Here is a 57,671-nt window from a genome sequence, read left to right as displayed (position 1 = left end):
CGCGCGGGCCAACGTCGGCGCTTCGTTTGGATGCAGTGCAACCCCGCCCAGCAGCCACGGCCTTCCAGCGGCAGCTTCGGAGGCCACGGTGTCGGCCGTCCAGCGGGCGGCCGGCAGGTTGCAGCCGATTTGGACTACGCGTTCGATGCCGGCGGCCATGGCGGATTCGTAGAAGAACGACATCGGCGGAAACTCTTCGTCTTCGCCGGGTTGGACGTCTTCTGCGATGACTTCGCCTGCTTTCAGCGGCAGGCGCACGCCGGTGCAGATGTCCAGGTGGGTGTGGGCGTCAACACCGGGTGTCGCCAGACGTTCCGGTACTTCCGGGTACTCCCCCGCTGCGCGTGAGGCCACGCCTATCAGTCCTCCGGTTCTGTGTATTTGGGAAATACGGGTTCGGGCTTGGGCAGTTCGGTGCCGCCGCTCAGGCGCACATCCAAAGCTGCGAAGCTGCGCGGGTCGTCGGCTTCGATATTGTGCGCACCAGCTTCTGCCGTACCGGCTTCCACACCCAGAAGGTCGAGCACTTTGGACGCGGATTCGGGCATGACCGGCTGAACCAGAATGGTAACTCGGCGCAGGACTTCGAGAGTCGTGTAGAGAACTACCGTCATGCGGCGCTCGTCGGTTTTGCGCAGTTTCCACGGTTCCTGCGCGGAGAAATAGCGGTTGGCAGCTTCGAGCACCCGCCACAGGGCGCCCACATAGCGGTGGAGTTCCTGCAGCTGCACTTCCGAACGCGCCTTGTTCAGCAGAGCCGCGGCCGCGTCCAGAAGTTCGCGGTCGTCATCAGTGAATTCGTCGTCGGAAACGTCCGGCACAGTCCCGCCGAGGTTTTTGGCGACCATGGACAGCGAACGCTGCGCCAGATTGCCGTATTCATTGGCGAGGTCAGCGTTCTTGCGCGAAATGATGCCTTCGGCGGAATAGGAGCCGTCCTGACCGTAGGAGATCTCCCGCAGCACAAAGTAGCGCAGGGTATCGAGTCCGAAGCTGTCGATGAGGTCATAGGGGTCGACCACATTGCCGATCGACTTGGACATCTTTTCGCCCTTGTTGAACAGGAAGCCGTGGGCGTGGACGCGCTTGGGCAGTTCGAGGCCCGCGCTCATGAGGAATGCCGGCCAGTAGACCGAGTGGAAGCGCAGGATGTCTTTGCCGATGATGTGCACATCAGCCGGCCAGAATTCGCGGAACGACTCAGATTCGACATCCGGGTAGCCCACGCCGGTGAGGTAGTTGGTCAGCGCGTCGACCCACACGTACATGACGTGCTTGTCATCGCCTGGAACCGGCACGCCCCAGTCGAAGGTCGTGCGCGAAATCGAGAGGTCCTGCAGCCCCTGTGACACAAAGCCGATGACTTCGTTGCGGCGGCTGTCCGGGCCGACGTATTCGGGGTGCTCTTCGTAGAGTTTGAGCAGTTTGTCCTGGTAGGCCGACAGGCGGAAGAAGTAGGACTCTTCCTCTGTCCATTCGACTTCCGTGTCGGTGCTGATGGAAACGCGGGTGCCGTCTTCGCGCAGCGTGGTTTCGTCGTCAGCGTAGTAGGCCTCGTCCCGCACCGAGTACCAGCCGGAGTATTTGTCCAGGTAGATGTCCCCGGCATCGACCATCTTCTGCCAGATGAACTGACTGGCCTTGAGGTGGTCTTCGTCCGTTGTGCGGATGAAGCGGTCGTAGCTGCAGTTGAGGTCGTCGTGGAGCTTCTGGAATTTCGCGGCGTTGCGATCGGCGAGTTCGCGGGTGCTGATGCCCTCTTTTTGGGCGGTCTGCTGCATTTTCAGACCGTGTTCGTCAGTGCCGGTCATGAAGAACGTGTTTTCGCCGTCCAGGCGCTTGAACCGCGCGATCGTGTCCGCTGCGATGTATTCGTAGGCGTGGCCGATGTGCGGCTGGCCGTTGGGGTAGGCGATCGCCGTGGTCATATAGAAGCTCATGTGGCACAGTCTACGGGCGGTCACTGACATCACGAGGCGCCGCCCACCTTCGGCTGCACCGCCCTGGTTCTCTTCGCGGCAGGCCGGGGTCAGTCCCGGTGCAGATAGGCTTCGTAGACCTCGCGAGTCTTCAGTCCCGCGGTTTTGGCAACCTGAGCGGCCGCGTCTTTGCCGCGCATGCCCTGAGTGACGAGTTCTGAAACCCGTTCGAGCACATCATCCGGTTCGAGCCCTGGACCGTCAGTGCCAGATACGACCAGGGCGATTTCACCTCTCACCCCGTCGGCTATGTCGGCCAGCACGTCCACGGCGCGGCCGCGGATGACTTCCTCGTGCAGTTTGGTGAGCTCTCGGCACAGTGCGATCCTGCGGTTGGGGCCGAACACTTCGACAATCGCTTCGACTGACTGGACGATCCTGTGTGGGGCTTCGTAGAAGACCATGGTGCGCTCTTCGCTCTGCAGTGACTGCAGGAGACTGCGGCGCTTGCCGGCTTTGCGCGGCAGGAAGCCCTCGAAGGTGAAGCGGTCGGTGGGCAGTCCCGACAGCGCCAGCGCGGTTGTCACGGCGGTGGGGCCGGGCGCACTGGTCACGGGCAGGCCGCGATCGGATACGGCTTTGACCACCTGGTATCCGGGGTCGGAAACGCCGGGCATACCGGCGTCGGTGAGCAGCACGACGCGCATGCCAGAATCGACGGCATCGGCGATTTTTTCGGCGCGGGACTGTTCGTTGTGGTCGAACAGGCTCATGATCTTGGCCGTGTGTTGGACCGCGAGCCGTTCGGCAAGGTCGAGGAACCGGCGGGTATCTTCGGCCGCGATGAGGTCAGCCGCAGCGATCTCTTCGCGCATGCGCGGCGAAGCGTCCCCGAGGTTGCCAAGCGGCGTGCCCACAAGCACGAGTGCAGCTCGGTCCGGGTGGTCGTTCACGAGTTTGCGAGCGTTCCCGCACCGATAATAAGGCCGAAGAACGCGAGCATGCCCAACAGGAACAGCACAACAAGGCCGGTGCCGATGTAGCCGCAGATCAGCCCGCCCAATGCCATGCTTCGACCCTGTTCGCCCGTCTTCTTGATCTGGGACAGAGAGACGTGCCCCAGAACGATGCCGACCAGCAGACCCAGGAAGAGCGGGCTGAAGGTCCACCCCAGAACGAATCCGACAAGCGAGCTGACCAGCGATCCGATTGCCAAGCCGTTGGTGCCCGGCGATTGGTAATAGCCCGCCGGCTGGCCGTAGGGCTGTCCATAAGCCTGCCCGTGCGCTGGACCATAGCCGTACTGCCCAAACGCCCGCTGACCGTAGGGGTGCTCCTGGTGGCCATACTGCGACTGTCCGTAGGACGGGCTTGTATAGCCGCTTTCAGAGTGCGAATACGGCTGCAGACTGCTCTGCGGCTGTTCGTCCGGCGGCTGGGGGATGTGTGAACTGGACACGGCGGCTCCTCGAATATCGGGATGCGTATCCGCCCAGTGTAGTCATGACCGCCCCGGCACTGTCAGCTCAGCTGTGTCAGAGCCTGGCTTTAGACTGGCGTCGTGAGTTCCTTGACAGCAGACGCGCGCAGCGGCACCGGATCAACGCGCATCCGGCACCCCAGACCGCGCGCTCAGGTGCCGCAGAATCCCGCACTGAGTTCTGTGTGGGGCTGGGTGTGGCCGCTGCTGATCGCCGTGATCGGCGGGGTGCTGCGCATGCTGCGTCTGGACCATCCTGGCGAACTCGTGTTCGATGAAACCTACTACGTCAAAGACGCCCACTCCGTTGCCCACCACGGAGTCGAACTCAAATGGGCAGAAGACGCCAACGACAAGTTCGCCGCCGGTGATTTCTCTGCTCTGAGCGGCGATCCTTCCTATGTAGTCCACCCACCGCTGGGCAAATGGATGCTCGGCGCAGGGCAGCTGCTCTTCGACGGCGGAGCAAACCCCTTCGGCTGGCGCTTTGCCGCAGCGCTCATCGGCACGCTCACCATCGTGATCATCGCCCGCATTGCCATCCGCATGTTCGGTTCGGTATGGCTAGGCACCGCGGCGGCCCTTCTCCTGGCAGCTGACGGTCAGCACTTCGTTCATTCGCGCACCGGCCTGCTGGACATCTTCGTCATGTTCTTCGTGCTCATCGCGTTCTGGCTGCTGCTCATCGACCGCGATGACGCCCGCCGGAAGATCCTGCAGCGCACCGCACTGCAGCACGCTGGCGAGCCTCACCTCGAAAAGCAGCACAGCCCGAGCCCCAAATCATGGTTCATGCCCGCTTCGTTCGGCCCTTCTCTTGGGCTTCGCCCCTGGCGGCTGGCCGGCGGCATTGCCCTAGGCCTGGCCTGTGGCGTCAAGTGGAACGGCCTGTACGCACTGGCTGTTTTCGGCATCATGATCGTGCTGTGGGATGTTGCCAACCGCCGTGCGGCCGGTGTCAGCCGCCCGTGGCTTGCCGCTCTCGGCAAGGACTCCGTGCCGGCGTTCATGTCGCTCGTCCCGGTTGCCGGAATCGTGTACCTGCTGTGCTGGACCGGGTGGATTCTCAGCCCCAAGGGCTGGGACCGCGGCTGGGCGGCTGACAACAGCGGCTGGTGGGACTTCCTGCCGGACTGGCTGGTCAGCCTCGCGCACTACCACTACACGGCCTACAACTTCCACGTAGGACTGGACAAACCGCACACCTACATGTCGAATCCATGGGGCTGGACAGTTCAGTGGCGGCCCACCAGCTTCTACTACCGCTCCTATGGCCCTGGCGAACACGGCTGCGCAGTGGACAAGTGTTCGGCTGCGATTCTCGCCGTGGGCAACCCGGTGGTGTGGGGTCTGGGCACCGCGGCACTCGTCGTAGTGCTGCTGGCCTGGGTGCTGCGCCGTGACTGGCGAGCCGGCGCGGTTCTTGCCGGACTGGCGGCCGTGTGGCTGCCGTGGTTCAACTACCAGCACCGCACCATCTTCACCTTCTACACCATCGTCATGGTGCCGTTCATTGTTCTCGCACTCGTCTACGCTCTGGGGATCGTCTGGGGAAGAGCCACAGGCGGCACGGCCGTCCAGGGTGCGGCAGCACAGTCCCTGCGTGCGCGCCGACTGGCGGTTGCCGTGATTCTGGCAGCCGCGGTCCTCGTGTTTGCCTTCTACTACCCCATTTGGACGGGCGCCACGATCCCCTACGATTCGTGGCGCATGCGCATGCTCAACCCCACCTGGATCTGACCGGCCCTGCCGCACACAGCCAACCTCCCCGGCACATCCGCACCGGCAGAAGTCGGGCAACTCAATCGCGCCTGCCTACAGCACCGCATGCAAACACACCCTCAGCAAAACCCGTCCAGTTTCGGAAGGAAGGTTAACCGGAAACCAACTGGAGTGTTGCTTTGATTTAAAGTTCTGTTCGCAACGGAGTCCTGATAATGGCCCCCTATGACCATTTCAGCCAACACTCCCCCGTCCCCCGCCACAGCAAACACATCGGATACACAACGCGCATCGGCGGTGGCAATCATTCCGGCCCGCGGCGGTTCCAAGGGAATCCCCCTGAAGAACCTGCAGAAGATCGGCGGACGCTCCCTTTTGGCGCGTGCTATCGAAGCGGCACAGAGAAGCACGGGAATCGATACCGTCGTCGTTTCCACCGACCACCAGGGCATTGCAGAAGAAGCACGCGCTCACGGGGCCGAAGTCGTCATGCGCCCCGACGACATCAGCGGTGACACAGCTTCCAGCGAATCCGCCCTGCTCTACACGCTCGCGCAGCTCAGCCGCACCCACCGCCCCTTTGACATCACGGTGTTCATTCAGTGCACCTCGCCGTTCATCAGCCCGCAGGACCTCGACGAAGCAACAGAGGCCGTGGCCGCCGGACGCCACGACGTTGTCTTCTCAGCCGCTGTTGACCATTCGTTCCTGTGGAAGCTCAGCTCGGACAACACCGCCGAAGCCGTCGGCCACAGCGCGGAATTTCGACCCCGCCGCCAAGACCGCGAACCGCACTACTCCGAAACCGGCGCGTTCTACGTCATGCGCACCGCGGGCTTTCAGGAATCGGGCCACCGCTTCTTCGGTTCGATCGGCATCCAGGAAGTCCCGGAAGACGACGCCCGCGAAATCGATTCGCTGTCCGATCTCACGCTGCTGCGCGCGCTGGCTGATCAGCGCCAGCAGGACACATCACAGCTGAGCGAACTCGACATCGACGCGGTTGTCACGGACTTCGACGGCGTGCACACTGACGACCGCGTGTTCACCGCAGAGGACGGCACCGAGACCGTGCCGGTCCACCGCGGCGACGGCATGGGAGTCTCCCGCCTGGTCAAGGCAGGTGTTCCGTTCCTCATCCTGTCCAAGGAGCGCAACCCCGTGGTCACCCGCCGCGCAGAGAAGCTGCGGGTGGAAGTCGCCCAGGGCATCGACAACAAGGCCAGCGTGATCGCCGACTGGATGGCTTCGCACGGGCTGGACCCCGCCCGGGTCGCCTATGTCGGCAATGACGTCAACGACCTCGAAGCGTTCAGCGAAGTCGGCTGGCCGATTGCCGTCGCCGACGCCCACCCGGCTGTTCTCGCCGCCGCCCGCCACGTGTTGGCAGCAGAAGGCGGCCGAGGTGCCGTCCGCGAGGTCTGCGACCTCGTCCATGTGCCCACTCGCCATTCTGCGAGTGCCCAAGAACCCGACTCACCCACCACACTCTGAGCCGAAAACCACCTACCCGAAAGGATTGACATGACCGCTGTCCCCTACTCCACCACCAGCGCAGGAAAGACCATCACCCCCGTCGGCATCGGCGAACACAAGGTCGGACCGGGCAACCCCACCTACCTGATCGGCGAAATCGGCATCAACCACAACGGTGACGTCGAACTGGCCAAGCAGCTCATGGACGTGTCGAAGGTTGCCGGCGCACAGGCCGTGAAGTTCCAGAAGCGCAACCCCGAAGTTGCGGTACCGGAACACCAGAAGTCGAAGCCGCGCTCCACACCCTGGGGCGAAATGACCTACCTGGAATACAAGTACCGCGTTGAGTTCGAAGACGAGCAGTACACCGAAATCGACCGCTACGCCAAGGAGCTGGGCCTGCAGTGGTTTGCAAGCCCGTGGGATGTTGACTCGGTGAACTTCCTGGAGAAGTTCGACGCTGTCACCCACAAGGTCGCTTCGGCCTCCATCACGGACGTCAAGCTGCTCGAAGCTCTGCGCGACACCGGCAAACCGCTCATCATGTCGACCGGAATGTCGACTCTCGAACAGATCGACCGCGCCGTGGAGATCCTCGGCACCGACAACCTGGTGCTCATGCACGCAACTTCGACCTACCCGCTGCCTGCGGACGAAGTGAACCTCTTGGCGATTCCGGCTCTGCGCGAACGCTACGGCATTCCGGTCGGCTACTCCGGCCACGAACTGGGCACCACCATCACCACCGCCGCAGTCGCCCTGGGCGCTGTGACCGTTGAACGTCACATCACGCTGGATTCGACCATGTGGGGTTCGGACCAGTCGGCTTCCATGGAACCGGCTGAGTTCATTGCGCTGGGACGTCACATCCGGGAAATCGAAACTGCTCTGGGTGACGGCAACAAGCGCGTCATGCCGGGCGAAGAACCCAAGATCGCGTCCCTGCGCGTCCACAGCTGAGTCGCGCCGACCACCTCTACCGACATTCAGTTCGCACCCCGGCTCCCTCGCTGGGGTGCGAACTGAATTGACCGCAGTTTCAGAGCACCGAAAGATCCCCATGCCCAAGCTTTCGCTTATCGTTCCCGCAAAGGACTGTGCGCACTATCTGCCGCAGGTCTACCGGTCTATTCTCATGCAGGCCGAACCCCACCCACTGCAGCCAGACCCCATTGACCTCAAAGAGCTGCAGGTCATAGCAGTCGACGACGGAAGCTCGGACGGGACTGCCCAAGTCCTCGATGAGTTCGGTGCGAAGTTCGACAACTTCGAAGTCATCACCAACCCCACCAATGTCGGCCTGGCCAATGGCCGCAATCAGGGCCTTGACCGGGCCGAGGGCGAATACATCGTCTTCCTCGACGGCGATGACTGGCTGGCCCCGAACCACCTGCCCACCATGCTCGCGGCAATGGAGAGTCTGCACGTCGATTTTGTGCGCTGCGACCACACGACCGTCACCGGCAACAAGCGCGGTCTCAAGCGGGCACCCATGTCGGTTAGGAATCGCGCGCTCAATCCCCGCACCGGAATCCTCCCGGCCCACACCAACACCATGGTCGATTACCCCTACGCGTGGGCGGGAATCTTCCATAGGCGCCTGCGCGATTCAGGACTGCTGTACTTTCCCAAGGACTTCATGACGGCCGAAGACCGCAGCTGGATCTGGGGGCTGCACCTGGATGCTGAATCATTTGCCGTGGTTGATGCTCCCGGCATCATGTATCGGCGCAATGTCAGCGGTTCTCTCACCCAGATTCTGGATGAGCGCCAGCTGATGTTCCTCGATGCCTTTGATCTCATCTTCGAACGCTTGGACAACGACTCTGAGGGTCACACCTTCTACCCCAAAGCAGCCCGCAACCTGTTTGCGCTCATGGAACATCACCATAAGCGCTATATCCAGGCGGTCGCCTATGCCCAGGCGGTTGCAGAGCTCGGGGTCGACACAGCAGAGACGAGCGCAGATTCTTCAGTTCTCGACCATCTCAAGCTTCGCGTTGCCGGCCGTCGTGGGCGTTCGCAGATGTTTCTGGCGGCGGTCGAGGAAGAGCGCAGGAACATTCAGGCCACGAAGGATCCCAGCGATCTCCCGCCCGTGCAGATCATTCCGCAGGAAGTGCTGGATGCCCTTCGTGCTCGTGGCGGACGGGTGGCTCAGCGCATCCCGCGGGATGTTTTCAGCGAAGTCTTCGCAGCCAGCACTGACAAACGCCAGGCGCATATTTCCTGGTATCTTCCGGAAACGGAAAGGACATCGGCATGAAACAGCTGTTCTTTGTTTCCACTATGTCTCAGGTGATTACGCTTGCCGCAGGCATTGACGACGGCGCGTATGACACCGGATGGCTTCCGCAGGTGGCGTCTTTGTCGATCGGCGAACCTTTCAGCACACTTGAGGCTATGCCCGCCGAGCGGCGCGTGCGAGATGACTTCCCGTCGATTTCTGAGCGCATCCTCGTTGTATCGAACCATTCGCTTGCCCCTGAAACAGCGACACCGCTGTGGGAGCTGCCCGAAGCGCAGCCTGCGCTGAGCCGCTTTGACCGTGTCGTCGACCTCAATGCCACGCTGTCGCCCATTCATCCTTCCACGTGGTCCCCGGAAGATACCGAACTTCCCGTATGGGAGCGCCTGCTGCGTCAGCGTTGGGAGCTCGGCGATGCTGAGCTCGAGCTGATTGTCGAATCACCGCAGGTCAACCCTGCCGTGGCGATTGGCCGTGTCTTTCACACCGCTTTTCAGAGGGTGCACGCTGACGGTCTGATGTCCTATGCGGCAACGCGCAATCATCTGCATCTGAGCAATGGTCAGCGCATGACTTCTCTGCACTACCTGCCCTACATTGAGCAGCTGGACCCGGTGCTGTTGAGCGAACACGGAATCGTCCCGGTTGCACTGAGCTGGGACGCGTATCGGCGTGTGGTTGTCGAAAGCCTGGAGACTGTCAGGGCTGTTCTCGATGCACAGCTGGGCTCTCTGTCCGGTTCTTCCACCGCGCTGGTGGTCGGTCAGTACCTGGCTGCTCTCGATATTCTCACGCCGGATGAAGAAGACCGGATGCACGTGAGCATGCTGGAAGAAGCACACCGCCGAGGTGCCGCTCACGTGGTCTTCAAACCGCACCCTGCAGCGCCGCCGGCTGCTGTCAGTGCTCTGCGCGATGCTGCTGAGGGTTTGGGGCTGGGCTTCACGATATTCAACCGTCCGGTCATCGCCGAAGCAATCCTGGAGCATCTGTCACCGGCGCTTGTAATCGGGTGCTTCTCAACGACGCTTGCCACGGCGCGCTCGGCCTACGGCATTCCCGCTGTTGCAGTCGGCACGCAGACCGTGTTGAATGCGCTGACCCCGTTTGAGAACTCCAACCGCATTCCGGCTGTCCTCTGTGACGCCGTCATGGACGGTTCGGCCGGTGCACTGACCTCCGATGACATTGAGCGTCTGCAGGGTCTGATCGAAGCCATTGCCTATGCGTCGCGCCCCAAGGTCGTTCCGCATCTGCGCACTCATGCGGAATCCTATTTGAAGACCGCGCAGCACACGGACGATATTCGGTACTTCCGCAGGCGCCGACTGACCAAGCTCAATCTTCCGGGAGCTTTGCCGAAGAAGGAAAAGGTCCAGAACGGCAAGATTGAAAGACGCCTGCCCACAAATCTGCGGGAGCCCTATCGCAGGCTCCGAAGGCGCGTGAAGAGGACGGTCAGGCCCTTACAGCGCTGAAGTCTTCTCGCGCAGCGGCCCGTCGGCTGTTTCGGCGGGCCGCTTGCTTTTGCCCCTGAAATGTTCCGTGAAAGCAGCTATCAGGGCTATAGACACCGCTACGGCAGGCCAGTGGGTGTAGCGGAAGTGAGCTTCGGGGATCACCGGAAAGTACGCGGCTGTGTAGAGGAAGGCTGACGCCGTCAGCGTGAGCACGGCGGCTGCCGCACGCCTGCGCTTCAGAGCCACAGCTGCGACTAGAACGCAGCCTGTCAGCCAGAACCAAGGTTTGAATGTGAACCCAAGCTTCTCAACGCCGAAATCCAAAACATATGTTTTCACCGCACGTTCAAACGGCTCAGGCCCGGTGCCGAACCCGATCTCCTGCGCAGTGTTTACGGGATATTGGAAATACTCCAGCGCGGAAGTCGTCAAATAGAAGCGGTACACAGACCAGCGGTAGGAAAGATAGCGCGCGGGGTGTGTGATGACGTTCTCACGCCACAGTTTTTCCAGACCTTGTCTGTGGGATTCTTCAATAGGCTGATAGTCTCCGCCGTGGCCTCTTCCGAAACAGTTCCAATAGGCGTCGTAGAATACGCCTCTTTCATAGCAGAGAGCTCTAGACGTGTTGATGCGCTTCTTCAGCTTCGGAGTAACATCGGCTGCGTTGAGTTCATCTTCGGGAACCGAAAACATGACGTCATCGAGCATCACCTGATATTCCTGGTGGGTTTCCTTGACGTGCCAGACTCTTGCGATTCCGGCATCGGCGACGACAGCCGCCCCACCAACCGCAAAGATGAGAACAAAGGACCCAGCGAGCCATGCGACGAACCTGCGCAAACTCGAACTGGCCGCGCTGTTGCGCGCCTGCAGCTTCCGCATCGTACGGTGTGCAATCGGCAGCAGCTGCCAGGCCAGGTAGAAGCAGATGGGCACAACTGCGGCTATGGCGTTTTTGCGCACCAGAGTCGCAAAGATCAGCGCTCCCACCGCGACCAGCGCGAGAACTGCGGTCCGCTTTGACCGGGCGCCGCGGCGTATGAGCATGACGCAGCCGCACCCGGCCAGCAGTGCACCGGTGAGGATTGTGTCTTTCCACGGGATGTTGATCTGGCTGTACGCCCACGGGCTGATGGATACGGCCAAAACGCCGAGCGAACCCAGTCGGCTGCCCAACCGCCGGTGAACATACTCGGCGGTCAGCAGCACTCCGGTGAAGTACAGGAGCGCCGAGCACACGAACAGCGATCCGATCCAACCGGTCAGCCCGTACAGGCCTCTCCACACAACGGCGACGATCGGCGGATGCCAGTCGCTCATCTGCTTCTGGCCGACAGCCTGCTTGAACTGTTCAACAATGTCGTATTCGGCCCGGCCGGTGCCGAAGCCGATGATCGTCCCAGCGGCGCAGAATGCTGTCAGTGCGACGAGCAGCAGGCTCCACCGGGACGACTTCTTCACTGTTCGGCTGTTTCTATCTTCAGGGCCTTGACCACGTAGTCAGCCAAAGTTTCCGAATAGGCTGCCGAAATGTGGTCATTGTCGCGGTAGACGACCACCGACCCGACCACGGCAGGACACGTTGTGGACTGGCCGCAGAAATACGGTGTGGGATCCCAGTGGCGGATGCCGAGGTCTTCCGAAGCCTGTTTCAAAGCGAGATCCGCACCGTCAGGTTTGGGGTCTTCGCGTTTGAAATTGCATTCTTCCGGGTTGGCTTCATTCAGACCCATGCAGTCGGCCATATTGGAAGGCGGGATGGGGGTATCGCCGAATGCGACGACATCGATTCCGGCTTCCTTCAGCGGCTTGAGAGTTTCAATGTAGCCATCGTAGCCGACAACGTCAGAGTCAGCGAGACCCTGCTCGCGCGCCGCGTCGACGTCGTAGTCGTCAACGTCGAGGTTCGCAATGAGCACCTTGTCCGGTTTGTCTTCTACAAGGTGTTTGACGAGCTTCTTCACCGGCTCAACACAGTTGAGCCCTTCGTTTTTGTAGTCACGAGGGGTCGTGTTCAGACCGCAGGCGTTCTTCGCGTAGACGCGCAGCTTCCAGTCTGTGCCGTCAAGGGCCTTTTCCAGTCCCGGCACCCACTGTGCCGCATGGGAATCCCCCACCACGGCCAGTTCTTTTGACCCTCCCGGGTTGAGGACAGTGCAGCCGCGTATGGTGTCGGCTTCCCTCTTGTTCGGGTACGGGTCACACTCGTCAGGGAACTGGGGACGGTCTTCAATAAGATCGACCGCCTTCGGGAAATAGTCTTCCTGGCCCTCAGCGTGCATTGGCAGGTCGAACGTGTCCAGCGGATCGCTGATTGCGCGAGCACCGAACAGCGGCTCACTGTCTTCCTGTTTCTGCTGCGCCTGATCATCGGCAACCGTGTCGTATGTTTCCTGTGCTTCCGGCACCCTGTCGTATTCACGGTTGACCGCCCACTGCGGAACAAGTGCGAGCACCGCGGCAAGCACCATGGACACCGCCGCGATTTCCACTGTCAGCCACCTGCGCTTCTTCAGAAGTTCGCTGCGGCGCAGGGGCTCTTCAACAAAGGTGAAGCTCAGATAAGCCAGCGCCACCGCGAAGGCCAGCAGGCCGGTGCCTTCGATGGTATTGGCATGGCGTTCGAACTGCGCGGTGAAGAAGACCACCAGGGGGAAGTGCCACAGGTACAGCGAGTACGACCAATTGCCGATCTTCTGCACTGCCCGCAGATCGACAATCGGAGTGAGCGAGCCCAGCCCCTGCGTCCGTCCGGCCGCAATGACCGCCATGGTGCCCAGCACGGGCAGGAGCGCTGATATTCCCGGAAACGCCGGTGTGGTGCCGTCGTAGAAAATACATGCCACGACAATCGCGGTGACGCCGGCAAGGGCCAACAGCGTGCGCAGACGCGCAAAGCGCTCCGTATCGACCATAACCACGGCCAGCAGACCGCCGGCGCCGAGTTCCCAAATGCGGGACTGGGTGACGAAGTACGCGGTGGGATCACCGGAGCCCACAAGCACCGCCGACCACACGAACGACGCCAGGATGATGACGGCAAAGAGAATGCCGACGCAGATGCGGAACGTCCGGTGGAAACGATGCTCGGGTGACACATGGTGCGCCCCCGCCGTGCCGAGCTTGCGCAGAATACCGGGGACGGCGCCTCGTGAGTGGCGAGCGGTGGTCCGTCCCGCAACCCACACGGCCAGGATCACCACCAGCGGCCACAGAATGTAGAACTGCTCTTCGATCGACAGCGACCAGAAGTGCTGGTACGGCGATGGCGAGTTCTGGGCGCCCAGATAGTCAACCGCGCCGGAAGCCAGCGCCCAGTTCTGCACGTAGAACGCTGAGGACAGTCCTTCAACCGCGGCTTGAGATAAAGCGCTGCGCGGCAGAAAGTACAGGGATGCCAGGGCGGTGACCACAATCGCGACCGTCGCCGCCGGAAGGATGCGGCGAGCCCGGTTCGCCCAGAATGTCAGCAGGTTGACCGTCTGGGTGCGTTCGGCTTCGCGCAGCATGTGCGCTGTGATGAGGAACCCGGATATGACGAAGAAGACATCAACGCCCACAAAGCCGCCCGGCAGGAAATCCGGGTTGATGTGATAGACGACCACGGTGACGACGGCCAGTGCGCGCAGCATCTGGATCTCCGGCCGAAACCTACGGTGCATGGTCTCCTCGCGTTCGTTTGACGGTCAGTGGGCAGTCCGGGTTCGAATTCTAAGGCTACTGAGAAGTGTCGGCGGAATCGTGCACGACTGTCCGGCTGCGTTTGACCATCGGGCGCTGCTTTTCACAGCGGAGCCTGCGGGTGTGCCTGCGCGACGCCGCGATCAGCAGCCAGCCGAACATAGCTCCGGCAAACGGCCAGTAGCTGTAGCGGTACAGGTCTGCTGGCGCGGTGGGGAAATACGTCAGGACGTAGAGGATGACGGATGTGAAAACGGCGCACGCCCCCAGGGAACGGGTGCGTGTGCGCAGACTGACGACTGCGCCCACTATGCAGGCCGCGAGCGCCGTTATGCCCAGAAACATGAACGGCATGAACCCGTAGGCGGCTGAGTAGACGTAGCCGGAGTGAATGTCGCGTGCCTTCGGGTGGGTGGGCGGTAAGTCCACCTGGTCACCGCGGACCGGTGCAGCGGCCACGGACGATGTGTGGGTCAGGAACCGCCAGGTGGTTTTAGTTCGGTACTTGGCGTAGTCGCCCAGGTGGTGAGGCACTGTTGCCTTCCACAGTGTGACCACGGCATCGGGGTCCTCAACTTCCGTGTATGCCCCGTTGACGCCTAGGCCGTAGCAGTTCCAGTAGGCGTCCCATATGATTTCACGCCCTTCTTGTTCTTCGCGCTTCTTGCAGGTTTCGCGGGCGAACATGATGCGGTCTTTTTCTGCTTGCGGGGCATCTGCCGCAAAGATCGCCTCTTCGGGCATGCCGAAGACGATGTCGTCGATGAACACCTGGGTGAACTGCGAGTTCTGGGTGGCACCGGTGGCGGTGGCAAGTGCTTTGTCCGCTGCGAGCACCGTCCCGCCGACAATGCCGGTGGCAAGAACAGAGATGACGCCGACTTTGACCAGTTCTGCCCGAACACGGCTGCCGCGGGCCCGCAGGAACCACAGCACGAACACCGCAACAATGGGCAGCACCGCTACGGCGGAGTTCTTGCGCACAAGCGCCGCATAGACCAAACTGCCGAACGCCACGGCGGCCCAGACCCAGCGTCCTTTCGGCTGGAGCAGCACCAGGAACATCATGAGAACAGCCAGGTACAGCGCCAGCGCTAAGTGCACGTCCTTGTAGAAGACGCCCAGGATGTTGACCATGTTCGGCATGAAAAGCATGAACAGGCCCAGTGCGGCAACCCAGGTGCGCCGGGAGATCTTCAGCAGCACATAGCTGGTCAGCAGCGCGCACACCCAGCCGAAGAGGACCTGTGCCCACAGCAGGGCCGTGACAGTGCCGAAGATGTTTGTCAGCTGGTGCCACGTCCAGGTCATAGAGACCGGCTGCCAGTCGTTGTACGGAACCTCGCCGCGAATCTGCCTGACCTGGAAAACTCCGTCAGGGCTGATACCGCCGGGGTACATGGCAAAAATGATGAGGCCTGCGAGCACTGTGCCGATGACTGAGAGCACGCCCATCACCCTGCGGTGCTCAGGGCTTAGAGGAGCGCGCTCAGACACGGCCTTCGGCGCGGCGGTTTCATTTTCAACAGTGGTTTGGGGCACAGGAGAACTGTACGGGCTGTTCCTCCAAAACCAGTGAACACCCCTTTACGGCCCCTGTGAGCGCCGTCTCATCCCATGCGGCGGCGCTTCTGGCCTTCGGCCCACAGCACCAGCCAGCCCAGCATCGCGGCAAGCCACGGCCAGAAAACATAGCGGTAGTCATTCGCCGGAGCGGTCGGCACGTAGGTCATGAGGTACAGAATGGCTGAACTGAATACAACGAGCGCACCCGGTGAACGTCGTCTCTTCTTGGCACCCACAGCGATTCCGACTGCAGACAGCCCAGCTGCGACTGCCCCCAGGAACAGCCACGGGAAGACTGCAACTCCGAAGTCAACAACATAGGTGCGCAGGGAGGCGCGAAGCATCTGCTGCTGTGCGGGGTAATCGCGGTCGCGGTCGCGGATGAACTGGAGTTTCGATGTGAAGAGGAACTTCGTCGTGGTCTGAATGCGGTAGGCGGCATAGCTGTCCAGGTGCTGCGGCATTGTCTGCTTCCAGATGCTGGTCACGGCCGCTGGATCTTGGATCTGGGTGTATTCACCGTTCGCGCCCATGCCGTAGCAGTCCCAGTAGGCGTCCCAGATGATCTCCGCTTTGCCGGCTTCGCGGCGTTCGGTGTTCTTGTCGGCGCACGAAATTTTGGCCTGGGCCAGTCGCGTCTTCTCCGCCGCGGGAGCCGCAGCTGCGTCAATGGATTCCTGCGGCACCGCGAATACGAGGTCGTCGAGCATCACCTGCGTGAACTGCGAATTCTCGGTCGGCTGGAGCGATGCTTTGAGACCCGTGTCAACCCCTACGAGCACGGCACCGAAGCTCACTGCTGCCACGACGGCGGCTGTCAGTCTGCGCCGCTTGGACAGTGTCCGCTTCTGCCCCGTCGTCCGCTTCTGTTCCTTTGACTTCTTGCCCTTGATGCGGACCAGCAGCCACACGGCGATGAGCGCGATGATCGGCAGGACTGCAACGGCTGAGTTCTTGCGCACCAGCCCGCCGTAGACCAGGGCGCCGAAGGCAAGCGCCGCAAGCACCCAGCGAAGCCTGGGCACCACCGGCATGAGCAGCGTGAGAATCACCGCGAAGTACAGCGCCAGGCCCAGGTGGGTGTCCTTCCACACGATCCCGACGATGTTGACGGTGTTGGGCATGAACAGGATGAACAGACCTGCCAGCGCGCTCCATCCGCGCCGGGACACTTTGAGCAGGTAGTACGCGGTCAGCACCGCGCAGACCCACGCGGCGCAGACCTGCATGAAGAGCATCGAGTTGATGGTCCCCGTGAGGTCTATGAGCCACTGCCACGTCCAGGTCATGGCTATGGGGTGCCAGTCGTTGAGCGGAAGCGTCCGCTGAGCCTGACCCAGCTGGAAGACGGTGTCCTTGCTGAAGCCGCCGGGAGCCATTGCTCCATACAGCAGCCAGGCCAGTGCTGTGGCTATGCCCGCAGAAGCAGCGAAAATGCAGCGGTGACGGCGGTTGAGAGGAGACTCAGCGGTCACCGCTGATCGAGCAGGAGTCACCGAGTGCGGCTTTCAACCGCGCTGCGAGCAATGTCGTCCAGGGTGAACTGCGCTTTCCAGGCCAAGTCTGCGTTGATTGCCGTGGGATCGGCAATCAGCTGCGGTGGGTCGCCTGCACGGCGGTCGGCCATGACGGGTTCGAGATCTTCGCCAAGAGCCTTGGAAACCGCGTCGATGACTTCGAGGACCGAAGCGCCCGTGCCCGTGCCCACGTTGAACGAGGTTCCGCGGATATTGCCGCCCTTGAGGTAGTCGAGAGCGGAAATATGGGCTTCGGCGAGATCCGCCACGTGAATGTAGTCGCGAATGCACGTGCCGTCCGGGGTGTCGTAGTCATCGCCGAAGACAACCGGCTGCTGGCCCTGATCAAAGCGGTTGAGCACGATGGGAATGAGGTTCATCACGGCGGTGTCGGCAAGGTCGGACCAGCCGGTGCCTGCAACGTTGAAGTAGCGCAGCTTCACCGCGGAAAGCCTGCCGGCTGCCATTTGAGCGTCGATGAGCCATTCGCCGATGAGCTTGGTGTGACCGTACGGGTTGATGGGGTGGCAGTCTGTTGTTTCGCGCACCATTTCAACGTCTGGCATGCCGTACACGGCTGCCGAAGACGAGAACACGAGCGTTTCAATGCCGGAGTCTTCCATGGCCTGCAGCAGATTGGTGAGCCCGCCGACGTTCTGCTGGTAGTACCAGAGGGGACGCTCAACGGATTCTCCCACCTGCTTCTTGGCGGCAAAGTGGATGACGGAGTCGACGCTGTAGTCAGCGAACACTCCGCGCAGCACTTCAGGTGCCTGCGGGGATGCGAGGTCGACTTCGACAACCGGAAGCCCTTCAACACGCGAACGCACTCCGTTGGACATGTCATCGACGACGACTACGTCATCGCCGCGCTGTTTGAGCAGTCGCACAACGTGCGAACCGATGTAACCGGCACCGCCGGTCACCATGACTGCCATGTGTTTACCTTCCGGTCATCTGTTTGATTCACTCTTGGCCCATAATCTCACAGCGCTTCCCGGTTGCTGTCACTGTCTGCGCCGGGTCGTGCACATTTAGGGAGGATATTGCGTGGCACGAACGTACATTCTGGCTGAATCACCTCTGCAGCTTCTGTCAGGGCTGGAGGCTCTGCACGCTGCTCAGCACAGAGACGACGTGGTGGTCTGCATTCGCGAAGACAGTCCGTCACTGGCCGCGTTCGCCAGCAACCTGCCCGAGGGTCTGCTGCGGGACGACTCTCGCCTGCAGTCGGGCTTCCCCTCCCCCGCGCAAGCCGCGCAGGCTGGCCATCTGCTTTTGGGTGACCCTCTGTCCGGCAGGATTCAGCGGCTGCTTGCCGAATGTGCGGTGCGGCCGGGAGGGCTGCCGCACATCACGGTTCTTGATGACGGCTTTGCCACGGTGCGCGCTATCCGACTTATTCTGAGCCCCAACCGGCAGGCGCTTGTCCGTGCGCGCATCAAACCGACGGTGCGGCGGACCGCGCTGGGCCATGCCGCCGCAGCGGTGCTGCGCAGCGCCATCAAGCTGGGCAGGCTCACGTGGTTCAGCGCTCTGACGCCCGATGAGTCCCTGCCGCAGCGCTTTACGGCCGCCGGTGGGAAACTCGTCCGTCATTCCTTCGCGCAGGTGCGCAGGTGTTTGGAGGCCACCGCGCCCGACACTCCCACCGACCGCGCTGTCATTGTGGGCACTGCTCTTGCCGCTGACGGGCTGATCAACCAACAGGCGCTTATCGACTGGGCCGCTGGTATCGGCAGGCAGCAGCCTGCACTGTATTTCGCTCACCGCCGCCAGACAGCTGACGAACTCGCTGCCATCGGCGCCCTGCAGGGCATCACCGTCGTGGAATCGGGCACGCCTCTCGAACTGCGATTGGCGCCGTTTCCCGCGCACACACCGGTCTATTCGATGCCGTCAACGGCGGTGCAGACACTGCCGCTGGTCATGGACTGCCCCGAAATCCACATCACCGAAATTCCGCGCGCGTGGTGGGAAACATCCGCCCCGGACTCGCTGCGTCGTGAACTCAATGCCCAGTCGGCCCTCTCACCGGGCCGGATGCTCGATTCTCACGGGGCGAGGCGCCACCGGCTTGTCGCCGTCTGTGACAGCGAGTCCTATCTCAAGTGGGCGGCTGCGCTGCTGGACGGCTTGGACGACAGCTTTGAAACGGACCTGTGGATTGTCGAGTCTCCCATCCAGCCCACGGGCGAGCAGATTGCCAATGCGGTTGCCGGAACATCGCGGGCCGAGGCGGAGGTCCCCCTGGTCCCCGTGTCTCGTTTGGAGGGCGAACTGTCGGCGGCCAGCCCGGACGTGGTGTTGGCAGCGGCCACCGGCCCGGTGGTGCAGACGGTGTATTCGACTGCCGCTCGTCTGCCGCGCCGACCCGGTTTGGTGTCCGGTCTGCCCGGTGTGGGCCTGCCTGCAACGTTCAAGGGCCAGCGCTACCGCCGCCGCGGGGATGCTTTCATAGCCCATTCTGAACACGAGCGCCAGCTGTACCGCGAGGTCAATCGACGGCTGGGCCTGCCGGTGGATGTGTGGGTGGGACGCCTGCCCATGCTGAAGTCCGTCGGTGCTCCGCAGCCGCAGTTCGCCGACGGCACAGCCCCGAACCGCATTATCTTCGCCCCGCAGGCAAAGGTTCCCAAGGAGCGCTGTGACCGTCGCACCGCTCTGCTGGAACTTGCCCGTGCCGGAAGACAGCTCGATGTTCCTGTCATCATCAAGGTCCGCAGCCGCCCAGGCGAACACGAAACCCACCACGAAGAGCACACCTATATTGAGATCCTGTCGGAGCTCATTGCCGAAGGAGCTTTGGGACCTGACGACCTCCAGGTTGAAGTCGGCCCCATGGCTGATTTCCTCACAGACGGGGCTGCGCTTGTGACGGTGTCATCAACTGCGGCGCTGGAGTCTCTGGACCGGGGCCTGCGCACTTTCATCATCGGCGATTTCGGGGTGACCAAGAAAATGCTCAATGAGGTCTTCGCCGGTTCAAACCTCATAGGAACTTTCGATGACCTCGCGGCGGGCAACTTCCGCCACCCGGACCCGGCCTGGCTGGAGGAGAACTACTTTCAAAAGCCCAGCGAGGAGGTCCCTTCGCAGCTGGCGTGCTTGGCGCGACGCTCGGAGAACTATGAACTCGCGGGCCGAAAGACCCGGGATTCACTTCAGTCCTGGCCGACTCTGCGCGCAGAGCTGCGCGCGCACTCACCCAAACCGGTGGTGCGTGCTTACAGGTCAGGACGCAGGGCCGTCAAGAACTTCGCGCGTGTCGCGAAAGACCCAGGTTCGGTAGGCGTAGAAGCGGAACACCATGGCCAGGCCGATGCCGACGATGTTCGTCGAAATGTTGTAGGCAATGGGGCCGCGCAGTCCCAGCACGTACCAGGTGAAGGCCAGCGGCAGCACGGTGATGATCATGCCGGCGCCGTTGACTAGGACGAACAGCACAAAACCGCGCAGGTTTGAGCCGGTCTCCCTGTCTCCGTAGGTCCACAGCTTATTGCCCATCCAGGCGACGATGACGGACGCAATAGTCGAAATGATCTTCGCTTTGATGGGGCCGTCGTGCAGGAGTGCGGGCACTGCCCACAGGCCGTACACCAGGAGGTTGGACAGCCCCACATCGACGATGTAGCTGATGCCGCCGACGGTCAGAAACTGCAGCGCCTCCTTGATCAGCGAGCTGTGCCGACTCTCACTCATTTCCGGGCGCCGGCAGTGCCAGGTAGTGCAGGCGGGAGGTCTCTCGGCGGGCTCGGCGCACACCGTCCATGATGATTCCCACCGATCCCATGAGGAACGCAAGGATCATGCAGCCTGCTGACAGCAGCGCGGTGGGCAGGCGCGGCACGTAGCCGGTTTGGAAGTACTCCCACACCACGGGAAGGCCCAGGATGAGCGAAATGAGGGCAAACAGAACGGTCAGACCGCCGTAGAACAGCCGGGGCCTTTCGTGGGCGGTCAGCTGGGTGATCAGGCCGAGGATTCTGAATCCGTCTTTGACGGTGGACAGTTTCGAGAAGCTGCCTTCCGGACGGTCGCGAAAGCCCACCGGGTATTCGGCGTTGGGCAGTCGCAGCGACATGGTGTGCACCGTGAGTTCGGTTTCGATTTCGAAGTGCCGACTGACGGCGGGGAAGGATTTGACGAACCGGCGTGAGAACACCCGGAAGCCCGACAGCATGTCAGTGACCTTGTCGCGGAACGTCCAGCTGGTCAGAACGTTGAACGCTCGGTTGCCGCTTTCGTGGCCGGGCCTGTACGCAGATGAATCGGCGGGGGTGCGCACCCCGAGCACGTGGTCGTAGTTCCCGTCGATCATCGTCTGGACCATGCCGGGGGCGTCTGCGGCTTCGTAGGTGTCGTCACCGTCGATGATCAGGTAGATGTCCGCTTCGATGTCAGCGAAAGCCCGCCGGATGACATTGCCTTTGCCGGGCCGGTCTTCGAAGCGCACGGCAGCGCCTGCTTCCCGTGCGACTTCGGCAGTGTTGTCGGAGCAGTTGTTGGCGTAGACGTAGACTGCCGCGCCGGGCAGGGCGGCGCGCAGGTCGGTGACGACTTTCCCGACCGTCAGCTCTTCGTTGTGGCACGGGACGATGGCGGCGATGCGGCGCGAGCCGAAGGGATTGTTCTCTTGCACTCTCAGCTTCACAGGTTTGAGGGGACTGTATCCAGAGCAATGGTAGCCGCATGCGCCTGGTGCGGCGGTGCAGAAACGCTTTTATTCTGCAGTTGTGATCAGCGGAACGACATCACGGCTGATATAGCTGTCGAGTGTGGTCGCATACTCCGCTGTGATGTGGTTGGAGTCACGGTAGACGGCGCGAGACCCAATGACCGCCGGGCAGGTGGTGTCGGTGCAGAAGGCGTCGAGGGTGTCTGCGTAGTCGACGCTGTCACCGGCTTTGTCTGCGGCCCCGCGCAGCGCCCGGTTGGACTTCTCTTCTGCCTGCCCTGGCCGTGGGAAGTCACAGGCGCTGGTGTCGTCACCGGCTGCGGCCACGCAGTCGGCCATGTTCTCCTCGTTCGCTGCTTCGGGAGAATCGCCCAGCGCAATGATCTTCGCTCCGGTGTCGGACAGCTGCTCGAAGACCTCTTCGTAGCCGCGCTGGGCATTGGGCTGCCCGCCGGCGAAGTCGTCGTAGCGGCGGTTGGTGATCACGATGGCGTCTGGCTTCTGCTTTTGAATGCTGGTGAGCATGTCCGGCACGGCCTGTGAGCAGACAAAGCCGCTTTCCTGCTGCTCGAAAGTGCGCGGTTGGGGGTTCAGCGGGCAGTTTTCACGCGCTATGACGACGATCTTCCACCCCTGACGGCCCAGTGCTTCTTCAAATGCCGGCACCCACTGCACCGCGTGGGAGTCACCTGCCACAACGAGTGTTTTGGTTCCGCTGCTGTCTCCGGCAGTGCACGGTGGGGTGTTTGCCGAGGTGCCGAGAGCGGGAACGTCTCCGCACCCGTCGAATGTGGGGTGGTTTTCGCTGATCGAGCCCAGTCCCGGTTTGATGGGCTGGGCTTGGTAGACCGGTTCGTACATGGTGGTCCGCAGGGACTTGAATCCCGGCCCGAATTCACCGGCGGCAGTCAGTTCCGGCGGGTCGAAGACCTGAGCTTCAGCGGCGGCGGCTTTCGCCTCGTCCATTTTGACCAGAGCGTGCGGCACGGTGCCGATGCCCACCGCGGCGGTGACGGCCACGAGCGCTCCGGCCAGGGTCAGCGGAGATGAGCGGCGCATGGTCGGTGAGTGCAGGATCGGCTTTTCGAACAGGTAGAAGCTGAATCCGGCGATGAGTATAGAGGCCAGCACAATGATGACCGCTTCGAGCACTGTTGCTTTGCGCCCTGCGAGCGCTTCGAAGAAGACGATGATCGGAAAGTGCCACAGGTACATGGAATAGGACCAGTCGCCGATTCTCTGCACGGGCCACAGTTCGAAGATTCGCTGTGGGGACCCCCAACCGGTGGTGTGGCCTGCGGTGATCACTGCGGCGGTTGCCGCCACCGGCACGAGGGCGGTCAGACCGGGGAAGGGAATGTCGCCGGAATATGCAAAGGCGCAGGCGAGGATTGTGAGCGTGCCGGTCAGTGCCAGCCATTTGCGGGTGCGGGGGAATTTCACGGGGTCGCCCAGGTAGACGGCGAGGATGCCGCCGACTCCCAGTTCCCACACGCGTGACAGGGTGTAGAAGTAGGCGCTGGTGGGGTTGTGTGCGGTGATGTAGACGCTGTATGCGAAGGACCCTCCGACTACAGCGAAGAACAGCACTGTGGCTGCCACTCTGACGCGGCGTCGGTGGCGGATGTCGTCGGTGGGGCTGGCCCAGCGGATGCGCTGAGCTATGTGCCATGCGGCGACTACCAGCATGGGCCAGAAGATGTAGAACTGCTCTTCGATCGACAGGGACCAGAAGTGCTGGAAGGGTGTGGGGGCTGTGTCGGCGGCCAAGTAGTCAACCGACTGTCTGGCAAGTGCGTAGTTCTGAATGTAGAAGCCGGAGGCGACTGCCTGCAGGCTCAGGGTGGGAAACTGTGAGCGCGGCAGAATGAACAGCGACGCGATGGTCACCGTGATGATGGTCAGCGTTGCCGCAGGCAGTATTCGGCGGGCCCGGTTGGCCCAGAAGTCAGCTGCGGAGATTCTGCCGTGTTCGGCTACGCGGCGCAGCAGCCCCGTGGTGATGAGGTAGCCGGAGATGACGAAGAACACGTCCACGCCGATGAATCCGCCGGGCAGCCAGTTCGGGTTGATGTGGTAGATGACGACGGCGAGCACTGCGATTGTTCGCAGGGCTTGAATTTCGCCGCGGTATTTCCTCACCATCGGGGTCATCTTAGTGAAAATCCGCGCCAACGTGCTTCACGACGCTTTATGACGGGCCGGATAGCCGGGATAGTCATCTGGTGTCACACTTTCTTTGCCGCCTGTGTTTCGGCGCCGAATGCTCCGCACATCGAAGGTGTGCGGCGTTTGGACTCCCTCGCGTGTTTCGCACAGCGGCTTATCCCCACGGAAAGGAAACTGCCGGGTGATCACTCTGACTGGCCTGACGAAGGAATTCGCGGGCACCACGGCTTTAGACGGCATTGACCTGCGGGTTGATGCCGGACTCATTCACGGCATTGTCGGTCGTTCTGGTGCTGGCAAGTCGACCCTCATCCGCTGTCTGACAGGGCTGGAGCGGCCCACGTCTGGGACGGTGGAAATCGACGGGGTCGATGTGACCGGTCTGCGCGGGGCGGCGCTGAGGAAGGCCCGCCGCAATATCGGCATGGTGTTTCAGCACGCTGAGCTGCTGTCGGCGAAGACTGCGCTGCAGAACATTGCCCACCCTCTGCTGGTTGCCAGTGTGCCCAAGAAGGATGCTTTCGCAAAAGCGGAATCGCTGCTGGGCCGCGTTGGCTTGGAAGGACGCGGGAACAGCTACCCCGCGCAGCTGTCGGGTGGGCAGCGTCAGCGTGTGGGCATTGCCCGCGCCCTGGCTGCCGACCCGCAGATTCTGCTGTGTGACGAGCCCACCTCGGCCCTTGACACCACCACGACCGCCCAGATTCTGGGGCTTATCCGCCAGCTGCGTGACGAACTGGGCATCACGGTGCTCATCATCACCCACGAAATGTCAGTTGTGCGTGAAATCTGCGACTCGGTCACTCTGCTGGCTGACGGCAAGAACATGAAGACTGGCCGTCTGCGCGACATTCTGGCTGACCCTTCATCGCCCTTGGCGAAGGAACTCATTCCTCTGCCGTCAGCGCCTTTGCCGCAGGAAGGTGAGGAGCGCAGGACTCTGGAAGTCAGTTTGGCTGGGACGTCGGCATCAGAGCTGTTTGCGCTGGCGGATTCCGCTGGTGTTCCGATTGCCGAGGTGCAGGCGGGAACCCTTGAGACGATTGACGGTTTGGAGGTCGGCAGGCTGCGTGTGCGCGGGGCCGATGACCCTGCTACGCAGCGCTTGGCTCAGGCCCTGGCGGATGCCGGAATCTACTGCAAGGAGGCTCGCTGATGTTTGCTTCTGATGTTGTGCTTGCAGCCGGCGACAAACCGCGTTGGCTGAACAACCCGGCGATCACCAAGGATCTGCTTCCGGCGACGATTGAGACGCTGCAGATGACGGCGTTCTCTACCCTGTTTGCGGTTCTGCTGGGCTTGCCGTTGGGCATTTGGCTGTGGGTGACAGCGAAGGGTTCGCTGGCTCCACAGCTGACTGTGCACCGGATTGTCAGTGCGATTGTGGATTTCGGCCGTTCGATCCCGTTCATCATTCTGATGATTGCGATCATCCCGTTCACCCGCTTTGTGGTCGGCAGTGCTTTGGGTTGGCAGGCGACTGTTGTGCCGCTGGCAATCGGCGCCATTCCGTTCTTTGCCCGCTTGGTCGAGGCTGCTCTGCGCGAGGTTGCCGGCGGCAAGATCGAAGCTGTCCAGATGATGGGTGCGACGAATTTTCAGATCATCCGTCAGGTGCTGATTCCCGAAGCCCTGCCGGGTTTGATTTCGGCGGCGACGGTCACAGCGGTCAACCTGGTGTCATACACGGCGATGGCCGGGGCTGTGGGCGGCGGAGGCTTGGGTGCTTTGGCGATTTCCTATGGCTACCAGCGCTATCAGGGCGATGTCATGATTGCCTGCATTGTGCTGCTGGTGGCGGTTGTCGTCATCATTCAGCGCGTGGGCGACTGGCTGGCCCGCCTGGTGGACCATCGCTGATCTGAGCTGTCTCACTTCTTACGAGGCGGAGGTCCAGTTCCGCGGTGACCCGCGGGAGTTCTGGACCTCCGCCTCGGGCGTGTGGGCTTAGAACAGGCCGGAGATGACCCCGTCATCGTCGACGTCGATGGACAGTGCTGCCGGTCTTTTAGGCAGGCCCGGCATGGTCATGATGTCACCGCAGATGACGACTATGAAGCCCGCACCTGCGGACAGGCGCACGTCGCGCACTGTGACGGTGTGGCCGGTGGGTGCACCCAGGCGGGCCGCGTCGGTGCTGAACGAGTACTGGGTTTTGGCGATGCACACCGGCAGGTCGCCGTAGCCGTCGGCGGTGAACATGTCGAGTTTGCGCTTGACCTTGGCGGGTACGTCGATGCCGTCGGCGTTGTAGATGCGCGTGGCGATCGCCTCGATTTTGGCTTCCAGCGGCTGGTCGAGTTCGTAGGCGAATTTCGGCTGCGGCTGGCTGCCGTCGGCGGCTGCGATGACTGCTTGTGCAAGCTCGATTGCACCGGCGCCGCCTTTGGCCCAGTGTTCGGCAATGGCGACCGTGGCGGTGCCGTCGAGTTCTGTTTTCAGCGCTTTAAGTTCCGCGTCGGTGTCTGTGGGGAAGCGGTTGACGGCTACGACAGTGGGGATGCCGTAGACCTCACGCAGGTTGTTCAGGTGTTTGCGCAGGTTGGGAAGCCCGGCTTTGAGGGCGTCAATGTCTTCGGCTTCGAGGTCAGCTTTGGCCACTCCCCCGTGGTATTTGAGGGCGCGGACGGTGGCGACGACTACTGCCGCGCTGGGGAAGATTCCCGCGGTTCGGCATTTGATGTCGAGGAACTTTTCGGCCCCAAGATCTGCACCGAAGCCGGCTTCTGTGATTGCGTACTGGCCGTGGGTCATTGCTGCCGTTGTGGCGAGCACGCTGTTGCAGCCGTGGGCGATGTTGGCAAAGGGGCCGCCGTGGACGAACGCCGGGGTGTGTTCGATGGACTGCACCAGGTTGGGTGAGAGTGCTTCAGCAAGGAGGGCCGCCATGGAGCCCTGCACGCCGAGGTCGGCGACTGTGACGGGCTTTTTGCTGAAGGTGCGGGCTACGACAATGCGGCCCAGCCGGTCTTTGAGGTCTTTGATGGAGGTCGCCAGGCAGAACACTGCCATGACTTCGCTGGCAACGACGATGTCGAAGGCGTCTTCGCGGGGCATGCCCCCGGTGAAGCCGCCCAGGCCGATGGCGATTTGGCGCAGGGCACGGTCATTGAGGTCGACTACGCGGCGGATTTCAACCCGGCGCGGGTCGATGCCGAGTTCATTGCCGTGCTGCAGGTGGTTGTCGAGAACAGCTACCGCGAGGTTGTTGGCAAGGGCGATGGCGTTGAAGTCGCCGGTGAAGTGCAGGTTGATGTCTTCCATGGGCAGCACTTGCGCGTATCCGCCGCCGGCTGCGCCGCCTTTCATTCCGAACACAGGGCCCAGGGATGGTTCGCGCAGGGCAAGCACGGCAGGCTGTTTGCCGTCTGGGACGTCCCAGTTCTCCTGCTGGGCCAGCTGGTTGATGCCGTCGGCCAGGCCGATGCTCGTGGTTGTCTTGCCTTCGCCCGCCGGCGTTGGGCTCATGGCGGTGACCAGGATGAGCTTGCCGAGATCGGCACTGTTTCCGCGCTGCACAACGTCAGGTGCGGGGACTTTCGCTTTGTAATGGCCGTAGGGAATGATGTCATCAGCGCTGAGCCCGACTGCCTGAGCAATTGAGTCGATGCGCTCAATCTGAGCCTTGCGTGCAATCTCCTGATCAACAGTCATGAGACCAGTGTCTCACTGAAGAGGGTGAGCGCAACGATTCGCAGGCGGGGATCGCGGCCCTGCATTCTCCGAGCCTGAATACAGAAGGAGGCGCTGACGTGAAGTCAGCGCTTCCCCTAGCATGAGCTCAGCGGACCAACATGTTTTCAGTTCTCCTGTGACCGGGCGGCACGTACGATTTGATCGGCAATGCGTTCGGCCGAGTGCCCATCCTCGTGGGGCAGGTAATCAGCCACAAACTCCGCGTACTTAGCCTCGTACGCCTGTGATCCCTTCTCAATGACAGTGTTCAATGCGTCCGCCAGTTCGGCCGTCGTGCGCACCAGCGGGCCTGGGACGGTTGACTCGTAGTCCAAGTACATGCCGCGGCTCTTCTCCAAGTAGTCCTCTAGGTCTGGGGCGAAGAACACCATCGGTCGGCGGGTCGCTGCGAAGTCGAACATGATGGACGAATAGTCAGCAATCAGCACGTCGGTAGCCGCGAGAAGCGTTTGCGCGTCGGGAAATTCGGTGACATCAATGACAAACTCGTCACCGGCCAACTGCATGGCCCTGACATTTGAGTGCGCTCGAAGTCCGAGGCGAACATTACCAGGCAGCGCCTGCTTCAAACGCTCAAAGTCAATGGCAATTTCCAGGTGGTATCCAACACCGGCCTTTTTCGACGCATCACGGAAGGTCGGTGCATAGAGGACGAAGATGTCATCATCACTCAGTCCCAGGTTCGCCCGGGTTGCTGCGCGCGCTGCACGCATCCGCTCAGGGTCCACAAGCACATCCACGCGCGGGTATCCATCAACAATAGTCCGGGCGTGTGACGAAAAGGCCGACTCAAACTTCTCGGCGGCAAAATCAGACTGGGCCAACAGAATGTCCCAATACTGCGTTTCGCGTCGCACCTTTGCACGGTACTCAGGAGACAGTCCCGCGCTGTGAACGTCTGCCCCAATCATTTTGAGTGGAGTTCCATGCCACGTCTGCACGTACAGTTGTCCTGGCTGCTTTCGGAAGTACGCCGGGAATTCGCAGTTATTGACGATGATCTGACTGGTGAACAGGGCCCTGATGTACTTTTCGGAGTGGGTGACAACGGTTTCTGTACCCTCGGGGCTTTCGAAGCTCTCCTGCGCGTTCGACCAATAGAATTTCCAATCCGGCAGACGCTTGCGAAGTTCGAAGTACAGGGGCTCTGGAATATCCCCCGCTCGTCTTCCGAAGAAAGATTCGAACAGGATAGCTTTCTCCAGTGGTCTGTCGGCGTGGGCGCGAACAGCGTCCTCGATAACCCGAGCCCGGTTATACGCGCTCCGTTCCGCAAACTTAACCGGCGGTGTGAGTCGCAACCACAGCGACCGAGTTTTGACTGTGCGGGTGATGACGACGGCAGGCGTCGCATCATCAGACAATCCGGGCAATGACATAGCTGCCGAATCTGACAACCGGAGCCACTTGCGCGCGGTGTGCCCAGTGCGACTGTCAGTTCCTTCGACTTTAAAGTGATACCCGCCCGCAGGCAGAGGCACGGTGTTGTCAAACCAGTCTTGGGAGGTCAGGTTGACAGTGGCAGAAAATTCTCCCGCAGCCCATTCGACATCTGCATGAGCAACCGTCTTGGTTTCGGAGCACAGCTCCAGAGCGGAGGGTCTCCACCCGGTCGGCAGTTCGAAGCGACCGTTGATGCTGATTCGCGTATGACCGCTGTCCGAATCAATGGCGTAAGAGTCGGCCATAACGAACCACGGGTTTTCATGGATTTTGAGGTTCCCGGCAGTCGTGACACCGGCATGGACAGCCCCAGCGTCTAGAAAGCTCCGGACCCCGCTGTATCCGAGATGCGGCTTCAACGGCATCTGCTTTTTGCCGTTGACTGCGCGAAGCGTCCATGCGTTGTCAGTGTTCTTTTCGGCTAAAGACCCGCCAAGCGTCGGCAGTTCAAACTCAAACCGGCAACTTCCATCGGGCGTGGGCTGGCCTGCAACCACAAGTTCATGCGATGAACGGCGATTGTAGATCCGCAGTTTATTGAAGTCTGCCGCACGGTCGCCGCGTGTGACCACAGCGAATCGACGGCCGCCGACTTCTTCAATCTCTGCCGACAGCGTCACCTGTTGGGGTTTGAACCACAAGTTGCCGTCCGGGGCTGGTTCAAGAATCCAGCGCCGACCATCTCGTACATCCGAAAATCCAGGATCAGCAGCTGCCTTCGCTTGGTCGAGTGCCCCAACGGGGTGGTCAATATCGATGTCGTTGACGGAAACTCGAGCGATGAGGCGCCACTCTTCGATCGCATCAAAGTTCTCTGTGTTGATTCGCACCGAGTAGGCAGTCTTTGTCGGCGCAACCAGCTGAGACTTGAAAGGATGAAGAAGCAGCGGTTGCGTGCGATCGGCGGAGAGTTCGATTTCCCGGTCACCGGACTTGTTAACCAAAAGCAAGCGGGGCGTCACTTCGCTGCCGTTGAACAGGTGATCACAGTGCGCGTGCCCGGCGATCTCAACGACGGAACCGGTTACCCATTCGACCCGGTTAACAGCACAATTGAGTACAACGGAGTCCGGTGCGACCTGAAGTATCTCTGATGGAACGGTGCCAAACGCTTCTTCGAAGTCTGCGCCGTCAACCACAAACCCAGCGTCAGTTGACTTGAGGTTGAGTCCGGTTCCATGCTCACTGCGCCAGAGCACCGCGGCAAATGCCTCACTCCTCCCTTTATGGACAGCAAGCCACATGGGCAACCTGAGCCAAAACGGGAGGTCACTCCACAGATCGTCTCCGCTGAGGGCGACAATCTTCTTCAGTCCACCGCTGAAAACGTCCCAGTATTCTTGCCCGGTTCTCTGCGCTACGTGCAGGTACTGAATCAGATCACCGGTCAAGACCTTTTTGAACCACCCACGGCGCGCAGCATCTGAGCCTTCGCTGAATACGTGTTGTGTCCCGGCTTCAAGCACTGCCAGCCGGTCTGTAAGGTCATCAATGTTTTCTTTACCTTGGGTAATGGACGAACCGTCATCGCGGAGCAGCCAGTAGTAGACCGGGTGCCGAAGAACGTCAAAAGATCGCGCCCGCAAGTACGCTTTCGCCATTGGCTCCTGGTCCTCATAGCGAATGCCGACAGGGAATTCTCCGACGGCCCGCTGAAAGAACTCCATGGAAAAGATCTTGTTGCAGGCCATGGCGTCTTCGAAGATTTCTGGGAAATCATCAATGGTGATGCTGAGCCGGTCTTCCGAATGGAACTTTTTTGTCCACGCAGAGAGCCAGACCTTTGTCCCCTTCTGCCGGTACACTCCACCGCTGACCATGTCGGAGCCAGTGCGCCGTATAGTGCGCATCATCACTTGGTACGCGTCACGCGGGATGCGATCGTCGGAATCGACAAACGTCAGATACTCGCCGGTCACGTGTTCAAGACCAGTGTTGCGAGCAGCTCCAAGCCCGCCGTTGACCTTGCTGATCACCTTGACACGGTTGTCCCATCGAGCGTATTGGCGAGCGATCGCTGCCGAATTGTCAGGGCTTCCGTCATCAACAACGATGATTTCCAAGTTCCGGTAGGTTTGCTGAATCAGACTGTTCAGGCATTTGGCAATATACGGTTCTACGTTGTAGACGGGTACGATGACCGACAGCTTGGGTTTGCCAGACTGAGATCCTGCCAAAAGCGTCACGATTCGCTGCCGCAGCGCTGGGTGAACGCCGTCGCGAACTCTGCGCCTTGTTTCTGCCGGCACACGCTTTACTGCACGCCCCAGGATTTTCCGTACTGCCTGCTTCATTGTGCCCTTCTGTTCACTTACGATTTGCTGTACGTTCAGCATCACTAACCGTGTATTGTACCGAGGCCGCAGCTTTCGCGACCGTATAGCCGAGCGGCGAGGCGCACTTTCTGCAACGCCAGCTGTGGATACAGTGCCCCAGCACCAGTCAAGCGGCCAGTAGAATGTGCCCGATCTGCTCTATCCCCAGGAGGACGTGTGCGCCAGCTTGTACGAAACGCCATTCTCGCAGTCCTGCGATCGCGCGCTTGGAAGGCCACCAGCCAGCGTATACGCGGCACGCGCGAATTCACGCTGACTGCCCGCGAGTTCGCAGACAGCGCCGCACCGGACGCCAAGGCTCTTGTTTACTTCGGCGACACTCACTCAAAGCTCTACCAGCTTCAACAGTGGCTTCCCGTACTCGAAGAGCTGAACAGAGCTGTCCCAACTGCAGTATTTCTTCGCCGCCCTTCCTCAATCCAGGAAACCGCTGACTGCACATCTCTGCCCATCGTCTTCCGGCAGTCTTTCGACGACATGATGACGTACGTAGAAGAGCACCAACCGAAGCTCATCCTGTATGTCAACAACGGGCAATCGAACTTCCAGGTGCTGAGTTTTGCTCCCGCGGTGCACGTGCACATCAATCACGGTGAATCTGACAAGCTGTCCATGGTTTCAAACCAAGCCAAGGCATACGACGCTGTGTTCACCGCTGGACCTGCTGCATTGCGCAGGCACCAACGTGCACTCGTTGATTTTGACGAATCCAAACTCATTGAGGTCGGCAGGCCTCAACTTGACCTCGACTACGAACCCGAACTTCCAGCCAGCGATAAGCGCACCATCATGTATGCCCCCACGTGGGAAGGCGAAAACGACAACAACAACTACACCTCAGTCGACTGCTTCGGCCCGGCCATCGTTGCGGCTGCTCTGGCAACACCGAACACTCGCCTTGTCTACAAGCCGCACCCGCGTGTGGCTGGTTCGCACGACGAGGGCATGCAGGGCGGGCACGCCATGATCCTCGAGCTGATCGAAAAAGCCAATGCTGGCGGCGGAGAGCACTTGGTCTTGACCGACGGCAACATCCTTGCCATGTTCGAGGATGTTGACCTCATGATCACCGACATCTCCAGCGTTGGCTTGGACTTCCTCTACCTCAAAGCAGACAGCCCGCTCCTGCTGACTGACCGCCGCACAAACCGCGAAAAGCTCATCGACGAGTCCCCCATCGCATCCAGTGTGCCCATCATCGACGATTCAACTGTCAATGGCCTTCAGACAATGATCGAAACTGAATTGGCCAGTGGCGGCAATGCAGAAGCCCGTGCCGAAGCACGTGCTCTGTACTTCGGCAGCCACGGGGTCGGCGAATCGAAGCAGGCTTTCATTTCGACCGTTGAACGGCTGATTGCCGAACGTGAAGCCCAGAACATCGATCAGGCCTACATGGTGTCAGCAGCTGAAGCCAGCGAGGACAACAGCTAAGACGCCGTCCGAAGGCGGGCGGCAGCACTAGGCTAAACCCTCACCCATCAGATAACCGGCGGGCGTCCTTTGAAGCTCATGCGCAGGACTCCGCGTTTGCTGAGTTTAGCTTCGTCTTCTTCGCCGTCCCACGGGTCGTCCCGCCAACCGTCAACCCAGCCCTTGAACCACGGTTTGAGCTGTTCAGGTTTGCGTGCCCACCGGAGAACCTGAACTCCCGTCCATGAGCCCACATAGGCCCAGCTGAAGGGCCAGGGCAGGTTCCTGCGGGCCAGCCACACCCTGTTGCGGGCGTTCATGTAGAAGTATTCGTCGTGGCGCTTCGGGTCGATCACGGGGTGGGCTACTGCAAGGTCGCCCATGTACCACACGTCATAGCCTGCATCCCATACTCGCCAGGCCAGTTCGATTCCTTCGTGGGCGTACCAAAACGATCCCGGCCAGCCCCCGCATTCGTCGAATGCCTTCCTCTGCATGCCGATAGCGCCTTCCCACACGGAGAACACGTTCGACGAATGGCTTGCCGACCTTTTGCGCAGGCGCGGGATCCAGCGCTTGGGCGCGTTGGGGTTCTCAGGGTCGACCACACGGGGCTGCACCATTCCCACATTCGGGTTTTCGCGCATGTACTGCGCCATCCTCCACAGGGTGTCCTGGTCGGGCAGCCATGCATCATCGTCGAGGAAAAACAGGAACTCGCCTTTGACCAGCGGAACACCGGCATTGCGCCCGGCGGGAATCCCAACGTTTTCGGGCAGCATGTGGGTTCTGACTTCGTCTGGCAGGCCCACGGGGTCCCAGCCGTTGCCCACGCACACAACGTCAAGATTGACGTTCCGCTGGGCCAACAGCGAGTCAATGCCCCGCTTAAGGTCGTCCACCCTTTTGCCCATGGTGAGGATGACAACGCCGTAATCGAATACTTCCATCAGCCCAACCTTCGGGAAAACCAGATCGACACGAAGTGCCCTACCACGGAAAGCGCGGCAAGCGGCACCATCGCCAGAATCATCCAACGTTCACCGGCGAGTTCCGGGCCGCCGGCTGCAACCACAATGAGCGAAACCACGCTCGCGACAACAGCCAGCATCGACATTTCAACCGAATGCCAGATGCGATGGAACGGCACAAACCGAGCAAGCTGTTTTACACGGGCAAGACCGCCGTGGGTGACGGCAGTTGCGGCAGCGGAGTCTTCCAGTTTGTCCAAGCCGTTGAAAGCGCGGCTCATGTGGACCAGGCTGTTGAGCGCTTTGTTCAGCAGCACGAGCGATGCGACTATTCCGCCGGCCACCAGATAGGGGTAGGCGAAACCGGGATCAGACTTCAGCAGGCCCAGATCGCTGACTGCTCGCACGCCCAGCATGAAGGCGACAAAACCTTCTGTCGTGTAGTGGCCTACCGCGTCGAGGAAAACTCCCTTCGCGCTGCGAGTGCCGCGCCAACGTGCGACTTCGCCGTCACAGCAGTCGAAGTACAGCTGCAGCTGCGAAAAGAAAAGAGCCAGCAGCGCTCCCCAGATGCCCGGGATGAGCAGAGCAAAGCCGATCGCCCACCCCGACAGGATCATCAGCCCTGTTACGCCGTTGGCGGTAATCGGCGTGCGCACCAGCAGCGCAGTCAGATAAATGGAGATGTGCCGCAGGTACAGTTCCGCTGTCCAGTGCTCGGCGTTTTTGCGCGCACGCACTTCCGGCGGCTGGGCAACAGCTCGCAGCTGTTCCAGCGTCGGATTCTTAGGACGGTCAGAGTGTGCTTCGCTCATGTCTAAAGGCTAGGTAGCACCCCAGCAGGATAGCTGGAGCTCACTGGCTGAGATCGCCCTTGATCTTGGTGGTTGAGATTTCCGGTGTGCGCGGCAGATAGACCACGTCGCACAGGTCTTTGAGGTCGTCGAACTTGCCTTCCCAGTCATCGCCCATGACGAAGGTGTCGATGTGGTACTTCTCGATGTCTGTCCGCTTCTGTTCCCACGTGTTCTCGGGGATGACCAGGTCGACAAAGCGGATGGCTTCGAGCATGTTCTTGCGGTCGTCCCACGAAAAATAGGACTTCTTGCCCTTGCCGGCGTTGAATTCGTCAGTGGACAGGGCAACGACAAGGTAGTCACCCTGTGCCTTGCAGCGTTGCAGCAGTCGGATGTGGCCGTAGTGCAGCAAGTCAAAGGTGCCGTAGGTGATGACACGGCGCATGAAACAGCCCTCGCTTAACTTGGAGTTAACTTGAAGATCATATAGACGATACCCCAGAGGTCTCGCGAAGTCGTGCCCAGACGTCCGCCGAGCGGGTGCCGTTTACCACAGCAGCGGCAGGGCATTCCTGAGTTTCCACTCAGCGGCTGCGCAATAAAGTGGCTGTTGATGAACTCGTCACTGCCTCGGCGTGTGCGCCGCATAATCCCCGCCCTGCTCCGCTCTGAGCCCAAGGGCATTCTTCCTGCTGGCAACTACTACACCATGCTGTGGGCCATTCCCGAGACCTTTGGCGGGATGACCTCAGTCGCGTTGGAGCGGTCCTCGGCATTTGCCCGCCGAGACAACCGCCCCGTCGAGATCCTCACATTTTCGCGTGACAACAGCGGCAAAGAACGTGAACGAGCCCTCAAAGCTGAAGGCCGACTGGATAAGCGCGTTTCCCTGCGCAACGTCTGGGAAGACCTCAGCCAATGGTCAGATGACGAACTTGCTCGCATGAAGGGCACAGCTCAGCCCGTACCGGAAGCGGTCGACGACGCCCTCCCCCGCACGTCGGGCGAGGCATGCGAGCAGCGAACCGATGATGTTGGCACAGTTCTGCAGACTGACCATTACAGCGCAGGGGGCAACCTGCTGGTCATCGACCGCCAAGACACAAAAACCCGCGGCACCAAGGGCGGACGCCTGTTGACCCTCCTGAACTCACAGGGGGAAATCATCGGCCAGTGGCGTACCGCCACCGCTTTCTACAAGGCATGGCTCAACGCTGTCTTCGGAAATAAGCCCAGCTATGTCATCGTCGATTCGTCCTATGCGGGGTCCCTCTTCAGCACCTATAGGAAAAAGAACGTCATCTTCTGCACTGCGATGCACAGCAATTTCCTCGAGAACCACAAAACCGATGCGCGCAGGCTGATCCGCGGCAAGTTCAAGATCCTGCGCAACCTTGACCGTTTCGACCGGGCAATCACGCTGACCCACGCCCAACAGCGAGACATGCTCGAGCACCATTTGTCCTCCGGCAACCTCACCGTTATGCCCAACCTGATTCGCAATCTCAAGGGCAACGCCAAGAAGCCCCGCACCAAGACACACGGTCTCATGCTGGCCCGACTCACCAAGGGCAAAAGGATCGACCACGCTATCCGTGCTGTGACTGCAGCATGTGCCAGTGCACCAGGACTGCAGCTGGATATCTGCGGTGATGGCGATATGCACAGCAAACTCGCCCAGCAGATCGACGCCAACAGCGGGGGCGAGCACATCACCCTGCGCGGTTATGTCAGCAACGCCAAAGAGCACTTCCACGATGCCTCGTTCAGCCTTCTGACCAGCGCTCAGGAAGGCCAACCGTTGGTCCTGCTCGAAAGCATGTCAGCCGGCTGCATTCCGATTGCCTACGACATCAAATACGGTCCGAGTGACATCATCACCGACGGAGTGGACGGCTTCCTCGTCCCCGATGGCGACATTGAGGCCCTCACCCAGGCAATCATCCGGATAGCCACAATGGACGATGCCGAACTCACCACCATGCGCCGCAACGCCATTAAGCGGGCACAAGACTTCTACGAAGCCACCATCGTCGAAAAATGGGCGGCCATGTTCCGCGGCTGTTCATTCGATCCATTTCAACGCTCGCAGGCCATCGCGAACCTGACCTCGCTGACAGTCACAGACACCGGCGTCGCAATCGAAGCATCCGTTGCAGACCACCCCTGGGAGCAGACCGCCCACACCTACGTGTCATGGTGCCTGACGGGCACAACCTACTACGGCCGCACCCCGGCTGATTTTGACGGAACGACTCTTCGCGCGCACATTCCCCTGTCCGAACTGCAGCTGCTGCCAGCAGGAACCCTAGAACTGTCCGCGGACTTCGCAGACGGCCGTTCGTTCCGCCGCACCCGCATCCTGGCTGACGAGCCTCCAACAGCAGCTGGCTCGTTCTTCACCTCGGCCCTCGATGACGAAGGGCAGCTGAGCCTGCAGATCAGCAAACACTGAACCGGCAGACTTCAGCTGTTGCCGGCATTGAGCTGCCGATCGGCCCAGCGCTGCCCCACAACACCGGCAACAGCCGCCGCAAAGCGCCGCCTCTGGCTTCCGGGGCTCGTATCGCCCAGGTAGTAACGGCACACTTTTTCGCGTTCTGCTCGACCAGAATCCGCTGAGTCGAGCTCCTGCCGAACCATCTGCGCTGCCTGCCGACCCCCTTCGGCAGTGCCCACAGCCGACGGCACCCGCTCAAACAGACCACCGGCAGCCACCTCGGCACCCGGATCGGTCGGAGCCAGCGCCACCAGCGGCTTATGCGTTGCCAACCAGTCGAACGCAACTGACGACATTTCCGCAACACACGCATCTGCTGCGGCAAACTGCCACGACACCGTCGGCGAATCATCAAAAACAGAGCCATCTGCTGCCGCCACAATTTCACGGATCTGGGCATCAGCCCGAGCACACTCCGGCTTGACCACCCCGGTGCGCGGATGCGGCCGGTAGATGACACCGAAACCGGCGTTCACCAGCCCCTCTACCAAAGGCACGCCCGACTGGGCGACGGTGCCGTAGGCCATTGACGGCGAATCGCCTTCCCACGTGGGTGCATAGAACACAGTGAGCCTGCTGCCATCGAGCACCTGCTGGAAGCGCTGTGGCAGAGGCTGCGCATAGTCCAACTGGGGCCTGCCAACATCCCTCATGTCCGGCAGCCGCCCCAGAAGCGCCTTCTCAATCCGCTGCCTGGCAGCCAAACCAGCCGTGAATACACAGTCATAGGCCTTCAGCTGATTCGACACCATTGAGACCTTTTCGCTCTCGCCGTGCGACAAATGCACATGAGCTGGCCCCGGATACCGCAGAGCCTGAAAATTCAGCACAGCCTGATTGACATACAGCACCGCGCACAGCGTGGGCTGAGTCATAAAGCGATCAAGGTCAGCCGTCAGCCGCGCATAGCGAACCGGCAGTTCCGTCAGCTGGGCAATTTCGCGGGCGTTGTCCAGATTGCGCATCAGAATGCCCACCGGCCACGGTGCGCCTTCTCCCGGGCCGTCCAGAGTGGTTCCGGTCTCCAAACTCATGGTGGCCGCAAGGTCCTCAATCGGGGCCAGCCACTGCTTGAGCTGATACGACGACGCCCTGTCACCCGCGTGATACACCCCGACCACAAAGCCGTCATCACGTGACGGCCTGAACTTCGGATCCAACCGCCGTTCTGCTGCACGCACCGACAGTTCACGGCCCATCTGGGCTGAGAATCGCTTCGCCGATGAAAGCACGTGGGACACCCTGTTCATCATGCTGACAAGTATGCCAGCGCGAAGCTGTCAAAGCGCTCGGGTTCCGGTTGCCAAGGCGGGGGTCTAGACACGCCGAGACTTCCCATACAACTGTCAGAAAACACTAGACTGGCGATCAACCACATCACCCAACCGTGGAGAAACATGAGCTCGAATCCCAACGACCCGCATCCGACATACAGCAGCTACCAGCAGCCGCCTTACAGCAGCTACGAGCAGCAGCCCGGAGCATCCTCATTCAACGCTGGGGACCCCTTTGGTGGGGCACAATCCGCACCGCAGAACGCAATGATGACCGAGGCCGACTACCGCCAGCTTGGCCAAGAACCCCCGCTGTCGCAGCCTCTCTACGGCGCAAAACCCATAACCGCCTACATCCGCTTCTGGAAGAAATACGTGCGATTCAAAGGCTACGCATCGCCGTCGGAATACTGGTGGCCGCAACTGATCAACACCCTGATCTGCCTTGTCGTGTTCGCCCCCGGCATCGTCGCCCTCATCATCAGCGACATGCAAGCGCAGCAAACATTCGAAGCCACCGGCTACAAAGCCGAGCCCGACGTCCCGGCACTTGCGATCATCGGGACCCTCGTTTCGTTCCTGTTCCTGTTGGTCGCCGCAGTGCCCACCCTGTCCTCCGGCTGGCGACGCATCCAAGATGCCGGCATGCACGGCGCCCTCGTCTTCTTGAGCTTCGTGCCCTACTTGGGCGGACTCATCAACATCGTCCTGTGCGTCATGCCCACCAAACTGGCCGCCCGCCACCCCGGACGCGACGACTCGACCGGCGACTGACCCCACGACCACATGACGAGGTGCCTGCTCACGTAAGCAGGCACCTCGTCATTTTTCTGAAGTCAGGTCAGTCCGCGGTTTCGTCCGGGTGTTCGGCTGAAGCCGGGCCAGACGCGGCAGCGTCGGCAGCCTCTTTCAGTGCCTTTTGGCGTTTCTGCAGATTCCATTCGTGGCGGGTGAGCCACACAATGAAGATGTCAAAGATCGTCAGCAGCACAAAGAAGATCGAGTGGCGGGCAAAGATTTCGTAGGTCTGGTAGATGATGAACGCCGCCAAGAAGCCCATCATCCACGGGTAGGCCCACATCTTGCCCTTCAGCACAGCCCACACCAGGACGATCTTCGTGGCCGCGTGGCTGATCATGTAGATCGCCGCATACAGCTGAATACCCGAATCCAGATGCTCCGTCTGATGCAGAAGCCACGCCGTGACAGGGTTGTCCGTATTGCCCGCCGTGAGCTTCACCGCCAGCTGGTGCCACACGTGCCGGGGCACAACAAGAACCGCAATGCCAGAAGCCATCTGGCCCAGGCCGAACAGCCCCTTGCCGATCAGCGTGATGTAGAAGATCACGTGCAGCCAGTGTTCGCGCTTGCGCTGGGCGGGCGGAATGAGCTCGTCCGGGGTTTCCGTATCCGCCAGAGTCGGCACCAGGCGTTCGGCCGCGTCGTGCTTATGAAATGTCATGCTGGAGCATCCGTGTTCTTCGGGGCAGCCGTGCTCTTCCGAACATCTGTGTTCCTCAGCGCAGTCAATCTGCGGCGAACAAGCACATACAGCACCAAACAGGCCCCCACGCCCACCAAACAGCCGGCACTCACATCCGTGAAATAGTGCACGCCCAAATACAGACGAGACAGGCAGATGAGGGCAGTCATGCCCAAAGCACTCGCCCAAATGAGCGCCCGCTGCCACAGGCGCACAAACAGCAGGCTTAACACAACGGCCGAAGAGAACAGCAGCGCCGACGTACCCGTTGCGTGCCCGGAGGGAAATGAAAAGTTCGTTTCCAACACCATCCGATGTTCTTCCGCAGGCCGCGGGCGCGCATACAGCGGTTTGAGCGAATGTGTAATCGCTGAGGCGAGCGCAACACACCCTGCAATATAGGCTGCCGGGCGCCAACTGCGCGCCAGAATCCACACGACGGCCGACACCGCTGCACCCAAGATGATCGTGCCCAAGGGGCTGAAGATATTGGTGAAGAACACCAGAACAGCAGTGCGCGGATCGCTGCGGTGCTCGATCATGTCTCCGAGCACTTCGCGGTCGGCCTCCATCACCACACTGGTCTGCACAAGCAGACCGAACACGACCACCAGGGCAAACAAGAGCACGCCCGTGCTGATCCGTTTGACCGGCGGATTCGGGGCTGGGCGGTTATTGCCGGATGGCTTTTCGACAGGTGGGTTGGCATTTGGACCAGGTTGGCCTGAGCGGTTGCTCATTCAGTTCACCCCGCGGTTCAGCAGCTCAGGAATGACATGATTGCGCGTCAGCGGCGCAAAAGCACGCTCCGGAGTGTCCTGGGGCAGGTCCGCAATGGGAAACCACTCCGCCTCGTCAATTTCGCTGAAGAACCCCGGGTCCTGGGCATTCAGACCATCCGGTGTCCCGCGATGCAGAAACACCGTCCCAGTCACGTGAGTGTCCGGTTCATTAGCCGCATCCGTCGTCCAGGAACCCAGCAGATCCAGCCGATCCGGATCGAGATCCAAGTGCAGCTCCTCCGCGATTTCGCGAACAGCGGTGGCACGAGGTGATTCATCAGTTTCGATCTTGCCTCCCGGCAACATGAACGAGCTCGTCCCCTTCTTCCGAACCATCAGCAGCTCCGGCCGATCCGGATGGATCAAGCACACAGCGGCGACGACAACCGATTTAGGGGATTGCTTCGGGGACTTGCACATCCCACCAGTATTACCCACCGATATGGGAGTCAGATGAGGAAGCTCACCGCAAGCATGGTTCCGCCCAACACAATGCCCGAACCCACCAGCGTCATCGTGGTGTAGCCCAGAATGTCGCGCATCTTCAGACCCGCAATAGCCAGCACCGGCAGAGCCCAGAACGGCTGGATCATGTTCGTCCACTGGTCACCGTAGGACACCGCCATGATCGCAACCGAAGGGTCAACGCCGAGTGATTCCGCGGCCTTCAGCATGATCGGCCCTTGAACGGCGAACTGCCCACCACCGGAGGGAACGAAGAAATTGACCACACCGGCAGCGAGGAAAGCGAGAGCACCGAAAGTGTGCGGACCGGAGATCGAAACCAGCGCGTTGGAGAAGATCTCAATGAGACCCGACGCGCTCATGATGCCCATAATGCCGGCGTACAGCGGGAACTGCAGAAGGATCTCGCCGACGTTGACCGCCGCACCCTTGGCCAGGTAGATGATCTCGAAGGGGCTGCGCACCAACAGCAGGATGAGCGTCAGGAAGCTCCAGTTGACGATGTCCAGAGTCATCGTGCCGCCCCGTGCGAAGTGGACCACGATATACGCCGCAAGCAGCAGGCCCACCAGCAGCGTGGGGATGCGGGATGCGTCAATGCGATCAGCCGGGGTGACGATCTCTTCGCCCACGAAGGGCTTTTCGCCGTGCTCAACTTCAGCAGGCATTTCAACAATCGGGGCGTTGGGCTTCGGGGCGGTCAAAGCAAACAGAATCGCCATGACAATGAGCACTCCAGCGGCAGCCGCCAGGTTCCACCACACAAAAATTGTCTGCGAAACCGGGATGGTGCCGCCCATCGCCTCGTCAAGGAACGAACCGGGCGTTGCCGCAGTCAGAGGGCCCGAAGCCGAATAGCCCATGTGCCACACGACCATGCCCGAATAGCCAGCCGCAACAAGCAGTGGGAAGTGCACCTTGAAGCCGCGACGGCGAGCCGAACGAGCCACTTCGACCGCCAACAGCGCACCGACCACCAGGGACAGACCCCATGTGATGAGCGCCGATACACCCGCCACCAAGAAGACCAAGACGTAGGCAGAACGGGGGCCGGAAGGCACATCGGCAATCTTGGCCAGCAGCTTCCGCACCGGTGCAGTGTGGGCCAACATGTGCCCCAAGAAGATGATGAGCGCCATCTGCGTCATAAACTCCAGCAGGCCCGAAAGACCATCGCCCCAGCCGACCAGCACATCGACAGGTGCAGTCGGAGTGAGGACAAGCGCAAGAACGCCGACAACAACACTCAGCACAACAGCGAACATGAGCGCTGACGGCGTCCACTTCTCCAACAGCGCATTCAACGGCCGCATAATGGTCGGAGCTGCCGCAGAGCTGGGAGGGGTGACGGTTTCAGCAGAATTCCCGGCATCCACCTGGCTTCCAGAGGTCGGTGGCTGAAGCTCACTGCGGCTGCTGGAATCTGAGTGTCTGTTCGCCGACTCCGACATAAGAGCGCTCCTTTGCGTTCGTGTGCTGGTTCACAGTTATCGTAGAGAACACACAGCCGGAGGGCGAAAACTCCGGTGAGGACACCTGTCGCAGAAACGTGTCTGCAGCGTGTCTGCGCACGCATGTTGCAATGACGCCACACGAAAGGACGGACCATGACCGCCGAACTCTCCCCCGCCGATGTTGAAGCTCTCGTCCGTCGGTACTACACAACCGTCGATGCCGGTGACGACAACGCCACCGCAGACCTCTTCGCCGCTGACGGCACGTACGACCGGCCCGGCTACGACACCATGGTCGGTGAAGACATCCGCCGGTTCTACCTGGAAGACCGCGTGATCGAATCTGGTGAACACACGCTGTTGGACATCATTGTCAGCGGAAGCCAGGCGGCTTCCCGCGGCGAATTCAACGGCAAGCTCAAAGACGGTTCAGACGCGCACGAAGGCTTCGCCGACTTCTTCGTCTTCAACGCCGACGGCACAATCGCCAAGCGCACCAGCTACTTCTACCGCGCCGCAGTGTGAGGTGTGAGGTGGGTTCGGCCCACAACTCCGCCGGTGCTGCTAAAAGTTACTCTGCCGTCTAGTCGGAAGAACGAGGCAAAAACGCACGGATCGCCTCAATATTCCACCTAGAATGCAGATTCCCTCGCCGGGCAGAAGAAACCGGCCCGGCGAGGGAATCTGACGGTTAAGCGAAGCCCATGCCCGGCCGTCAACGCCCCGCGGCTCTCGCACGTAGGATCGCGTTTTGGATTTCGTCGCGGCGAACAGCGATCGACTCCTCAGGCGGCATGCCGTAGGCAGCTTCAGTCTGCTCGAAAACCTCGGTCATACCTTCCATAGACATGTCCGGCTCAGGCAGATCGATCTGTGCGAAGCTCGGCCCAATGTGCTCGATCAGCCCTCGCAGACCAGCCTTGCCGCCGCCTAAGTGCAGGCCTTCAAACGGCCCAACCGCAGCCCAACGGATGCCCAGTGAATTGCGTACAGCAGCATCGAGATCTTCAACATCCACAACACCGCTCTGCACCAGGTGCACAGCTTCACGCAGCACCGCATTCTGCAGTCGGTTGCCCACAAAGCCGCGCGCTTCCTTCTTCAGCACAATCGGCTCACGGCCCACACCGCGATAGAACTCGACAGCTGTCTGCACCGCGGCGTCCGAGGTTTTCGGCGAAGGCACGACTTCCACCAGCGGCATGATGTGCGGCGGGTTGAACGGGTGCCCCACCAGCAGGCGGGCAGCGACATCGTCCGGCAGCTCGGCAGCGGTCACCGATGCCGGGATCGCCGACGAACTCGACGCAAACACCGCCTGCGCCGACGCATGCTGGGCAGCTGCGGCGAAGAGTTCGCGCTTCACATCGACACGCTCCGGGCCGCATTCCTGGACGAAATCAGCTCCCGAGGTGGCATCTGCCAGGGGATCTTCCCCCTCCGCAGCCCGCACGGAACCGGCCGAAACCGAACCAGCCCCAGCCGGCACCTCGTCAGCCTCACCCGAACCAGACCCAGCCTCAGCCAACTCGGCAGAAAACCCCGAAACGATCTCCCCGAGATCCTCCCGAGGATCGCTCAGAACAACTTCGTGGCCGTGAGAGGCAAACAGCTTGGCCCACGACTGGCCGATAACACCAGCACCGATAACAGCGATCTTCATCAGCGAACACCCTTCATGAGTTTGGTGACGGGTTTGGCCGCGGCCAGCACAGCGGCGCCGAACACCAGAGCGGCAATGCCGTGCCACATCCAGTACGGCAGCTGGTTGTCCACCGCGTAGAAGCGGGAGGTCACACCGGCAAGCGACGTTCCGACACCGGAGGCCAGGAAGAACAGGGCGATCATCTGCGAGCGGAACACTCTGGGAGCCAAACGGCTGGCGGCGGAAAGCCCGATGGGTGAGATCAGCAGTTCGGCAATGACGAACAGCATCAGCAAGAAGATCATGTAGAGCAAGGGTGTGCGCGCCCCGCCGGTGCCGCTGGCAGAGAACGGAATGAACAGCAGGAACGCGACACCGATCAGCAGCAGCGAAAGACCGGCTTTGACCATGGTCGAGGGCTGCTTGTCACCCATGCGTAGCCACAGGGCCGACGTTCCCATCGACAGCAGGATCACCCACGCTGCGGGAATGAGCGTCACCCATGCAATCGGCATTTCCCAGCCGAACACCGCCCGGTTGAGGCTTTCATCGGAGTACACAACCAGCACGCCGAAGATCTGCTGGTACAGCGCCCAGAAGACCACGGAAGCCAAGAAGAACGGAATGAATGCAAACACGCGCGATCGCTCAACAGCCGTGACCTGCTTGCTGGTGGTCATAATCGTGAAGTACACGATCGCAGCGAAGGCAGAAACCCCGGCAATCCACGTGGAGATATTCGACACCGTCAGCCAGCCGAAAGCCACAACGGCCCAAATGGCCAGCACAACCGCCACGACGGCCGCCGGCAGAATCCACAGCTTGTTGCGCGGAAGAGGGTTGACCGTTCTGCGCGAATCCGCCGGCAGGTTCTTCCGGCCGGTCATGTAGGCAAGCAGGCCGAGCGCCATACCGACCGCGGCGGCACCGAAGCCGATGTGGAAGCCAATCCGATCCTGCAGCAGACCCACAATCAGCGGACCCAGCAGAGCACCGATGTTGATGCCCAGGTAGAACAGCGAGAACCCGGCATCGCGCCGCGGGTCCTTTTCCGAATACAGCGTGCCGACAATCGCCGAAGCAGTCGCCTTCAGACCACCCGAACCGAGTGCCACCAGCCCCGTACCGATGAGCACACCGGCAAAGTCCGGCACAATCGCCAACGCCACGTGGCCTGCCACGATGATGATCGCGCTGCTGAACAGCACCCGCTCGGAGCTGAGCACGCGGTCGGCAATCCAGGAACCCAGAATGGTCGCCAGGAACACCGCCCCGCCATAGGCGCCGACAAACGCGGTGGCAACCGTTTTGGAGTAGCCCAAACCGCCGTCGGCAACCGAGAAGTACAGGTAGATCGCCAGGATCCCCTGCATGCCGTAATACGAAAACCGCTCCCACATCTCCAAGCCGAACAGCTGGGCGAGCGGAAGCGGGTGGCCGAAGAAGCGAGTATCCGCTTGGACTTCGTCAGAACTCTTTGCTGGGGTTTTCATCACTCCACCAGCGTAGAGGACAACAGAGCACGAGGCGCCGCTGAACTTCCCGACCACCGCACCTTAGGTGGGGTGCAGCTGGGAGGCAGGCGGCGCCTCGTGAAGGAGAAGACGCTGGTCAGATCAGCTGTTTGCTTCGTCCCAGTCCTCGCGCAGGACCTTCTTGTCGAGCTTGCCGACAGAGGTGCGGGGCAGCTCTTCGGCAATGATGATCTTGTCCGGCAGCTGCCACTTGGCAAAACGGTCCTTGAGAACCGCGATGATCATGTCGTCCGTGACTTCCTTGCCGGGGCGAGGCACAACGAAAGCGACGGGACGTTCGTCGAACCGGGCATCCGCCACACCGATGACAGCGGCTTCGAGGACAGCCGGTTCATCGAGGATCGCGTTTTCCATGTCGATCGAGCTGATCCACTCACCGCCGGACTTGATGACGTCCTTCAGGCGGTCAGTGATCTTGCGGTGACCCGACGGCAGGATGACCGCGACATCGCCCGAACGCCACCAGCCGTCCATGAAGCGGTCGTCGTTGTCATCGAGCTTGTAGTACGACTCCGTGATCCAGGGGCCGCGCATAATGATCTCGCCGTTGGACTTGCCGTCGTGCGGAACATCCTCGCCAGTGGGGTCGACCACACGGGACTCGACACCCAGCAGCGGCACACCCTGGGCACGGCGGATGTCCCACTGTTCGTCCTCCGACAGGTCATGCAGCCACGGCGGCAGCTGCCAGTTGATCGACGCCAACGGGGACGTTTCCGTCGCACCGTAGCCGTGGATGACATAGGCGCCGGTCAGTTCTTTAAAGCCCTTCATGAGCGCAACAGGAGGTTCGGTCGAACCGGCGATCATGCGGGTGCGCGACAGATCCGGCGGAGTGTCCAGTGAACGGAAGTACTCAAGAATCGGCGCAAACAGTGCAGGCGCACCGTTCGTGACGGTTACGCCCTCCCGGGCAATCGCCTCGGCCACCGGCCCGATGTCCGTTGCCGAGAACATACCCGGCAGAACGAGCTTCGCTGCGGCACCCATCGCCGCCTGCGGGAAGCCCCACGACAGCACGTGGAACATCGGCGTAAACGGCATAGCAACATCAGTGAAGTCGATCTTGAGGTTGCTGATGACCGCCATGGTGTGCAGGTACATGGAACGGTGCGAATAGTAGACGCCCTTCGGACGTCCCGTGGTGCCTGTGGTGTACCCCGCGTAGCAGGCCGTGGTCTCTTCAACCTGCTGGAATTCGTAGTCATCGCCGTGTTCTTCGGCAGCCTCAGCCAGCAGGTCCTCGTAGAAGTAGGCGTTGGGCAGGTTGTGCTCAACTTCCGATGATGGCTTGTCCGTCATGATGACGAAGCCCTTGACGTAGCTGGCCTTGGCAATCGCTTCGGCAATCGGCAGGAGGGTTTCGTCAATGAAGATCCACTCGGCGTTCGAGTGGTTCACGACGTACTGAATGTCTGTCGGCGCCAGGCGGATGTTGATCTGCAGCATGGTCGCCGCAAGTGCGGGGATGCCGAAGTAGAGCTCGAAGTGGCGCAGCGAGTTCCAGTCGGCAACACCGACCATCGTGCCCGGGCCGATGCCCAACTTGTCCAAAGCGTGCGCCAAGTGGCTGACCCGCTTGCCGAATTCACCGTACGTCGTGTTGTGCCACTGGCCGTCAACGGTGCGGTGGGTGATGACCTGCTGCGGGAAGTTGTTCACCGCGTGCCGCATCAGAGTGGTGGTGTTCAGCTGGTAGCTGTCACCGAGAGTCGAAGGGATTCCTTTGAGCATGTGTCCTCGCTTCCTGTGGGAACAGCGTCCCGCCGAACAGGCCGAAAAGCAGCCGCCAGCCCACTTCTATGTGGGCCGAAGGCTGACGCACAGGTCTGTCCGGCGGATGGCTACTGATGAGTCTAAACCTATTTCCGAACCCGCTGTGCACCCGATCACATAGTCTTCAGGTTCAGGACAGCGGCTTCGTGAGCACTGCGAATTCGAGGTCGTCGCACTTGGGAACCCCAAAGCGCTCCTGACCGTAGGGGAACGGCTCGGTCTGCCCCGTGCGGACATAGCCGCGGCGCTCATAGAAGGCGATGAGCTCCGCGCGCTTGCTGATGACCGTCATCCGCATGGCCGTCGTGCCCCACTGACGCTGAGCATAGGATTCGGCGAAGGCCATGAGCTCTTTGCCCACCCCGCTGCCCTGCGCGTCAGGAGACACGGCGAACGTGCCGAAATACGCGACACCGTCGCCTTCATCGGCAAGCGTCACGGTAGCCAGCGGAGAGCGGGGACCTGCAGGCGCCTGGTCATCTGATGGGAAGGCGACCAGAACAGTCGAGGTGCCGATCATGTCCTCGACCATGGGCAGATCGACCCGCTGCCCGCCCAGAAGATCAGCCTCCGTCGTCCACCCGGAGCGCGAGCGCTCGCCACGGTAAGCAGATTCGATCAGTTCTACCAGCGCGGGAGCGTCGCCCAGTTCGGCGCGGCGGACTACAAGACGGCTCACTTGTCAGCCTCCCCGCGCACGCCGCGGTATGCCAGGCCTGCCACGACAATGTCTTCCCAGCCTTGGCCGACTGTCTTCCACACAAAGGGGCGATCGTCGGGAATGCGGGCCCCAGCGGAGTTCACGATGTCGCTGAACGACAGAACCTCATCCCAGGTCAGGTGGCCTTCTTCAACCGCCTGGTGAACGTCCCCGGCTTCACGTCTGCCGTTGTCGAGAGCTTCCACGCCGACGGTCGAACGGCCCAACAGTTCGCCGGGAAGTTCACGGGCGTCCAACAGGTGAGAGCCCATCGCGACGACAACCGCGTCATCGCGCACGTGGACATCCTCCAGCAGGGGTTCAGAGGCGCCGGTCGCCGTGACAATAAAACCGGCCCGCTGGACAGCGGCAACAGCTTCAGGGCTGTTGGACGTTGCTTCAGTGAAGTCGATGCCGAACTCCGCAGCCTTTTCGGCAACCCTCTGCGCTTTGCCCTCACCGCGAACAACCGCGGTGATCGAGGTCAGCGGCACGGTAGCCAGTGCGGCCTCAATGTGAGCGGCAGCCTGCGCTCCCCCACCGAAGATCACCATCGCAGCACCCTCTGCGAAGCGGCGCTGCAGCACGTCTTTCACCCCGGCCATTGACAAAGCGGGAGTGCGCAGCTCAGTGATCGCGGCACCGTCGACAGTCGCCAGCGGAGTCTGCGTTTGGCCGTCGAACAGCAGAACACTGCCCTGAATTGTCGCCAGGCCGCGGTCGGCGTTCTCCGGGGTGACAGTCAGCACCTTGATGCCCACGAAATCGCCGACAGCGCTGGGCATGAAGAGAAATTGGCCGTTGGGAAGATCAGCCGATGTACGCGGCAGGCAGGTTTCCGGATCATAGCCTCCGCGCAGAGCTTCGCGCATGCCGTCGCGCGCCTGAGCTGACGACACGGTCGACAGCAGGGTTTCGGCGTCGATGTTCAACAAGGAAACCTCCCACGGGTTTGAGTATCCGGGTTTGCATGTGCTGGTCACCACTGTAGACGGAATAAGCTGAGCGCCTCACCTCGTTTCGACGAGTGAGGAAGGGAGACCCATGACGAACGTCAACGTAGAACACCAGCGCGAGAACAAGCGCTACGTCGGATTCATCGACGGCGAAGAAGCAGGTTTCGCCGCCTACAGCGAAAACGGCACCCACCGCGACTTCTTCCAAACCGTCACCCACGACGGCTACACCGGAAAAGGAGTCGCCGGCCAGATCGTAGGCCACGCGCTCAGCGAATCAGTCAACGACGGGTTTACGTTCACGCCTTCATGCAGCTACATCGAGCACTACATCGGAAAGCACCCCGAATACGCCGAACACGTCAAATGACGCACACACCCGCGAACGGCCGGTGAGCACAGCGGAACCGGGCCGTGGACAGGGTGGTGAGCGGCGCCTCGTCAGCTGTTGAGTGCAGGCGCTGACCAGCAAAAAAGGGGAAGCCGAACGGCACCCCGGGCGCATACACTGGCACAGGAGCAAAGAGAAAGGACGGCTCAAGCATGGACGCACAGTCGATCATCGACAAGGTCAACACGGGACTGTTCATCGACGGGCAGTGGCGCGACGCCGAAACCGGCGACACCATCGACGTCATCAACCCCGCCACCGGGAAAGTCATTGCGAAGGTTGCCGACGGCAGCGAAAAGGACGCGCAGGACGCCATCGAAGCAGCTGGCCGCGCCCAGAAGTCGTGGGCGGCAACCCCGCCGCGCGAACGCGGTGAAATCCTGCGTCGCGCTTTCGAGCTGCTCATGGAACGACAGGATGAAATCGGTGCGGTCATGACCGCTGAAATGGGCAAATCGCTCACCGAAGCCAAGGGCGAAGTGGCCTACGGCGCCGAATTCTTCCGCTGGTTCTCCGAAGAGGCCGTGCGCGTCGGCGGTGACTACATGAAGTCCACCGACGGCAAAAACCGCCTCATGATCTCCAAGGAGCCGGTTGGCCCGTGCATCCTGGTCACGCCGTGGAACTTCCCGCTGGCCATGGGCACCCGCAAGATCGGACCCGCACTGGCAGCAGGCTGCACCGTTGTGCTCAAGCCCGCGCAGCTGACCCCGCTGACTTCGTTCATGCTCACGGAAGTGCTCATCGAAGCCGGTGTTCCCGCGGGCGTGGTCAACGTCGTCACGTCGAGCTCGGCCCGCCGCGTGGTCACCCCGTGGATGGAATCCGGAATTGCGCGCAAGATCTCCTTCACCGGATCCACCGATGTCGGCAAGAACCTGTTGAAGCAGGCGGCCGACAACGTGCTCAAGACCTCTATGGAGCTCGGCGGCAACGCACCGTTCATCGTGTGTGAAGACGCTGACCTCGACAAAGCGGTCGACGGGGCAATGCAGGCGAAGCTGCGCAACATCGGCGAAGCCTGCACGTCGGCCAACCGACTGATCATCCACTCGTCCGTGGCGGATGAATTCGCCAAGCGGATGGCTGAGCGCATGAGCACGCTCAAGGTCGGCAACGGGCTTGAGGAAGGCGTTGACATCGGGCCGCTGGTTGAAGAAAAGGCACTCGACAAGGTTGCTGAGCTGGTGGATGAGGCCGTTTCCGCCGGTGCGACCGTCGTCACCGGCGGCAAGCGCATTGAAGGCGACGGCTTCTTCTACGAGCCGACCGTTCTGACGAACATCCCCGCCGGTGTTGCCATCAACCACGAAGAGATCTTCGGACCGGTTGCCCCGATCTACACCTTCGACAGTGAAGACGAGGCCATCGAGATGGCCAACGCCACCGAATTCGGGCTGTCGTCGTACCTCTACACGGAGAACCTGGAGAAGGCCCTGCGTCTGTCCGAGCAGATCGAAGCCGGAATGGTCGGCCTCAACACCGGCCTCGTTTCCAACCCGGCCGCCCCCTTCGGCGGGGTCAAGGAATCCGGTCTGGGACGCGAAGGTTCGCAGTTCGGCATCGACGAATACCTCGAAATCAAGTACGTTGCCACGCCCGTCGGCTGATTGCTCAGCGCGCACTTCTGCAGATCAGGGCGCATATGGAGGCGATTTTTGCCTCCGGATGCGCCCTGATCTGCACACCACCCGGCGTGCAGGACGCTGAAATACTGAAGCCTCGCACGGTGATAGAACCGGGCGAGGCTTCAGCAGTTGAGTTCAGAGATCAGGCGCGGCGGCGAGCCAGCAGATCGTTGACCTTTGCATAGGCGGCGTCCTCAGCAGCACGCGACACAGCGCCCAGCTGCGCGGTCTGCTTGTCGGCACGGATTGCCTTCCGCCCGTGTTTCAGGGCCGCAGTGCCGTCATCTTCCTTTGCCGCATCGACCAGTTCGGGAACAGTGCCGTCGGCCGCCGCGAAGTGTTCGGCGGCGGATTCGCGTTCTGCAGGTGAGCCTTCAGCTTTCTGCGCATCGCCTGCGGCATCCTGCGCGGCTTTCTCACCAGCCTCCCGAGCCACCTTGACGTACGTGGGCTCCGGCACCGGGCGAGGCGCAAACTCAGCACTCGCCACGACCTCTCGGGTGCGCTGAACACCAGTTGAGACAACTGGGATTTCGCCGGTCGGAGCTTCGAGGTCCAACACCTCTCGGCCTGCAGCATCGTTGCGGCGCGCAGAGCTGGCCGCCAAGCGACGCGCGTCCTCAGCACGGGCTTCGCTATTGTCTCCGCTATCGCGAAAAGCAGGCTTTGAATCCGACGAGGCGGCAGTCGCCTTGTCTTTCTGCGCGGGCGTCTGCCGGCTCACCTTGGCCGAGGAAGGCTCAGCTTTCACCGTCGGCGTGGGCTCAGCGGTGCGGGTCTTCTGCGCAGTGCGCGCCGGCTGCGCGGCCGGGGCAGCTTTTACGGTCGGGGCAGCTTTTGCTGCGGGCGCAGGTTTGCCGGTTCCAGCCTGAGCACCGGCAGTCCGACCGGCAGCACCCTGCGAACCAGCCACCCGATCAGCAGCGCGACCGGCGGGAGCTGAACGACGCTCGACTGCGCTTTCGGAGGCTTCGCCGTTGATGGCTATGACAACCAGCACGCAGCTGAGCGCCATGGCTGTGCTGAGCACGGGAACCGCCCAGGTCAGAGCCGTGAACAGGGAAAAGAAGAACGTGACGATCGTTGTGAGGCTGAAGAGCAGAAAACCGATTCCGAGCGCGCGTCGCACATTGCGCGTGTCCACACCGGCTGCAGCGTCGCCGTTGCCAGCACCACGGTGTGCTGACGCACCGCTGTGAGTCGAAGCAGCATTCTGCGCGCCGCGTGCAGATTCCCGAGTGCTGCGCGGCTGCGATGAGCTGTGTGAATTCATAGATGTGTCCGTCCGGCGCCGTTTTCGCTGATCATCCAGAACACAACAATATGCAGACCCCTTATTGGGTGGGGGATGCTTTGCGGTGTGTCTGTCACATTGTCAGCGTCTATTCACATTCACGGCCCCGCACTGCCTGCCAGCACGCTTTTCCCAACTGCCGAGGCACCAGCCGAGCTCCGCCTGCCCACTCACCTTCAGGGCGCCTCACCCATCTGCCCACCCGCGGTCACGGGTGTAGAGGCTGGTCAGCCCGGTGGGCACCTCGTCAGCAAGCAGGGCGTAAGAGCGGTGATCCGCCCACTTTCCCGCAATGTGCATGTACCCTCGGCGCACACCCTCAAACCGAAATCCCAGCTTTTCGACAACGCGGAGGCTCTTGGCGTTTTCGGGTCGAATGTTGATCTCCACCCGGTGCAGCCCCAGCTCAAAGAAACAGGCGTCGACAGTCATAGCCACAGCAAGCGGAACGAGCCCCCGCCCCGCCATGCGCGAATCAATCCAATAGCCGATCTGCGCTGAGCCGATCGACCCCCACTGAATATCCGAAACGCTCACCTGCCCGCGAAAACTCCCGGCAATCTCAATGGCAAACGGGAGCGCCTCTCCCCTTCTGGCCCGTGCTTTCAATGCCCGGCGCATAAAGTGAAACGCGGTGCGCTCCTCCTTAAGGGCCGCTCGGAGATCCGGATCGGAAGACTGCTCGTCAAGGCTGCTCGCCGCCCAGGCCGCAGAACCGCCGGGCACGGAAGCCCCGGGCAGAGTTGCGTCCCACGGTCTGAGCCAATCGCGATTAGCCACCCGAACCTCGGCAAAGGCCGCAGCGTCAGAGCGCTTGAGCGCCCGCAGAACCAAGCTCTGCGGGCCCACCAGTCGCATCGGCCACCACGGAGCACCCACGCCTCTCAGCCCCACAGCGCCGCGCGCTTAAGCATCACCCTCGTCATCCGGGGTGACAGGGCGCGGCATCTGAAGGATCGAAGCACCGCCGGAGGGTTCATTTCCGGGCCCGCTGCGAGATTCACCGCGCAGACGATCAGAGGGCCCGCCCGGCCCAGTGTCGCTGTCGCGCTGCTCCAACAGCTGGGAGTACAGCGGAAGCAGTTCGGACATGACGGAAGCTGCCACCGCCTCGTCAGCGGGCAGGGCAATAGCGAGTGTCGTGCCGACCCATCCAACCCACGGGGCCGTGAACAGCACGTGAGCAGCCCCGTGACGGCGAGCGGAATCGAAGATGATCGCCTGCAGCCCCGGCAGCGGCGTGTCGGTGAACTGTGACAGAGCGCCGGCCACATCCATGCTGTCATCGGCGCTGAGCCCTCCGACCAGCACGAGCAGATCCGCCGAATCAGCAAAGGCATCGCACAGCGGCCCCACACCGGCAACATCCGGCAGGAGTGCTTCGATGGAGTCAAAACCGGCGCTTTCGAGCTCTTCGTGCACGGAGGTCGCCGCCTGCGCTGCCAGCGAATCGCCCCCGAGCGGCGCAACCGCAGCACTTCTGTGAGGCGGCTGCCACTGACCCGCAGTCATCAGAGAACCTCCCGGATGCCGATTGGGCATGAGCGCACAGCGGCAGAAGCGCGCATTGGCATGCTCATCTGCGCATCTGGGGCAGCGCCTGCCGCATCACCCTTCTCAGTCAAGGGCGCTCACGTAGTCGCGCAGCCAGTCGTTGAGGTCTTTGCCCAGGTCATCGCGGCGGCCGGCGAGGGTGACAACAGCTTTGAGATAACTGAGCTTGTCGCCCGTGTCATAGCGGTCGCCTGAGAACACAACGCCGTAGACACCATTCGAAGACGGGTCTTCCGCCAGTGTCTGCAAAGCGTCGGTCAACTGGATCTCACCGCCGCGGCCAGGTGGGGTCTGCGCCAGCACGGGGAAGATCTCCGGTGCGAGCACATAGCGTCCGATGACTGCGAAGTTCGACGGGGCTTCTTCCGCTGCCGGCTTTTCAACCAGACCGGTGATCTTGACGGCCGAATCAACTTCCAGACCTTCAACAGCAGCATCTTCAACCGCTGCGCAGCCGTACAGGCTGACGTCTTCCGGGGGCACCGCCATGAGCGCGACAACTGAACCGCCCGTAGCTTCCTGCACCTTGATCATGGTCGGCAGAATGGGGTTGTTCGTGTCAATGAGGTCATCGCCCAGAAGCACGGCAAAAGGTTCGTCACCCACGTGCTGCTCGGCTTTGAGAACGGCGTGGCCCAGGCCCTTGGGATCTCCCTGGCGCACATAGTGAACATCCGCCAGCGTGCTGGCCTTCTGGACTTTTTCCAGTTTGGCGTCATCGCCTTTTGCCCGCAGTGTTTCTTCCAGCCCGTCAACCCGGTCGAAGTGGTCCTCCAGCGGCCGCTTGTTGCGCCCGGTGATCATGAGAACGTCGTTCAGCCCCGCATCGACGACTTCTTCGACGACGTACTGGATGGCGGGCTTGTCAACCACCGGAAGCATTTCCTTGGGGATGGCCTTCGTGGCCGGGAGGAAACGGGTACCGAGTCCGGCAACCGGAATAACAGCTTTGCGGACTTTTCGCTCAGGGTTCTTCATGCGGTCATTCTAAGCTGTAACAGATGAACGGAAGGTGAGCGACGATGGACCACAGCATCAAAGCCGCTCTGCGCGACGATGTGCGGAAAACCCGCAGGTCAGCCAGCCTTGCTGCGGCATCCGCACAGAAGCGGCTGGCACGCGCGACCGCTCGACTCATCGCCGGTCGTCCTGCCGTCGTCGCCTACGCGGCACTGCCCGGCGAACCCAACCTCGATTCCGCGCTGAATGCCCACATGCACGACGGCGGCACCGTGTTCCTGCCCGTCACCCGCCCGAATAGGCCGCTCACCTGGGGGCGAGCTCCCGGCCGCATGGACCTCCCACCGCGGGGCAAGTGGCACATTCGCGAACCCCGCGAAGAGCTCACCACCGCGCAGCTGGCCGAACACCTGCTCGACCTCACCCAACCTGCCAGCGTGGATTCCAAAGAGAACCGGGCCGGCGCCTCGGAAACTTCCGGGCCTGAGCGCGGTGCGCTCCCCCAGGACAGACCGCATGCTCCGCTCGTGCTGGTTCCGGGCCTACGGTTCGGTGCCGACGGCACCCGGCTGGGCAACGGCGGCGGGTTCTATGACCGCACTTTCGGGCCGCAGGGGCAGGCTGCCGCTCTGGCTCACGAGGTGCCGCTGACCGGAGTCTGCTTCTCTTGGGAGTTCGGCGGTCGCCTGGCGGCAGAGGAATGGGACCTCACCGTTCAGTCGGTCCTGACGGAAGACGGGCTGCGCACAGCCGAATAGTCGGTGCGGCACTCGCAGGAGCCTTGGCGGGCGGCGGAGTTCGGGGGGGGTGCGGCGGGTGCGGCGGGTTCTGCGCATGCGCGGCTGGCTATACTTTCTGGGTCGGTCACACGGGCCGCAACAGCCCACCGTCAAGGAAAGAACACATGCCCACGTACTCCTACTCCTGTAAGAACTGCGGTCACAGCTTCGACATCCACCAGGGTTTCAACGACGATGCCCTGACAACATGCCCCGAATGCGGGCAAGACCAGCTGCGCAAAGTGTTCGGTTCACTCGGGGTGTCGTTTAAGGGTTCGGGGTTCTACCGCAACGATTCTCGCGGCTCATCTGACGGAGGCTCCGGGGACTGACGCCGCTGCTGCGGGGATTCGCAGCAATAGCAGCTCTTTCGCGACGATTGCGGAACAGCAGCGCGGCACTGTAGGTCACAGTTGCTCTTTTTTCCGTGTGTCACTTACCTCCGCGGCACACACTTGGGGCATGTCTGAACGCCTCGCCTCTCTTCGTCGAACAGTGCGGTCGCACCGAATGGTCATCGCTCCGCTGCTCGTGGGCCTTGCCACCCTGATTGCCGTCTGGACCGTCATTCCGCAAACATCCGGCAAGCCCGTCGTGGTTGCCGCCACAAACCTGGCGGCGGGAACAGAAATCACATCTGCCGACCTCGACGTTCGCACTTTTCCTCCCGCCCTCATTCCCGAAAGCGCACACAGTTCCATCGAGACAGTCGTCGGATCGCACGCTTCCGGATCACTGTCTGCCGGTGCACCCGTCACTGACAATGCCCTGTTGGAAAAGACAACAGCCCCAGACGGGACAGTCCTCGTGCCGGTGACCGCCGCTGACCCGGCATCGGCCTCAATCATCCAGACCGGCAGCAGAGTGCGCGTCTACTCTGCCCATGGCGATGGCCGCATAGGGCCGGACAGTCCAGGCCCGACTGGGGAATCAGACGGGGCAGGCGGTGCCGGACCCAAGGCGCTGACACGCAGCGGTGCGGCGGTCGTTCAGTCAGCCGTTGTCACCGGAATATCCCGTCCGGCAGGCAATGCGCTTGCTGACGACAAGCTGGTCTTCACACTGGCCGTCACCCCGGACGAAGCCGCGGAACTGGCGACAATACCGCCGGACATGCTGAGCTTCGCGATCGTCCAGTAACTCCAATAGCCGCTGCGCTCGGGGCTCTGCAGCACTGCTCAGCCGACGGCACAGTGCCCGCTCTGCAAGCACGTGCAGCAGGATCGGAAGCACAGAATAGGCGCGCTATGTGACAGATTCCACCCATTAATGGCGAGGCAACCTGCCTAATGGACAGGTTTTCTGCCTAAAATCGGTACGTATCTGTTACAAACAGTGTCCTACTTAACTCAAAAACAGGACCGCGAAAGGGAAAACCATGCTCAAAGGGTTCCGCGACTTTATTCTGCGCGGCAACGTTGTCGAACTGGCAACCGCTGTCATCGTCGGTGCTGCATTCACCGCAATCGTCGAAGCCATATCGACCAAGCTCATCCAGCCGCTGCTGGCCGTTGCGGGCCCGCCGGACATGGAAGGCCTCGGCTTTGAGATCGTCTCCGGCAACAAGGCCACCTTCATGGACTTCGGTGCTGTTATCACCGCGGCCATCAACTTCATCATCGTCGCTGCCATCGTCTACTTCGTCATCATCGTCCCGATGAACAAGCTCAACGAAATGCGCAACACCGGCGACCTCGAAGACGAAGACGTTCCGCCCACTCAGGAAGAACTCCTCACCGAAATCCGCGACCTGCTCGCAGGCCGTTCGATTGCCGGCGAACCTGCCGCAGAAGGCAACAACATCAACTTCAACAACGGTCCGGACGTCCCTCCCCGTCACTGAGATCAGCGGGATCAGCGCAGCCAGCTGACATCCCGATCAGCACAAAAGGCTGATGCCCCAAGCCGCGGCTTGGGGCA

At 61.4% G+C, this 57,671-nt stretch carries 48 protein-coding genes and 1 pseudogene (1 of these 49 running past the window's edge); 18 read left to right on the top strand and 31 right to left on the bottom strand.

Annotated features, from left to right (window positions below; all coding sequences use genetic code 11):
* The 4 genes from HMPREF3162_RS03815 to HMPREF3162_RS03800 form a co-directional block, all read right to left on the bottom strand.
* A protein-coding gene (locus tag HMPREF3162_RS03815; RefSeq protein ID WP_070776960.1) for a TatD family hydrolase crosses the window boundary here: on the bottom strand, positions 1-354 show its start. It extends 576 nt beyond the left edge of the window; only the first 354 of its 930 coding nucleotides appear in the window; it begins with the start codon at positions 352-354; its stop codon lies off the left edge, out of view.
* A gap of 5 nt (positions 355-359) precedes the next feature.
* Positions 360-1,940 (bottom strand): methionine--tRNA ligase, encoded by a 1,581-nt coding sequence (metG, locus tag HMPREF3162_RS03810; protein WP_070776959.1) that lies wholly within the window; start codon positions 1,938-1,940, stop codon positions 360-362.
* Positions 1,941-2,029: 89 nt separating this feature from the next.
* Positions 2,030-2,872 (bottom strand): 16S rRNA (cytidine(1402)-2'-O)-methyltransferase, encoded by an 843-nt coding sequence (gene rsmI / locus HMPREF3162_RS03805; RefSeq protein WP_070776958.1) that lies wholly within the window; start codon positions 2,870-2,872, stop codon positions 2,030-2,032.
* Complete coding sequence (locus HMPREF3162_RS03800; protein WP_070776957.1) at positions 2,869-3,378, bottom strand: DUF4190 domain-containing protein; 510 nt, start codon at positions 3,376-3,378, stop codon at positions 2,869-2,871. The genes rsmI and HMPREF3162_RS03800 overlap by 4 nt, the downstream gene beginning before the upstream one ends.
* 102 nt (positions 3,379-3,480) lie before the next feature.
* Between HMPREF3162_RS03800 and HMPREF3162_RS03795 the strand changes: the two genes are divergently transcribed.
* The 5 genes from HMPREF3162_RS03795 to HMPREF3162_RS03775 all read left to right on the top strand — a co-directional run bounded on the left by HMPREF3162_RS03795 (position 3,481) and on the right by HMPREF3162_RS03775 (position 10,323).
* Positions 3,481-5,139, top strand: coding sequence for a dolichyl-phosphate-mannose--protein mannosyltransferase (locus tag HMPREF3162_RS03795; protein ID WP_256282676.1), 1,659 nt, complete (start codon positions 3,481-3,483; stop codon positions 5,137-5,139).
* A 207-nt stretch (positions 5,140-5,346) separates the two neighbouring features.
* Positions 5,347-6,615 (top strand): acylneuraminate cytidylyltransferase, encoded by a 1,269-nt coding sequence (locus HMPREF3162_RS03790; RefSeq protein WP_070574637.1) that lies wholly within the window; start codon positions 5,347-5,349, stop codon positions 6,613-6,615.
* Positions 6,616-6,645: 30 nt separating this feature from the next.
* Positions 6,646-7,557 (top strand): N-acetylneuraminate synthase family protein, encoded by a 912-nt coding sequence (locus HMPREF3162_RS03785; RefSeq protein WP_070776956.1) that lies wholly within the window; start codon positions 6,646-6,648, stop codon positions 7,555-7,557.
* A 100-nt stretch (positions 7,558-7,657) separates the two neighbouring features.
* Complete coding sequence (locus HMPREF3162_RS03780) at positions 7,658-8,863, top strand: glycosyltransferase family 2 protein (protein ID WP_070776955.1); 1,206 nt, start codon at positions 7,658-7,660, stop codon at positions 8,861-8,863.
* Positions 8,860-10,323, top strand: a complete 1,464-nt coding sequence (locus HMPREF3162_RS03775; protein ID WP_070776954.1) for a polysialyltransferase family glycosyltransferase — start codon at positions 8,860-8,862, stop codon at positions 10,321-10,323. The genes HMPREF3162_RS03780 and HMPREF3162_RS03775 overlap by 4 nt, the downstream gene beginning before the upstream one ends.
* Here the strand turns inward: HMPREF3162_RS03775 and HMPREF3162_RS03770 are convergent.
* The 5 genes from HMPREF3162_RS03770 to galE form a co-directional block, all read right to left on the bottom strand.
* A complete protein-coding gene (locus tag HMPREF3162_RS03770; protein ID WP_070776953.1) occupies positions 10,312-11,769 on the bottom strand; it encodes a hypothetical protein in 1,458 nt (485 codons plus the stop codon). The two genes, HMPREF3162_RS03775 and HMPREF3162_RS03770, sit on opposite strands and share 12 nt — an antisense overlap.
* Entirely contained in the window at positions 11,766-13,970 is a 2,205-nt protein-coding gene (locus HMPREF3162_RS03765; protein WP_083304161.1) for an acyltransferase family protein, read from the bottom strand. Before HMPREF3162_RS03765 ends, HMPREF3162_RS03770 begins: the two co-directional genes overlap by 4 nt.
* 55 nt (positions 13,971-14,025) lie before the next feature.
* Positions 14,026-15,531, bottom strand: a complete 1,506-nt coding sequence (locus HMPREF3162_RS03760; RefSeq protein WP_141759538.1) for a hypothetical protein — start codon at positions 15,529-15,531, stop codon at positions 14,026-14,028.
* A gap of 68 nt (positions 15,532-15,599) precedes the next feature.
* Positions 15,600-17,030, bottom strand: coding sequence for a hypothetical protein (locus tag HMPREF3162_RS03755; RefSeq protein WP_070776951.1), 1,431 nt, complete (start codon positions 17,028-17,030; stop codon positions 15,600-15,602).
* Between the two features lie 17 nt (positions 17,031-17,047).
* Positions 17,048-18,010: a UDP-glucose 4-epimerase GalE gene (gene galE, locus HMPREF3162_RS03750; RefSeq protein ID WP_070776950.1), complete on the bottom strand. Its 963-nt coding sequence runs from the start codon at positions 18,008-18,010 to the stop codon at positions 17,048-17,050.
* A 955-nt stretch (positions 18,011-18,965) separates the two neighbouring features.
* On the opposite strand from galE, the pseudogene HMPREF3162_RS12115 reads away from it, so the two are divergent.
* Positions 18,966-20,165 (top strand): annotated as a pseudogene (locus tag HMPREF3162_RS12115) (DUF6716 putative glycosyltransferase); the annotation flags it as partial.
* A gap of 141 nt (positions 20,166-20,306) precedes the next feature.
* On the opposite strand, the gene HMPREF3162_RS11340 reads toward HMPREF3162_RS12115, so the two are convergent.
* The 3 genes from HMPREF3162_RS11340 to HMPREF3162_RS03735 all read right to left on the bottom strand — a co-directional run bounded on the left by HMPREF3162_RS11340 (position 20,307) and on the right by HMPREF3162_RS03735 (position 23,895).
* The gene (locus HMPREF3162_RS11340; RefSeq protein WP_083304162.1) at positions 20,307-20,774 is read right to left on the bottom strand and encodes a GtrA family protein; all 468 of its coding nucleotides are present in this window, start codon (positions 20,772-20,774) and stop codon (positions 20,307-20,309) included.
* Complete coding sequence (locus tag HMPREF3162_RS03740; protein WP_256278289.1) at positions 20,767-21,726, bottom strand: glycosyltransferase; 960 nt, start codon at positions 21,724-21,726, stop codon at positions 20,767-20,769. Before HMPREF3162_RS03740 ends, HMPREF3162_RS11340 begins: the two co-directional genes overlap by 8 nt.
* 69 nt (positions 21,727-21,795) lie before the next feature.
* Positions 21,796-23,895 (bottom strand): acyltransferase family protein, encoded by a 2,100-nt coding sequence (locus tag HMPREF3162_RS03735; RefSeq protein WP_070776949.1) that lies wholly within the window; start codon positions 23,893-23,895, stop codon positions 21,796-21,798.
* A gap of 205 nt (positions 23,896-24,100) precedes the next feature.
* Here HMPREF3162_RS03735 and HMPREF3162_RS03730 point away from each other — a divergent pair, with 205 nt between their 5' ends.
* Complete coding sequence (locus tag HMPREF3162_RS03730; protein WP_070574658.1) at positions 24,101-25,075, top strand: methionine ABC transporter ATP-binding protein; 975 nt, start codon at positions 24,101-24,103, stop codon at positions 25,073-25,075.
* Positions 25,075-25,779, top strand: a complete 705-nt coding sequence (locus HMPREF3162_RS03725) for a methionine ABC transporter permease (RefSeq protein ID WP_070574660.1) — start codon at positions 25,075-25,077, stop codon at positions 25,777-25,779. Before HMPREF3162_RS03730 ends, HMPREF3162_RS03725 begins: the two co-directional genes overlap by 1 nt.
* Before the next feature lie 87 nt (positions 25,780-25,866).
* Here HMPREF3162_RS03725 and HMPREF3162_RS03720 read toward each other — a convergent pair whose 3' ends face one another.
* The gene (locus HMPREF3162_RS03720; protein ID WP_070776948.1) at positions 25,867-27,573 is read right to left on the bottom strand and encodes a formate--tetrahydrofolate ligase; all 1,707 of its coding nucleotides are present in this window, start codon (positions 27,571-27,573) and stop codon (positions 25,867-25,869) included.
* A gap of 146 nt (positions 27,574-27,719) precedes the next feature.
* Entirely contained in the window at positions 27,720-31,394 is a 3,675-nt protein-coding gene (locus HMPREF3162_RS03715) for a bifunctional glycosyltransferase/CDP-glycerol:glycerophosphate glycerophosphotransferase (protein ID WP_083318892.1), read from the bottom strand.
* A 156-nt stretch (positions 31,395-31,550) separates the two neighbouring features.
* Here HMPREF3162_RS03715 and HMPREF3162_RS03710 point away from each other — a divergent pair, with 156 nt between their 5' ends.
* The gene (locus HMPREF3162_RS03710) at positions 31,551-32,828 is read left to right on the top strand and encodes a CDP-glycerol glycerophosphotransferase family protein (protein WP_083318891.1); all 1,278 of its coding nucleotides are present in this window, start codon (positions 31,551-31,553) and stop codon (positions 32,826-32,828) included.
* Between the two features lie 47 nt (positions 32,829-32,875).
* Here the strand turns inward: HMPREF3162_RS03710 and HMPREF3162_RS03705 are convergent, their stop codons facing one another.
* Genes HMPREF3162_RS03705 through tagD form a run of 3 tightly spaced genes read right to left on the bottom strand, consistent with a single transcriptional unit; the run spans position 32,876 to position 35,020 of the window.
* Positions 32,876-33,757 carry a glycosyltransferase family 2 protein gene (locus HMPREF3162_RS03705; protein ID WP_070776946.1) on the bottom strand — a complete coding sequence of 294 codons (882 nt, stop codon included), beginning with the start codon at positions 33,755-33,757 and terminating at the stop codon, positions 32,876-32,878.
* A complete protein-coding gene (locus HMPREF3162_RS03700) occupies positions 33,757-34,593 on the bottom strand; it encodes a CDP-alcohol phosphatidyltransferase family protein (protein ID WP_070776945.1) in 837 nt (278 codons plus the stop codon). The genes HMPREF3162_RS03705 and HMPREF3162_RS03700 overlap by 1 nt, the downstream gene beginning before the upstream one ends.
* A gap of 40 nt (positions 34,594-34,633) precedes the next feature.
* Positions 34,634-35,020, bottom strand: a complete 387-nt coding sequence (gene tagD / locus HMPREF3162_RS03695) for a glycerol-3-phosphate cytidylyltransferase (RefSeq protein ID WP_070574670.1) — start codon at positions 35,018-35,020, stop codon at positions 34,634-34,636.
* A 168-nt stretch (positions 35,021-35,188) separates the two neighbouring features.
* On the opposite strand from tagD, the gene HMPREF3162_RS03690 reads away from it, so the two are divergent.
* Positions 35,189-37,030 carry a glycosyltransferase gene (locus HMPREF3162_RS03690; protein WP_083318890.1) on the top strand — a complete coding sequence of 614 codons (1,842 nt, stop codon included), beginning with the start codon at positions 35,189-35,191 and terminating at the stop codon, positions 37,028-37,030.
* An 11-nt stretch (positions 37,031-37,041) separates the two neighbouring features.
* On the opposite strand, the gene HMPREF3162_RS03685 is transcribed toward HMPREF3162_RS03690, so the two are convergent.
* On the bottom strand, positions 37,042-38,328 hold the full coding sequence (locus tag HMPREF3162_RS03685; RefSeq protein ID WP_141759537.1) for a CDP-glycerol glycerophosphotransferase family protein: 1,287 nt from the start codon (positions 38,326-38,328) through the stop codon (positions 37,042-37,044).
* A 144-nt stretch (positions 38,329-38,472) separates the two neighbouring features.
* Here HMPREF3162_RS03685 and HMPREF3162_RS03680 point away from each other — a divergent pair, with 144 nt between their 5' ends.
* Positions 38,473-39,123 carry a DUF805 domain-containing protein gene (locus HMPREF3162_RS03680; protein ID WP_083318889.1) on the top strand — a complete coding sequence of 217 codons (651 nt, stop codon included), beginning with the start codon at positions 38,473-38,475 and terminating at the stop codon, positions 39,121-39,123.
* 67 nt (positions 39,124-39,190) lie between these two features.
* Here HMPREF3162_RS03680 and HMPREF3162_RS03675 read toward each other — a convergent pair whose 3' ends face one another.
* The 4 genes from HMPREF3162_RS03675 to HMPREF3162_RS03660 are packed head-to-tail and all read right to left on the bottom strand — an operon-like array spanning position 39,191 to position 42,392.
* On the bottom strand, positions 39,191-39,811 hold the full coding sequence (locus HMPREF3162_RS03675) for a DUF2127 domain-containing protein (RefSeq protein WP_070776941.1): 621 nt from the start codon (positions 39,809-39,811) through the stop codon (positions 39,191-39,193).
* A complete protein-coding gene (locus tag HMPREF3162_RS03670; protein ID WP_070776940.1) occupies positions 39,808-40,572 on the bottom strand; it encodes a phosphatase PAP2 family protein in 765 nt (254 codons plus the stop codon). Before HMPREF3162_RS03670 ends, HMPREF3162_RS03675 begins: the two co-directional genes overlap by 4 nt.
* Positions 40,573-41,034, bottom strand: a complete 462-nt coding sequence (locus HMPREF3162_RS03665; protein ID WP_083318888.1) for an NUDIX hydrolase — start codon at positions 41,032-41,034, stop codon at positions 40,573-40,575. It abuts the gene before it with no gap.
* 29 nt (positions 41,035-41,063) lie between these two features.
* A complete protein-coding gene (locus tag HMPREF3162_RS03660; RefSeq protein WP_070777015.1) occupies positions 41,064-42,392 on the bottom strand; it encodes a short-chain fatty acid transporter in 1,329 nt (442 codons plus the stop codon).
* Positions 42,393-42,686: 294 nt separating this feature from the next.
* Between HMPREF3162_RS03660 and HMPREF3162_RS03655 the strand changes: the two genes are divergently transcribed.
* Positions 42,687-43,058: a nuclear transport factor 2 family protein gene (locus tag HMPREF3162_RS03655; RefSeq protein WP_070574684.1), complete on the top strand. Its 372-nt coding sequence runs from the start codon at positions 42,687-42,689 to the stop codon at positions 43,056-43,058.
* Between the two features lie 190 nt (positions 43,059-43,248).
* On the opposite strand, the gene HMPREF3162_RS03650 is transcribed toward HMPREF3162_RS03655, so the two are convergent.
* The 5 genes from HMPREF3162_RS03650 to HMPREF3162_RS03630 form a co-directional block, all read right to left on the bottom strand.
* Positions 43,249-44,196, bottom strand: a complete 948-nt coding sequence (locus tag HMPREF3162_RS03650; protein ID WP_070574686.1) for a 3-hydroxyacyl-CoA dehydrogenase NAD-binding domain-containing protein — start codon at positions 44,194-44,196, stop codon at positions 43,249-43,251.
* Positions 44,196-45,671, bottom strand: coding sequence for a peptide MFS transporter (locus tag HMPREF3162_RS03645; protein WP_070574687.1), 1,476 nt, complete (start codon positions 45,669-45,671; stop codon positions 44,196-44,198). Before HMPREF3162_RS03645 ends, HMPREF3162_RS03650 begins: the two co-directional genes overlap by 1 nt.
* Positions 45,672-45,794: 123 nt before the next feature.
* Positions 45,795-47,447, bottom strand: coding sequence for a long-chain-fatty-acid--CoA ligase (locus HMPREF3162_RS03640; RefSeq protein WP_070574689.1), 1,653 nt, complete (start codon positions 47,445-47,447; stop codon positions 45,795-45,797).
* A gap of 172 nt (positions 47,448-47,619) precedes the next feature.
* Positions 47,620-48,168, bottom strand: coding sequence for a GNAT family N-acetyltransferase (locus HMPREF3162_RS03635; RefSeq protein WP_070574691.1), 549 nt, complete (start codon positions 48,166-48,168; stop codon positions 47,620-47,622).
* Complete coding sequence (locus HMPREF3162_RS03630) at positions 48,165-49,124, bottom strand: ornithine cyclodeaminase family protein (RefSeq protein WP_141750213.1); 960 nt, start codon at positions 49,122-49,124, stop codon at positions 48,165-48,167. Before HMPREF3162_RS03630 ends, HMPREF3162_RS03635 begins: the two co-directional genes overlap by 4 nt.
* 109 nt (positions 49,125-49,233) lie before the next feature.
* Here HMPREF3162_RS03630 and HMPREF3162_RS03625 point away from each other — a divergent pair, with 109 nt between their 5' ends.
* Both HMPREF3162_RS03625 and HMPREF3162_RS03620 read left to right on the top strand, forming a co-directional pair.
* On the top strand, positions 49,234-49,515 hold the full coding sequence (locus HMPREF3162_RS03625; RefSeq protein WP_070574695.1) for a GNAT family N-acetyltransferase: 282 nt from the start codon (positions 49,234-49,236) through the stop codon (positions 49,513-49,515).
* Positions 49,516-49,688: 173 nt separating this feature from the next.
* Positions 49,689-51,146, top strand: coding sequence for an NAD-dependent succinate-semialdehyde dehydrogenase (locus HMPREF3162_RS03620; protein ID WP_070574697.1), 1,458 nt, complete (start codon positions 49,689-49,691; stop codon positions 51,144-51,146).
* 160 nt (positions 51,147-51,306) lie between these two features.
* Here HMPREF3162_RS03620 and HMPREF3162_RS03615 read toward each other — a convergent pair whose 3' ends face one another.
* The 4 genes from HMPREF3162_RS03615 to galU all read right to left on the bottom strand — a co-directional run bounded on the left by HMPREF3162_RS03615 (position 51,307) and on the right by galU (position 54,990).
* On the bottom strand, positions 51,307-52,437 hold the full coding sequence (locus HMPREF3162_RS03615) for a hypothetical protein (RefSeq protein ID WP_070776938.1): 1,131 nt from the start codon (positions 52,435-52,437) through the stop codon (positions 51,307-51,309).
* 207 nt (positions 52,438-52,644) lie between these two features.
* Positions 52,645-53,316 carry a GNAT family N-acetyltransferase gene (locus HMPREF3162_RS03610; RefSeq protein ID WP_070776937.1) on the bottom strand — a complete coding sequence of 224 codons (672 nt, stop codon included), beginning with the start codon at positions 53,314-53,316 and terminating at the stop codon, positions 52,645-52,647.
* Positions 53,317-53,364: 48 nt separating this feature from the next.
* The gene (locus tag HMPREF3162_RS03605; RefSeq protein ID WP_070574702.1) at positions 53,365-53,970 is read right to left on the bottom strand and encodes a hypothetical protein; all 606 of its coding nucleotides are present in this window, start codon (positions 53,968-53,970) and stop codon (positions 53,365-53,367) included.
* 105 nt (positions 53,971-54,075) lie between these two features.
* Positions 54,076-54,990, bottom strand: a complete 915-nt coding sequence (galU, locus tag HMPREF3162_RS03600) for a UTP--glucose-1-phosphate uridylyltransferase GalU (RefSeq protein WP_070776936.1) — start codon at positions 54,988-54,990, stop codon at positions 54,076-54,078.
* 44 nt (positions 54,991-55,034) lie between these two features.
* Between galU and HMPREF3162_RS03595 the strand changes: the two genes are divergently transcribed.
* The 4 genes from HMPREF3162_RS03595 (at position 55,035) to mscL (ending at position 57,594) form a co-directional block, all read left to right on the top strand.
* The gene (locus tag HMPREF3162_RS03595; RefSeq protein ID WP_070776935.1) at positions 55,035-55,730 is read left to right on the top strand and encodes a 5-formyltetrahydrofolate cyclo-ligase; all 696 of its coding nucleotides are present in this window, start codon (positions 55,035-55,037) and stop codon (positions 55,728-55,730) included.
* 146 nt (positions 55,731-55,876) lie between these two features.
* Positions 55,877-56,083, top strand: a complete 207-nt coding sequence (locus HMPREF3162_RS03590) for an FmdB family zinc ribbon protein (RefSeq protein WP_070574707.1) — start codon at positions 55,877-55,879, stop codon at positions 56,081-56,083.
* Between the two features lie 130 nt (positions 56,084-56,213).
* Positions 56,214-56,891 (top strand): SAF domain-containing protein, encoded by a 678-nt coding sequence (locus tag HMPREF3162_RS03585; RefSeq protein WP_083304169.1) that lies wholly within the window; start codon positions 56,214-56,216, stop codon positions 56,889-56,891.
* A gap of 238 nt (positions 56,892-57,129) precedes the next feature.
* The gene (mscL, locus tag HMPREF3162_RS03580) at positions 57,130-57,594 is read left to right on the top strand and encodes a large conductance mechanosensitive channel protein MscL (RefSeq protein WP_070574711.1); all 465 of its coding nucleotides are present in this window, start codon (positions 57,130-57,132) and stop codon (positions 57,592-57,594) included.
* Positions 57,595-57,671 lie beyond the last annotated feature (77 nt).

Source organism: Brevibacterium sp. HMSC07C04 (genome assembly GCF_001815905.1).
Lineage (GTDB): Bacteria > Actinomycetota > Actinomycetes > Actinomycetales > Brevibacteriaceae > Brevibacterium.
The sequence above is the reverse complement of the archived record's forward strand: the minus strand, read 5'-3'. Positions and strand labels throughout refer to the sequence as shown.

Bases quoted from the DNA above. Each gene is read 5' to 3' on its own strand.
- HMPREF3162_RS03670 (WP_070776940.1), bottom strand. From the start codon at position 40,572: ATGAGCAACCGCTCAGGCCAACCTGGTCCAAATGCCAACCCACCTGTC.
- HMPREF3162_RS03625 (WP_070574695.1), top strand. From the start codon at position 49,234: ATGACGAACGTCAACGTAGAACACCAGCGCGAGAACAAGCGCTACGTC.
- tagD (WP_070574670.1), bottom strand. From the start codon at position 35,020: ATGCGCCGTGTCATCACCTACGGCACCTTTGACTTGCTGCACTACGGC.
- HMPREF3162_RS03785 (WP_070776956.1), top strand. From the start codon at position 6,646: ATGACCGCTGTCCCCTACTCCACCACCAGCGCAGGAAAGACCATCACC.
- HMPREF3162_RS03665 (WP_083318888.1), bottom strand. From the start codon at position 41,034: ATGTGCAAGTCCCCGAAGCAATCCCCTAAATCGGTTGTCGTCGCCGCT.
- galE (WP_070776950.1), bottom strand. From the start codon at position 18,010: ATGGCAGTCATGGTGACCGGCGGTGCCGGTTACATCGGTTCGCACGTT.
- HMPREF3162_RS03720 (WP_070776948.1), bottom strand. From the start codon at position 27,573: ATGACTGTTGATCAGGAGATTGCACGCAAGGCTCAGATTGAGCGCATC.
- HMPREF3162_RS03595 (WP_070776935.1), top strand. From the start codon at position 55,035: ATGGACCACAGCATCAAAGCCGCTCTGCGCGACGATGTGCGGAAAACC.
- HMPREF3162_RS03615 (WP_070776938.1), bottom strand. From the start codon at position 52,437: ATGAATTCACACAGCTCATCGCAGCCGCGCAGCACTCGGGAATCTGCA.
- HMPREF3162_RS03780 (WP_070776955.1), top strand. From the start codon at position 7,658: ATGCCCAAGCTTTCGCTTATCGTTCCCGCAAAGGACTGTGCGCACTAT.
- HMPREF3162_RS03765 (WP_083304161.1), bottom strand. From the start codon at position 13,970: ATGCACCGTAGGTTTCGGCCGGAGATCCAGATGCTGCGCGCACTGGCC.
- HMPREF3162_RS03685 (WP_141759537.1), bottom strand. From the start codon at position 38,328: ATGATGAACAGGGTGTCCCACGTGCTTTCATCGGCGAAGCGATTCTCA.
- HMPREF3162_RS03640 (WP_070574689.1), bottom strand. From the start codon at position 47,447: ATGCTCAAAGGAATCCCTTCGACTCTCGGTGACAGCTACCAGCTGAAC.
- HMPREF3162_RS03690 (WP_083318890.1), top strand. From the start codon at position 35,189: ATGAACTCGTCACTGCCTCGGCGTGTGCGCCGCATAATCCCCGCCCTG.
- HMPREF3162_RS03610 (WP_070776937.1), bottom strand. From the start codon at position 53,316: ATGCGACTGGTGGGCCCGCAGAGCTTGGTTCTGCGGGCGCTCAAGCGC.
- HMPREF3162_RS03660 (WP_070777015.1), bottom strand. From the start codon at position 42,392: ATGCGGCCGTTGAATGCGCTGTTGGAGAAGTGGACGCCGTCAGCGCTC.
- HMPREF3162_RS03675 (WP_070776941.1), bottom strand. From the start codon at position 39,811: ATGACATTTCATAAGCACGACGCGGCCGAACGCCTGGTGCCGACTCTG.
- HMPREF3162_RS03680 (WP_083318889.1), top strand. From the start codon at position 38,473: ATGAGCTCGAATCCCAACGACCCGCATCCGACATACAGCAGCTACCAG.
- HMPREF3162_RS03645 (WP_070574687.1), bottom strand. From the start codon at position 45,671: ATGAAAACCCCAGCAAAGAGTTCTGACGAAGTCCAAGCGGATACTCGC.
- HMPREF3162_RS03790 (WP_070574637.1), top strand. From the start codon at position 5,347: ATGACCATTTCAGCCAACACTCCCCCGTCCCCCGCCACAGCAAACACA.
- HMPREF3162_RS03620 (WP_070574697.1), top strand. From the start codon at position 49,689: ATGGACGCACAGTCGATCATCGACAAGGTCAACACGGGACTGTTCATC.
- HMPREF3162_RS03700 (WP_070776945.1), bottom strand. From the start codon at position 34,593: ATGAGCGAAGCACACTCTGACCGTCCTAAGAATCCGACGCTGGAACAG.
- HMPREF3162_RS03735 (WP_070776949.1), bottom strand. From the start codon at position 23,895: ATGGTGAGGAAATACCGCGGCGAAATTCAAGCCCTGCGAACAATCGCA.
- HMPREF3162_RS03585 (WP_083304169.1), top strand. From the start codon at position 56,214: ATGTCTGAACGCCTCGCCTCTCTTCGTCGAACAGTGCGGTCGCACCGA.
- HMPREF3162_RS03590 (WP_070574707.1), top strand. From the start codon at position 55,877: ATGCCCACGTACTCCTACTCCTGTAAGAACTGCGGTCACAGCTTCGAC.
- HMPREF3162_RS03655 (WP_070574684.1), top strand. From the start codon at position 42,687: ATGACCGCCGAACTCTCCCCCGCCGATGTTGAAGCTCTCGTCCGTCGG.
- metG (WP_070776959.1), bottom strand. From the start codon at position 1,940: ATGAGCTTCTATATGACCACGGCGATCGCCTACCCCAACGGCCAGCCG.
- galU (WP_070776936.1), bottom strand. From the start codon at position 54,990: ATGAAGAACCCTGAGCGAAAAGTCCGCAAAGCTGTTATTCCGGTTGCC.
- HMPREF3162_RS03605 (WP_070574702.1), bottom strand. From the start codon at position 53,970: ATGACTGCGGGTCAGTGGCAGCCGCCTCACAGAAGTGCTGCGGTTGCG.
- HMPREF3162_RS03715 (WP_083318892.1), bottom strand. From the start codon at position 31,394: ATGCTGAACGTACAGCAAATCGTAAGTGAACAGAAGGGCACAATGAAG.
- HMPREF3162_RS03775 (WP_070776954.1), top strand. From the start codon at position 8,860: ATGAAACAGCTGTTCTTTGTTTCCACTATGTCTCAGGTGATTACGCTT.
- HMPREF3162_RS11340 (WP_083304162.1), bottom strand. From the start codon at position 20,774: ATGAGTGAGAGTCGGCACAGCTCGCTGATCAAGGAGGCGCTGCAGTTT.
- mscL (WP_070574711.1), top strand. From the start codon at position 57,130: ATGCTCAAAGGGTTCCGCGACTTTATTCTGCGCGGCAACGTTGTCGAA.
- HMPREF3162_RS03705 (WP_070776946.1), bottom strand. From the start codon at position 33,757: ATGGAAGTATTCGATTACGGCGTTGTCATCCTCACCATGGGCAAAAGG.
- HMPREF3162_RS03725 (WP_070574660.1), top strand. From the start codon at position 25,075: ATGTTTGCTTCTGATGTTGTGCTTGCAGCCGGCGACAAACCGCGTTGG.
- HMPREF3162_RS03650 (WP_070574686.1), bottom strand. From the start codon at position 44,196: ATGAAGATCGCTGTTATCGGTGCTGGTGTTATCGGCCAGTCGTGGGCC.